This is a genomic window from Streptomyces sp. NPDC093795 (assembly GCF_044764665.1).
Lineage (GTDB): Bacteria > Actinomycetota > Actinomycetes > Streptomycetales > Streptomycetaceae > Streptomyces.
In genome coordinates this window covers 57,672-113,280 of sequence record NZ_JBIWIO010000012.1, presented here as the reverse complement: position 1 = coordinate 113,280, position 55,609 = coordinate 57,672, and the positions used below count along the sequence as shown (strand labels likewise).

Genomic DNA, 55,609 nt, shown 5'->3' with positions numbered 1-55,609 from the left:
GTCACCGCGGACCTTGCCGTCGCCGTCGACCAGCAGCACCGAGACGTCCGCGTCGCCGTCCCCGGTCGTGCTGCTCCAGCTCAGACCGACGACGACCGATCCCGCGTCGTCGCTGAGGGAAGCCAGCCCGATATTGGCTCCCTTGGACATCTCGTGCATGCGTCCCCCCGGACCTCTCGCGATGTGATGTGCGCCTCAGGGGAACCGTAGCGTCCGCAACAGGAGGGTGGGGAGGGAAAGTGAAACCCGGACGAACCTCACCTCCCTCCCCGCGCCCCTCAGTCCTGAGTGGGTCCCGTCTCGTCGATCGGGCGGATGACCACCGGGTACTCCGGAGCCCCGGCCGGCTGCGGGCAGCGGGCTACCCGGGCGGCGATCTCCGTCACGCGCTCCAGGGAGGCGCAGTCGAGGACCCAGTAGCCGGCGATGACCTCCTTGGTCTCCGCGTACGGGCCGTCCGTGACCAGGGGCTTCCCGTCTCCGTCCAGGGACACGAACCGGGTCGTGGACGGGGCTGCGAGGCCCTGCCCGTCGATCATCTCGCCGGACGCCGACAGTTCCTCGTTGATCGCGTTCATGTGGTCGAACATCGCCTTGAGGTCGGCCTTGCTCCAGGCCGGACTGCTCGCGGCGGGGCGGCCCACCATGGCCTCGTAGTCGGCCTCCGCGCCCTGCACCATCACCAGATACTTCATGGCGTCCTCCTCGTGTGCGTCACTGCCTCTCGCAGGAGAGTCGGAGCCGGGGGCCGGTTCTCGACACCGCGCGGGCAGCGGCCGCGAAAACGGGAGAAATCACCCGCCCGCACCATGATTCCGGTGTGAACGCCTTCAGTTTCTCCGCCGCCTTCATCGCCTTCTTCTCCGTCGTCGGCCCCCCGAAGGTCCTTCTCGCCTTCGCCGGCCTCGCCCAGGTCCACCCCGCCCGCCAGCTGCGGACCATCGCGCTGATCTCCTCCGGCGCGGCCGTCCTCGTCGGCCTCGTCACCGGCATCACCGCCCCGTGGCTGCTCGACGTCTTCCACATCAGCACCCCCGCGCTCCAGCTCGCGGGCGGCGTCATCTTCTTCATCTACGCCGTCGGGCTCGTCCTCGGTCTCCACCTCGGCTCCACCACCACCCACCAGGACGCCCCCGACCTGACCAGCGGCGTCCGCGAGCTGCTCATGCCGTACGTCGTGAGCCCGCTCGCCATGACCGCCGTACTCATCGAGGCGGCGGCCCGCGACTCCTTCAGCTGGCGCTCCACGGTCGTCGGCGCGTACGTATCCGTCATCGTCCTCGACGTGATCTGCGTCCTGCTCCTCACCCGGGTCCTGCGCCGCACCCACCACGCCACGATCGAGCTCCTCGGCCGCCTGCTCGGCCTGCTGCTCGCGGCGGTCGGCGTCGACCTGGTCCTGGACGGCCTCTCGGACCTGGGCGTCCCGGGCCTGTACACAAGACACTGAGCCGCCGCGGACACTGAGCCGCCGCGGACCCGCGCGCATGAGGGACCCGCGCCGGAGCCCGCCCCGGAGGCGGCCCCGGGGCAACATCCAGCTAGGGCTTGTCCCTGAGCAGCTCGCCGGACGAGCAGTCGAAGGGGCGACAGCCGAGGGCACGGGAGATCTGGAAGATCACAGGGAGCACGTCGTCCTCCCTGCCCCGGGCATCCTCCCCGCCCCGGACATGGAGCATGACCGAGTCGACGGGGTCGCGCTCGCCGATACCGAGTTCGATCACCCACGTCGGACCGAGCAACTCGCCCCACGTGGGATCGGTCAGGTCGACCTCGCCCACGGCTGCCCTGAGTGCCTGGTGGACGGCGGACCGGGTTCCGACGGGAGGCGGCTCGTGATCGACGGGCAGGTCGTCGATCGAGGTGAGCTCCGCGGGAAGCGGCAACAGAAGAACGTCCCAGCTCATGGCACTCCCCACCCGAGATTCACGAGAGACGCTATCTGCCGGCACCGACACTCGCCCACCCCCAGGGCCCACCCCGGAGGCCCGCCCCGGGGCCCCACCCCGGACCCCGCCCCAGGGCCCGCCCCAGGATGGGGCCGTGGCCCCCTCACTCAGCCGCCCGCTCCTCCACCGGCCGCCGCCGTACCGCCAGGTCGGTGAGGGCGGGCGAGCGCCAGGCGCCGTCCGGCTGGTAGAGGTTCGTCCCCGGCGGCACGATCGCGTCGATCCGGTCCAGTACGTCGTCCGTGAGGAGGACCGGCGCGCCCTTCAACAGCCCCTCCAACTGCTCCATCGTGCGCGGCCCGATGATGACCGAGGTCACCGCCGGGTGCGCGGCGGGGAAGGCGATGGCGAGCTCGGGGAGGGTGCACCCGATCTCGTCCGCGAGTGCGACGAACTCCTCGACGGCGTCGAGCTTGGCGGCGTTGCCGGGGAGCGAGGGGTCGAAGCGGTGCGGGGTGAGCGCGGGCCGGCCGCTGGTCAGATCGATGGGCTGCCCCTTCCGGTACTTGCCGGTGAGGAAGCCGGAGGCCAGCGGGCTCCAGGTCAGCACGCCCATCCCGTAACGCCGCGCGACGGGCAGGACGGAAGCCTCCACGCCCCGCGCGAGCAGCGAGTACGGCGGCTGCTCGGAGCGGAAGCGGCGCAGCCCGCGCCGCTCGGCGACGGCGTGGGCCTCGACGATCTCCTCGGCGGGGAAGGTGGAGCAGCCGAAGGCCCGGATCTTCCCCTGGGAGACGAGGTCACCGAGGACGTCGAGGGTCTCCTCGATGTCCGTACGGTGGTCGGGCCGGTGGACCTGGTAGAGGTCGATCCAGTCGGTGCCGAGCCGCTTGAGGCTGTTCTCGACGGCCCGGGTGATCCAACGGCGGGAACTCCCGCCCCGGTTGGGGCCCTCGCCGCCGACCGGGAAGTACACCTTGGTGGCGAGCACGGTATCGTCGCGGCGGAGCGGGTCGCGGAGCGCCTTGCCGACGATCTCCTCGGACTCGCCGGCCGAGTACATGTCGGCGGTGTCCACGAAGTTGATGCCGCGGTCGAGGGCGGCGTGGATGATCCGTACGGACTCCTGATGGTCCGGATTGCCGACGGCACCGAACATCATCGTGCCGAGGCAGTACGTACTGACTTCGATCCCGGTCCCGCCGAGTACCCGATAGCGCATGGGCGCACTTTAGGAACTGGAGTGCGCTCCAAGGCAAGAGGGGGAGCGGGGAAGTTCCCGCGACCGGTCATCGAGGAAGTCGACGATCAGCCGGTGCAGGACCCGGGGCCGCTCAAGATGCAGGTCGTGGCCGGTGCCGGGCAGGCTCGCGCCGTGCAGCCAGGGCATGACCCGGACCATCTCCGCGTACTCCTCGCCGCCGATGATCCCGCCGTGTTCGCCCTGTCCGAGGACCGCGAGAGTGGGGCAGGTGACGGCGGCCCACTCGTCCCAGAAGGCGCGGGTGGCGTTCTCGTCGAGGGACCGCACCATGACCTCGGGGTCGAACCGGGGCCACAGCCCGTCGGCACGCTGTTCGAGCCCGCGCGCCCATCCCTCCCCTACGGGTTCCTTGCCGCCGCCCAGATACGCGGCGGCCGCCTCCCGCGAGGGGAACGGCACCGGCCACCCCCGCAGCCAGCCCCCGATCTGCTCCTGGACACCGGAGCCGGCCCCGCCGGGCCCGGCCTCGACGAGGACGAGGGCGCGCGGCAGCCCGGGGTGGGCGGCGGCGGTGAGAAGGGCGGTGCTCCCGCCGAGCGACTGACCGACCAACACGGGCCGGTCGAGGCCGAGTTCCTCGACGACGGCGACGACGTCCGCGACGTAGGCGGCCCGCGAGACGTCCCCCGGGTGCCGCTCGCTGCCGCCGTGCCCGCGCTGGTCGAAGGCGACGACGCGATGGCCGGAGTCCCGCAGCAGCCGGGCGGTGGCGTCCCACTCGCCGGCGTGCCCGGCGAGCCCGTGAAGAAGGAGCACGTCGGCACCGGCACCACCCCGGTCACCACGGTCGCCCCACTCGCGACAGAGCAGCCGAACCCCACCCTCACGCACCACGACCAGCTCGGACGAGAAAGAAGAAGTCATCCCCCATGATCGCCTGACGCCGAATCCTCTACGGGTTGAGCAACTGGTCGGCGACGGTGGTGCGGGCGTAGAGGACGGAACGCCCGCTGCGGTGGGCGGTCACCAGGCCGGCGTTCCGCAGGGCGATGAGGTGCTGGGAGACCCCGGCCGCGGACAGTCCGCACTGGGTGGCGAGCTGGGTGGTGGAGGCGGGTGTGTCGAGTTCGGTGAGGAGCAGGGTCCGGGAGCGCCCGAGTACGGCGGCGACGGCGTCGGTGGCGTCGGCGGTACGGGTCTCCCAGACGGCGCCGAACCCCCGCGCCGGATAGGCGAGTTGGGGTGGATCGGGATGAACGGACCGGGTGAGGACCTGGGGCCACGCGAAGACGGACGGAACGAGCAGCAGCCCGGATCCGGCCTGGTCGCGACTGAGCGAACAGTGACGCCGTACGAGACGCAGGGTGCCGTCGTCCCAGCGCACGGTCTCGTGGAGTTCGCTCAGGACCCGCGCGGAACCGTGTTCGGCGACCTGCCGGGCCCGGTGGAAGACATCCGCCTCCAGGACCTGCTGGATCCGGGCCCAGTAGGGGGCGAGGGCGAGCTCCCAGTAGGTCTCGATCTCGTCGGCGACCTTGGGGAGGGCGGCGGCGGGATCGTCGTACAGCAGGCGCGCCCTGACCCCGGCCTCCGCTTCCCTCCCGAGCCGGCCGAGATCGTCCCGTACCTGGTCGGCGGGGGTGCGGCGGATGGCGTCGAGTTCGGCGCCGAGGGTGGGGAAGGGCCCGGCGGGGGTGGGGTTGAGGAAGTCGGCGAGATAGCCGTGCGCGGGCACGAGCGCGGCGAGCCACCCACGGTCGATCCCGGCCCGGGAGATCCGCGGCCGGACCTGATCGGACCAGCGGCGGTGGGGCGCGGAGTCGGGGCGGCGGGCGAGGAGCCGATAGCTGGTCACGACCTCCCACATGGGGGAGACGGCGAAGCGGGTCTGGGCGAGGTCGGCGGCGGAGAAGCTGAGTCCGGATTCCACAGGTGTGCACGTCCTGGATGCGAGGTGCGAGTGGGAGGAAGGAGAATTGGATTCGGCCTGAGCTTAATCAATGGAGGGCAACGGTAGGCCAGGCGCAGTCTCCTCCCATGCCCTCACCTTCAGCCTCGCCCTCGTCCCCGTCCTCGTCCTCGTCCTCCCTCATCCCGTCCTCGTTCCGAGACCTCCCGCCTGTCGTGTGGACGATCTTCGCCGGAACGATCGTCAACCGCCTCGGGTACCTGGTGACCCCGTTCCTGGTCTTCTTCCTCGCCTCGCGGGGAGTGACCGGCGCCGAGACCTCGTACGTCCTCGGTGCCCTCGGCGCGGGCAACCTCCTCGGCCCCGCGGTCGGCGGCATCCTCGCCGACCGCATCGGGCGCCGCCCCACCATGCTGATCGGCCTGATCGGCGCGTCGGCCGCGCAGGGGGCGCTCTTCCTCGCGCCCGGCGTGTGGACGATGGCCGCGGCGGCGCTGCTGATCAGCGCGGCGGGCAGCACGGTCTCGCCGGCCGCGTCCGCGCTGCTGGCGGACGCCGTCGACAGCGAGCGCCGGCAGCGCGCGTACGCCCTCTTCGGCTGGGGCGTGAACATCGGCACCGCCGTCGCGGGCATCCTGGGCGGCTACCTGGCAGCGCAGGGCTACTGGCTCCTGTTCGCGGTCGACGCGGGGGCGATGCTCGCGTACGCGCTGGTGGTGGCGTTCCGACTGCCGGAGGCGAAGCGGACGACGACGCCGCGGACGCCGGGGGCGAAGAAGGACGGCATCGGCTACGGCGTGGTCCTCCGGGACCGCCTGGCCCTCCTCCTGCTCCCGCTCTTCGGCGTCCAGCTGTTCGTGTACTCGCTCACCGAGGTCGCCCTGCCGCTGGCCATCCGCGACAGCGGCCTCTCGCCGGCGGTGTACGGGGCGATGGCGGCGGTCAACGCGATCCTGGTCGTGGCCCTGCAGCCCTTCGCGACGTCCTGGCTGGCCCGGTTCCCGCAGCTCGCGGTGCAGGGGGCGGGCAGCACGCTGATCGCCGTGGGGGTCGCGCTCACCGGCCTGGCCGACGGCATCGTCGGCTACGCGGTGTCGGTCGCCGTCTGGTCGCTGGGCGAGGTGGTGGTCGCCGGCATCGCCGCCGGTGTCGTCGCCAACCTGGCCCCGGCCCACGCCAGGGGCCGCTACCAGGGAGCGTTCAGCTGGACCTGGGGAACGGCCCGCTTCGCGGCCCTCACCCTGGGCGTCACGACCTACACGACGCTGAGCCCGACGGTCCTGTGGTGGACGGCCCTGGTGGCGGGAACGGCCACGGCGGCGGCGACGGTGGCGCTGAGGACCCGGGTCGACGCCCGCACGGCCCACGAACTGGCGGCGTGAACGGGCGGCGTGAACGGGCGCGCTACTTCCCCTCGGCAAGGGTGTGGGCCACGAGCGCGTTGGCGTGCCCGTGACCCAGCCCGTGCTCGGCCTTCAGCCAGGAGACGAGCTCCATGTGCTTGGTGAGCGGCGAGGAACGGATGAGCTCCTGCCACTCGGAGATCGGGCGCCCGTACTTCTTCTCGATGGAGGGGAAGTAGCTGGCGGGACCCTTGACGACGTTCTCGGCCATGGGAAAGCTCCTGATGAGGTGGGCGGGGGGTGGTAACTGAAGAGAAGACCCCCACTCCACCGGGAACTCATCGCAATGCGCAAGATCAATCTCGCCGGATGTGCTCCGGATCGATGTGCCGCCGCACCATGGGCACGGAGGCGAGCGCGGCCGCGCACAGCACCCCGAGCGCACAGGCGAACAGCAACGGCAACCCCTCCCAGTCCCAGTGCACCGCGCCACCCCCGGTGATCAGGTAACTGGACTCGGCAAGCCACCCGGTAACGATGGCCGCCCCCAGCCCCACAACCAAGGGCAACAACACCTGCACCACCTGCACCACCCGCAACGTCCCGGCCCGAGCCCCCAACAACGCGAGCGCGGTCACCTGCCCCCGCCGCTCCATGGCCCGATCGGCGACGGACACGACGAACGCGGCAACCCCGATGACAAGCCCGAGCACCATCCCGACGGCGAGAAGACTGCGGATGACGGTGAGCTGAGCGAGGGAGTCGATGACGATCCCGACGGGATCGACGGAGGCGGTGGGAGCGACGGCCCCGATGCCGTCGAGGACGGAGCGGATGGTGGCGGGGTCGGCGTCACTTAGCAGAACGAGATGGCCCTCTGACAGGACAACTCCAGGAGGAAGCAGTGACGGCGGAATGAGTAGGCTCGGCCCGAAGAAGTGCGAGGGTTGGTAGGCCCGAACCGCGACACTTGCCTGGGGGACGGTGACATCAAGCTCTCGTCCGTTGCTCAACAGAAACGCAAAGGTTCGTCCCGGGACCGCTGCGGCGTCGATGGAGAAGTTCTGATCTTGGATCCGTAGCACCTTGTGCTCTGTACACCCCGCTGTCTTCTCGACGAAGGCGGCGAGCTGCTGGCACGTGGCAACCACGGCGGATGTTCGGGGACGATCGTCTTCGAATGATGTGTGTTGCAATGAAGCGGAAGACATCACGTGGGCGCGCACACCTGCAACTTCGGGCGCCTCTAGCTTCTGGCCGGTACTCAGGTGACTGAACGGAATACCGTACTCCTGGACAGGGCTGGTGGAACGGCTCACTTGGTCCAGCTCGACGAGCACGCCTTGAGTGAGCGAGGCTCCGAACACCAGCAGCACGAGTCCCGTGGTCACCCGCAACGATGATCCTGGATCGACCTCTGTACGTCGCATCGCCAACGCCACCGGCAGCGACTTGGCCGTTCCCGCGATGCGCCGGGCCAGCCATGCTGTGATCGGCGCCAGCCCGAATACGAGTCCCGCACCGGTCAACAGCACGGCGCCAGGCACCAACACGGAATTGGCCGACCCTCCTGACGGGTCCCGCCCCATCGCGCTGAGCACGCAGTACCCGCCGATGACCCCGATTCCCGGGATCAGCAGCAGCATCCCCGACTTCTTCGGCGGCTTCCGTTCCCCAGTGCGCCGCACACTGATCGGCGTAAGGGCGGCCCTGCGGGCGCTGTTCTGCCCCACGAACCATGCGAGCGCCGGACAGCCCAGGAGACACACGGCAAGGGTCAAGCCCGGCGGCCGGCCATCCGCCGGATACCAGTGCAGTCCAGGCAGCCCGACCCGCGCCATGATCTCGTTGGTCCCGAGATACCCCATGACGCCGAGCACAGCTCCGACCGAGGCAGCGGCAACGCTTTCCCCGGCGTTGACCCGCAGGGTGTCCTTCACGCTGAGTCCGACGAGGCGGAGGGCAGCGAGCCTCCGGGCGCGCGATTCGCCAGAGAGCCGCGCGCAGACGGAGAGGAAGATGACGAGGGGAAGCAACACGATGCACCCGAGGGTGAATCGGAGAATGGTGAGGGTCGACGGCTCGACGATCTCCCGCCGTGGCCAACTGGCGCCAAAACCACCCAGCTCTTCTGCTTCGGTCAGCTCGGACGGAGTGGTGCCGATGTAGGCGTACAGATCTTCGGTATCGCCCAGCCCCTCAGGCGCGATGGTCCCGGTTAGGCGGCCGGGGACAAGTCCGGCTGCCCTCGGATTGGCGGCCAGAACCTTGGCGAGCTTGGGCGAAACGACCGCCTCGCCGGCGGCGGGAAGTTTTGCGATTCCCGGGGGCAGAGGAGTTGGCCCAGGGCTTGTCCGAGCGACGAAGACGCGGTGGAGCGGCTGCGACCCGTACGGACCCCGAAGTTCTTGGTACAGGACGTTACTTTTGCCGGGGTTCGGTTCACGGGCGGCCGTCCGCGCATCATGTGCGGAGAGGATCGACGGGATGGTGAGGACGGCGGCCAGGCACGCCACTCCGAGCGCCGAGCCGAGCGCCATCAGGAGGAAGCGAGCCCGACCTCGACGCCCACTGCCCCACAGCAGGCGCAGCCCGAGGACGAACGCGTTCACACCGCCACCCGTTGTGCCAGGACGCCGTCCGTCATCGTGTACTGCGCATCGGCTTTGGCGGCCACGTCGGCGTCGTGGGTGACGATGACCACGGCAGTCTTCTGCCTTCGCGCCAGCTGAAGGAACTCGTCCAGCACAGCAGCGGCGTTGGCGCTGTCGAGCGCGCCGGTCGGTTCGTCCGCGAACACCACGTCCGGCCGGTGAACCAGAGCCCGCGCAACCGCGACGCGCTGACTCTGGCCCCCCGACAGCTTCGAGGTCCTGCGCCGCAGAAGGTCGCCCATTCCCAGCCGCCCGAGTACCTGGGCGGCAATGGCGTGAGCATGGGTCTTGCTGATTCCGGCGAGCCGGAGAGGGAGTGCTGCGTTCTCTTCGACGGTCAGCTCCGGCAGCAGCTCTCCGTACTGGAAGACGAAGCCGAGGCGCGTACGGCGCAGGGCGCTCAGCTCGCCATCGGGAAGGGTGGAGAGTCGCACCCCGTCGAAGGTCACAGAGCCGTTAGAAGGGGGCAGAACACCGGCGAGGCAGTACAAGAGCGATGACTTGCCGGACCCGCTGCTGCCCATGATGGCGGCCACTTCGCCGCGCTTGAGCGTGAAATCGGCACTGCTGACGGCCTGCTCGGTGCCGTAGAAGAGGTCCACGCCGTCGGCGCGGAGAATGACGTCCATCGTGGTCCGCACTCCCTTGAAGCAGGGAGCCGTCAGCCGACGGCTCCCCGAACCGTCGGCTGCTAGCGCTTGAAGCCTCGAGGGGCCGAGCAGTTGTTCGGTCGAAGCGCCCCACGGTCGCGGCACACCCGCATCTCAGCTGAGTTGGTGTAGCGGGTTGCGCCGTCCCAGACAGCGTCCTCCAGCTTGACAGTGGCCTTCTGCACGCCCTTGAACCGCTGCCACCCGTAGGCGTGCGGCCTCACCTCCAGGTAGGTGTTGTGGCCGTCGTTGTAGCTTCCGTCAATCAAGTACCCCTTGAAGCGGAAGGCGCCGTGCCTCGCCCCTGCTGGCTCCCACCTGTACTCGATGTTGTCGAACTTGGCGCCCGTGGTCGTAATCGGTTCTGCGGCGGCATGCCATGAGTCCGCAACCGCGACCCCCATCCCCCCAAAGAACAGCCCCGCAGCCACCACAGCCGTAGCGAACTTCCTCATCGATAACCCCTGTTAGGTCGTGCCGACTGGTCATCACAGAAAGTATCGGCATCACTACACACCGGTTACCGCAGTAACGTCCCTCCCTCTCATCACCCCCCGATCCGGTGAACGCGGCCCCTCACGGCGCCATCTCGCCTGTCCTCGCTCAGCCGGTGAACCTCCGGGATCCCCTCCAGTCGCCTCACCGCGCTGACGTCAACCCCGCGCCACATCCCCCTCCACCAACCCCACCAACGCCGTCAGTCGGTTCACGTCATCGCAGGCCACCATGTACTGAGACGTCACCCACCGCTCCGGGGCCAGCGGCGCCGGGCCATCCGACGCCGTGACCTCGCGCCCGCGTGGGCAGCAAGTCGGGTGACGAAACCGCCGACTCCGCCTCGGACGCCGTTCACAAGGACGCCCTGCCCGTCCCGCATCCGACCGGGCTAAAGGACCCCCGCTGCAGCAGGCCGGCGCGCAGGGGCTCGGCCGGGTTGCAGTTGGTTCTGGAACGCGCGTGTCTCCTGCGGCCGCGCGACGCCGTGGCGCTCGAACCGGCTTCAGGAGACACGATGTTCGTGCCGCACGGCACCGAGCACCTGCTGGCCGGCAGAGGAGCCTCGGGGGACGCGTACCGCGAGCCGCCGGTCGGTGACTGCGCCCTGGCCCCCTCCCACGTGAAGGCCCGGCTGGACCCGTCCGGGGCGCGGCAGGCCGGTCACGGAGGCGCCCTGCGGTGCGTACCGACTCGGCCCCTCTCGTACGTACGCACCCACTCCAGCACGGACAGACCCGGCGCAGCCAGCACTGCTCCCCCCCCGGGTTCCCCATAGGGGTGATCATCGGTGCGCCTGCGTGAAGGGGATCTCGGCGTCCTCAAGGATGCGCGCATGCGCTCTTCCGCCCCTCCCCCTCCCTTCTCCTCGCTGCGCCGCGGCCTCGTCCCTTTCGTGGCCGCCCTCGCCCTCCTCGGTACGGCCGGGGCCTCCGTCGCCGGTGCCGTGGAGGCCTGCGGTTCGGTCATCACCGCCCCCCTCGCCCGGCCCGTTTCCGCCGACGACCCCTGTCCCAGTGCCGACCCGGTCGTGTGCCGGATCCGCGTCCTGCCGATGGACGAGAAGGTCGAGGCGCAGCGGACCCGGATGCAGTACCACGGGCTCCTGGAGGGCATGCACCGTACGGAGGCCGCCATGCGCGAGGCGGGGGCCACGGACGAGGAGATCGCACGTGAGTTGGTCGACATGCGGAACCAGGCCAAGGAGATCACCCGCGCCGGTATGACTCCGGAGGAGGTGAGGGTCCTGGAGCAGCGGAACGTCGCCAAGTACGGCAACCCGCTCGGCCCCACCGCCGACCAGCTTTACGCCAAGTACGGATCCTGGCAGCAGGTGATCGACGCGTCGATGCGGACCAGTTTCGCCGTCGACCGTGAGCTCAGCCTTGAGTACCGCCCCTGCCCCGTATAACTACGTACGCCGGAGGGCCGGACCGCATCGAGCGGTCCGGCCCTCCGGCGTATGGCGGCTGCGCGGGCGGGCGGACGGTCCACGCACGCCGTACCCCGCCCGCCCCGTTTTACTCGGAGCTCTCCGGGTTCGCGGGGGTGACCCATTCGACGAGCTGGACGACGACGCCGTTGGGGTCGGTCAGCTGGAAGAGGCGCTCGCCCCAGGGCTCTTCGCGCAGCGGCATCGTGATGGGGGCGCCCGCGGCGCGCAGGCGGGCTTCCTCCGCCGCGAGGTCGGTGACGGTGAACGCCAGGATCAGCCCGGCGGCCTGCTGGTCGCGCTGTTCGGGCGGGAGGACGTCGGTGCCGCGGCGGAGCAGCACGATGTCGACGGCGGCGTCCTCGCGGGTCAGCGAGGCGAAGCCGTCGGCGGCCATGGCCACCTGGTAGCCGAGGTGGGTGGTGAGGAACTCCCGGGAGGCGTCCACGTCGGCGACGGTGAGGGAGAGGGTGGAGGTAGAGACGTTCACGGCTGCGGCTCCTCGACGAGTGGACGTACGTGCGTGCGTGGCGTGCGTAAGTGCTGTGCGGGCGGCGGCGGGTACCCGCTGCGGTGGGTACGGGCTGAGGTGGGGCGACGGTGCGGCGGTGCGGTCCTGATGTCGCGCCGCGCTGCTGTCGTGTGCCGCGTCAGTACGTGCGACGCGGCGCGTGGAACCGGATGCGGGCGGGCGCCTGGCGGTGGCCGGCGCGTGGCAGCTCGCGGCCGGGACGCGGGGCGCCGGAGACCGGGCCGGTCTCCTGGGTGGCGGTGAGCCTGATGGTGGGGAAGGGGGCGGCGGGGGTGGTGACGGGGTTCAGCTTTCGCATACGCGGTCTCCGGGTCTCGTCCTACGGGGCGATTTTTGCAACGGACGTAACTTTACGCACGGCTGATCCAATGCGTCAAGCGCAAACTTACGTCACGTGTAAGATTCGCCCATGGCTACCGAGAGCACGGGACTCCGCGAGTCCAAGAAGCAGGAGACCAGGCAGCTGATCTCCGACCACGCCACCCGGCTCTTCATGGAGCAGGGCTTCGAGCAGACGACCATCGCCGAGATCGCCACGGCGGCCCGCGTCGCCAAGAAGACGGTCACCAACTACTTCCCGCGGAAGGAGGACCTGGCCCTCGACCACCACGAGGCGTTCACCGCGAGCCTGGCCCGCGCGGTCGTCGACCGGGCCGACGGGGAGTCGGCGCTCAGCGCGCTGCGGCGCGAGTTCGCCACCGCCGTCGAGCAGTGCAACCCCGTCGCGGGCTTCGCCGGCCCTGAGTTCGCCCGCATGATCGCCGACAGCCCGACCCTGACCGCCCGCCTGCGCGAACTGCACGACCAACGGGAAGAGGCCCTCGCCACGGCCCTCGCGGACGCGGCCTCGGCCGACGCCTCGGCCGACGCGCCCCCCCTCGCCCCCCGAGCCGCCGCCGCCCTCCTCGCGGCCGCCCATCGCCTGCTGTTCCAGCGCATCCAGGAACTCACCCTGGCCGGCGAGCCCAACGACCGGATCGCGGCCGCCGTGGCCCCGGAGGCCACGTACGTCTTCGACCTCCTCGCCACCGGCCTCGACAACCACCCACCCACGCAAGCCTGACCGCAACCGCATCCCCGCGGTCGCGAAGGCCTGAACCGCCCGGACAACGTCGAAGGGCCCCACCGCGAACGGTGGGGCCCTTCAACGAATTGCCCGGTGAGAGCAATGGCGGAGGATACGAGATTCGAACTCGTGAGGGGTTGCCCCCAACACGCTTTCCAAATGTTCGTACGCCCGTCCGGTGCGGGTCATGCCGGTCCTGACCTGCGGCGGAGCGTCCAGGGTGGCCCTGGCTGAACGTCCTTGGGCGGGGGTGAATGAGACCAGAACTGAGACCAAGGAGTACTGCGTTGCTCCTAATCAGCGACGGCCCCCGAGGCGGTGTCAGCGCAGTATTGGCGATGGCCTTTCGTTTCGGGACCGGCTGGCGTTCTCCTCGTCGTCCGGGTGCCACATTTCTTATTTCACACTCCTTCGGATGCTGGGCCCTGGCGTGCCAGGGCCCAGGCCGTGTGGGTGTTCATGCTCGGGCGCGCCCGGTCGCCAAGCGGTCGGCCTGCCACGTCGTTCGAGCGCGAGCACTCAGAGCACGAGTGGGAACTGTGTGTGGCCGGTGCCGATAGCCGTCCTAGCCGCCTGCCTGGTTCCCCTCCGGAGGCGGGCTAGAACCGTCCAGCACACCCGATGTTGTGTCGGCCATGCTGCGGGTTTCGGGGCGTGGTCGACCCCTACGAAGTCGAAGACTTGGTGAGTCAAACCGCAGCCTTGACCGCGTTGTGTGCCCTGGGGCGCGGCAATGCAGACTACGCATCATCGCCGCGCCCCAGGCGCAGGCCGGGCAGCAGGTCCTCCAGCTGCCCCACGAGACCGCCCGGAACGTCGTATTCCACTCCTGGAACACTCAGAGTCATTCGGCCGTCACTCACGTGCTCCCGGATGGCGTTCAACTCCCGTCCCATCTCAGCGACGTCGCGTGGAGTGAGCCGCAATTCCAGGGTGTGGGTGTCGTGGAAGAGAACGGGGCGAATGTCTGTACGTGTCATCAATTGCCGTGCGAAGTGCCACAGCCATTCCGGATCACGGTGTCGGATGATCAGCGTGAACGTCGCCGAGCCGGGGCGAGTTCCAACCGTATCCGGGTCGCGCCAGGCATGGGCGGCAACCATCCGTTGCTGGAGTGCGCGCGCGGGTTGCCAGTTGATTTGCGCGCCATCGCCATCGGGCGCGAGTTTGAAGTGCAGGGACTCTTCGTGGGGCGGTGGGAGACGCCGGGCTGGAGCACGCGTGGGCTGATCGGGACTTTGGGCGGTGTAGGTAGTCAGCGAGGTGTGCACGCTGGAGTTGAGGCAGTGCTCAAGCCATCGCCAGGATGCCAGCCGCTCACTGCGGCGATCTTGGGTAAGCAGCCGCATTGTGTCGGCCAGGATTCGCAGCCCTTCCGCAGCCATCGGCAACGTGCGGTCGTCCGCTAGCTGCTCCACGACTCTGCGAATGTCGAAGCGGCGCCGTGTCCGGTGGGCCAGCCAGAGCCTGATGGTCAGCGCGTCCGCAACTCCTTCGCCCAAGGTCCGCTCGGTGCCCAGGGCCTGTACCCATTGCTGTGCTCCTTCCACCTCGCCTCGCCGGCAGAGCGAATATCCGACGGCCAGATCGAACAGTGAGGGCCTGCCACCAGGGGCCGGGGGAGCTTGTTGCCACGCGGTCTCGATGGCCAGAGCGGCTGGTATGCGGCCGGTGCGCAGCGCTTCGAGCAGCGTGTAGCCGGAGTCGGCGACCGGTCGCACTTCGAGCGGCCCTTTCAAAGCCGCCGAGAGGGGCTTCACTGTCATCTCGGTGCGGCTGGGCAGGATGGTACAGGCGGGGGCACGGTTGGCTCCGCCTGTCTGCAGAGCCCAGACGGTGCCCGGTGTGATGTGCGGAGTGGAAGGTCCGCGATGCGCGGTGTCCCGTGCCCAGGTCGTGGGGGAGTCGGTGGCCATGCTGCGGGGTTCCCACTGCCCGTCGGCGTGCCGCCAAAGGCAGATCCATCCGCTGCTGCTGGAGCGGGGAGTTCGCGTGACGGGCAGCGAGGGCCTCGTCGGCGGGGCGAGCGCCGTGGCGGGAGTGTTGCCGCCGGTGATGACCGTCGGCTGCAGACGGACGTACGGTGACCAGCCGCGTAGGAGATGGCGTTCGCCGCGGCGCAAGGAGACGGCATGCGGGGTTCCTGCGATCAGCGGAAAGACGTCCTGGATCTCGGCGCGACTGTTGAGCCGCTCGACGACACCGATCACTGTTCCGGGGTTGGCGCCCGCCAGATGAGGGGGGTGCACGTGTGTCGTGTGCACACCGGATGCGGAGCTGGTCATGAAGCATCCACCTGCACGGTGTGATGGAAGCACGGTGGCTGCAGCCACACCTGCTGACTTGTGGTGCTGTAGGGACCGTCGGCGAATGCGACATGGAGGTCGCCCTCGCCTGCCGGACCTGAGTCGATCCACGGTTCGGGTCCGGGCATGCGGGACGCGACCTGGTTGCCGCGCAGGTCGGCGAGTGACCATGCCGCTGTGGCCAATGCGCCGGTGGGAGCAGTGTCGAAGTGAAACGAGACCTGCGGCCGGTTGGCGAACCGCAGCAGTACACCGCCGCGCACGTTGGTGCTGGATGTGACGCACTGCTGTTCGGGCATGTCGTGGTGGCGCAGCCCGGGCCACTGCATGAGCTGATCGATGGCCGTCCCGATGCTGGTGGTCGTCACCTGCCAGCCCTGTCCGTCACGGCGGTGCTCGGGTGAGAAGAGGGCTTTGAGGAAAGACCGGGTGAACAGGGTGCTCTCACCAGCCCGACCGTGAGCCGGTGCCCCCACACTTGTTGAGTACACGACGAGCTGTTCCGGATCGTGCGAAATGTGCAGCCTAGGGCCCAACGCCGTGGATTTTAGCGATTGCAGCGTGGCATCCACGTCCTGCGAGCTCCTGCATGCATCGAGGAAGAAGCACTGGATGGAGGCGCGGTTCCCCTGCATGTTCTGCACGGTCCCATGCACGTCGATGGAGTTTTGGAAGGAGGCGAAGCGGCTGGAGAGGGTGTCCTGCAGCAGTAGCGCGTGATCGCCGTAGGCGCCTAGTTGGAGTCCGTGGCCGCAGAAGTAGAACAAGGCGACGTTGTCTCGGTCGCTGTCGCAGCGTTCGTACCACCGCTCGAAGGCTTCCTGGACATCCTCGAGTTCGGCCTTGGTGCCGACCTCATCGCCTGCGTCGGGGAACAGGTCTGCGAAGCCTGGGGGAAACTGTGGATCTTCGGCCGAGATGACTGCTTCGATGCTGCCCAGCGCGCGGTCCGGCACGTCACGCAGCTCTTTCAATAGCGTCACGCACACCTCATAGGCGGAGGCTGGAGGTGCGGTCAATTGTCCTAGCCCTTTGGCTAGCGTTCCGGGGCGGGCTTGGTGCTTGTTGCCGCCGTTGAAATGGTCATAGCGGCCTACGCCGATGACGAGGACATGAATGGCAGGGCCGGTGCCCTCGCTCTGCCACAGAGTGGTCACCGCTGACCCTCCGCAGCGCGCAGGGCAACACGATGATGAAAGTGGGGGGAGGTGACGTAGCCGCCGTGCGCCCACCAAGCCCCGGTTGCGAAGCTTAGGTCTTCCGCGCCAGCGAACACTGTAGCCGCGCTGAAGGCGAGCGGGTCTGCCTGGTCAACCACGTTGATCCACCGACCGACATTGGGTAGCGCAGGCACCTTTCGGCCGCCGGTTCCGATGAGCGATCGGTCGCTGGCTCGGAAGAGTTTCAGCTCCTCGAAGAGTCCAACTTGCGTCCCTGCGGTGACCAGCAGATCCACATGAAGGTGGGGACGGAAGTGGGAGAGCACGTCATGAATGATGTTGCCACCCATGCTGTGCGCCACGACGACCAGCGGCTCGCTGTTTTGCCGAGCGTGATCGGCAGCCTCTTCGAGCGCCTCGCCTACCAAAGCAATGATCGAACTGTTCTCGGCCGTGTCCCGCTGAGCGAAGTAGCCCATCACATCGCCTAGGAGTAGCGCGAGACTGCGCGTGGGCCGGCGCAGTAGCGCTGCGCCTCCACGGGTGACAGCCATTGCCGCACAGGAATTAAGCCGCCGCAGCACCAATCGGGCAGCCCGGGGCACACCGCTGGCGGCACCGAACGTTTCCCACCCGTCCGCAGAATCGCTGGTGTTCGGCATGGGACCGGAACGCCATGCTTCAAGCTCTGCACTCAGCCGTTCCAGCAACTCCACGTCGTCACCAACTTCGGCGAGCCACGGGAAGACGGCCAGTCCGTCACCCCGCCCGCCGTTATTCGAGCGCTCGGCCCAGTACGCGGTGGCCTTTCCGCAGAACGCAACGCCCTCGCGCAGCTCGTCATCGGTGCCGGCCAGAGAGCTACAAATGATCTCGATGGCCCACTGCAGCGAGGTCGCAGCTGCAGCGACCAGCACCCGGCCTGGCTCGGCCGCGCCAGCCTGCTGGGCCACATCTACCACCGCAGCCTCCGCGGCGCTCGCTTCCTCGTCGCTGCCGAGCCGCTCCATTCCCCCCACGTCCAGGGAAGCCCAGCCCCATGCTGGCTCCGCCACCAGGCCGCCCCACCACGGGCTCCAGACTTGCGTCTTGCCTGGATCACAGCCCAGCGCAGCCAGGACATGCTGGCGATACAGCGCATCGCGTACGGCCACATGCTCCGGATCCTGCGGCGCTCGGTTGCCAATTCCATGGACATGCACCAGCGGCACGCCAAGCCCCCTCCTCTGCGGCGAGCCACCATTGTGCGACACATCACTGCCCAAACACAGCTGGATCCCCGCATGCTCGCCCAGGCGGCTCCGCTGGGACGACATGAGGGAAACGAGCGTGAGCTTAGCCTCGCACTTTCATGAGGGGTCTCCCCCCTGAGTGGTACACACGCTGATATTGGATCTGCTTGATCCGGAGGAAGCGAGAAGACCGCCGATGTCGATGAACTACTCGGACGGGTTCAAGGTCGATGTGGCGATCTTCGTGGCCACCACGTACTTCAGCGGGCCGGCTGAGAAGTTCGCCACGGAGAACGACATCCTCGCCGTCCATCGCGATCACCTCGGGCTGTGGAACAACGGGGCCTTGTTGCTGTCGCTCGGCGAGGTGGACGGCCAGGGACAAGGAGACCGGCGGCACCGGGAGCGCTGGAAGGAGACGTACGAGTAGAAGCGTCTTTCGCGGAGATCGTGGCTGGCCGTCAGCCATCTATTTGGGCAGGTCGTTGAAGGCCAGGCGCCACTCGTTGATGTGCGGGCAGAAGCCGGAGCTCGGCAAACTGCCAGGGCGATTTTGCGGCGGTGGTGAAGGCGACAGGGCCTTCTGGGAGGCGGGTGAGGACGCCGAGGAGGAGGGTGTGGGAGACGGCCAGGAGGCGGCCGTGGCGTTGGGCGGTGTGGTGGAGGAAGGCGGCGCAGTGGCGGGCGCGGGTGTGGAGGTCGGCGAGGCTTTCGCCGTCTTCGCAGCGTAGGGAGGGGTTGGCGAGGCGGCGGGCTCGCCAGGCGCGGTAGGCCGGTGGGTAGGTTTCGGCTGTGCGGCCGAGGACGATGCTCGGGGCTCGCCATTCGGCAAGGAGGCCGGAGGTGGCCACGATCGGCAGGCCCGTGAGGTGCGAGACGAGGGTGGCGGTCTGGCGGGCACGGGGGACCGGGCTGGTGACGATCGCGGTGATGCCCTCGGGGAGGGGGAGGGAGCGGCGTACCTGGTCACGGCCCTCCTGCGTGAGGGTGGCCTCGTGTGGGGCGTGATAGCCGGGGCGGTGGCCTTCGTAGGCGCCGTGGCGCATGAGCCAGATGTCAGCCAAGGATCCAGCCTCCATCCACGCGCAGGGTGTGGCCGGTGATGAAGCCGGCGTCGTCGGTGGCGAAGAAGGCGACGGCCGCGGCTGGCTCACCCACTGGGTGGAGAACATCGCCGCCGCGCCCGTCTCGGAGAACACCATCGACGGCTACCGCGTCGCGGTGAACCACCACCTCATCCCCGGCCTCGGCGCCCACCGCCTGGAGAAGCTCCAGCCCGAGCACCTGGAGCGCTTCTACAAGAAGATGCAGGACTCCGGCAGCGCCGCCGGCACCGCCCACCAGGTCCATCGCACCGTCCGTACCGCCCTCAACGAGGCAGTCCGCCGCGCCCATCTCACCGTCAACCCGGCCACGATCGCCAAGGCCCCACGCCTCGAAGAGGAAGAGGTCGAGCCGTACACGGTTGAGGAGGTCCAGCGCCTGCTCGCCGAGGCCGCCAAGCACCGCAACACCGCCCGCTGGGTCATCGCCCTGGCCCTCGGCCTTCGCCAGGGCGAGGTCCTCGGCATGCAGTGGGACGATGTCGACTTCGACCTCGGCGTCATCCGCGTACGGCGTGGCCGGCTGCGGCCCCGCTACAAGCACGGCTGCGGTGACCGGTGCGGGCGCAAGCCCGGCTACTGCCCCCAGAAGATCAACACCCGCCGCGAGACCAAGAACGCGAAGTCCCGCGCCGGCCAGCGGCCTATCGGAGTCCCGAACGAGCTGATGGAGCTACTGCACCGGCACAAGGAAGGGCAGGCCCGCGAGCGCACCCGTGCTCGTGACCTGTGGACCGAGAAGGGATACGTGTTCACTTCGCCGACCGGCGAGCCCCGCAACCCGAACACCGATTACCACAAGTGGAAGGAGCTGCTCAAAGCGGCGGATGTCCGTGACGGTCGCCTACATGATGCTCGCCACACCGCCGCGACGGTCCTGCTGATTCTCGGTGTTCCAGACGCGGTCGTTGACGCGATCATGGGATGGGAGCCCGGTAAGTCTGCCCGGATGCGCCGCCGCTACCAGCACATGACGAGCCGCGTTCTTAGGGACACCGCGGACAAGGTCGGCGGCCTGCTGTGGGGCTCGACTCCTGGAGGTCTTTCATGAGGTTGTCCTCGCCTTGGCCCGTAGGGCGGTGCCGCGAGGTGCTTGGCGGGGGTGAATGTCCGACGGAAGGGGCAACCAGTGGGTTTGCTGAATCGTCTTGTGAAATCCTTCGCGAGGTACGGCGCGCCATGCCGACCCGGCGCACGACAGTGACACAAGGAAGGGGTTCTCGGTGATCGAGGCCGAAGTAGCGGCTGCGACGAGGGCCAATCGGGCTCAGCGCGTGATGCTGAGGGCTGATGGCACAGCCGACGTCTCGGCAGAAGCCCTGTCCGTTCTTGCCACCGTGCCCCATTGGTGGAAGCGCCGTGCAGCGGCTGCTGGTGCCAGCTCGCCGCAGACCTTCGACTTTGATGACGTCATGGCCTTCCCGAAGGCATTCGAGCGGGACAACCTGGCAGGTCTTCCCATCAGGGAAGACCTGCTGGACGCCAGTCCGGAAGAATTGGCCGATGCCTACGTCGTCGCGTTGGACGGCGCGGTCAGAACCGCTGAGGGGCGCCATTACACGCCGGCGCCCCTTGCGGAGATCCTCTACCGGCAGGCAGCAGAAGCGCTCGGGCGCCGGCCTGACGGGTTGATCTGGGACCCAGCCTGCGGCGCGGGCATGCTCTTGCTACCAGCCCTTCGAGCCTGGCTCTCGGAGCGTTCCGGCGCACAGCCGGAGATGGTGCTGAGAGCAGCGCAGTCTGCGATTGGTGGCCGAGACCTGGATGCCTCCGCTGTGTGGCTGGGCAATGCACTCCTTGCGGCAGAGCTGCTTCCCACGTGGGCGAAGATTCCCCTGTCGCGGCGTAAGCCTCTCCCAACGTTGCTCGAAGTGGGCGACGGGCTGACGCCACCACCCGCGCCTCCTGTGATCGTGATTCTGAACCCTCCCTATGGCAGGGTCCGTCTCTCGGACGCCGACCGCCAGCACTGGCAGCACGTTGTCTACGGGCATGCCAACCGGTACGGGCTCTTCATGGCTGCCGCTGTCGAGCATCTGGCTGAGGGAGGCGTTGCCTCCGCGCTTGTACCGGCCGGCTGGCTCGGTGGGTCGTACTTTCAGCGGCTCCGGTCTTACCTGTCGGCAACAGCGCCTTTGAACCGGCTCTCCTACGTCTCGGACCGAACGGGGGTCTTCTCCACCGGCGTTCTCCAGGAGACGGTCCTGGCCACGTTCCGGAAGGGCAAGGCCGTCCGCTCAGTCACATGCGGGCGTGTGACCATCAACGGCCGAGTGGTCGAGGAAGTGATCGGCAAGGGGCGGTTGCCCGTAGCCGCGGACCAGCCGTGGCTCCTGCCGCGCCAGCACGAAGATCCTCCCCTCGTCAGAGCAGCGCAGAAGATGGGGAAGAGGCTCGCCGACTACGGCTGGACGATCTCCACGGGTCCCCTGGTGTGGAACCGGCGCAAGGACCAGCTGTCGGGCGCACCGTCAGACGTGTCCGTAAAGATTGTTTGGGCTGCCGATCTTGATGGCGGCAAGCTCCATCAGGATCAGGCTCGTGACCGGCTGCGATATCTACACTTGGGCGAGAAGGATCGGGTGCTCGTGCTTGATCGCCCTGCCGTCCTTGTGCAGCGGACAACCGCCCCAGAGCAGGCACGACGACTGCTGGCGGCAGCGCTCGACGCTGAGACGTTGTCCAAGTGGGGAGGGCGGGTCTCGGTTGAGAACCACGTCAACGTCTTGACCTGTAGTGAGCAAAACAGTCTGCTCACCCCACGGCTGCTGACAGCGCTGCTGGACTCCGAGGCGTTGGACCGCCTCTATCGGTGCCTCACTGGCTCCGTGGCTGTCTCTGCGTACGAGCTGGCTGCGCTGCCGCTGCCTGGCCCGAACACCCTGAGGTCCTGGGCAGTATTGTCCGACGATCATCTCTCGGCGGAGATCAACCGTGTATATGGTCTGAACCCGTGACGCAATCAACAGAGGATTGGCCCCTCCCGGCGCTGCTGGAGAGCCGCAAGGCTTACCAGGAGCGCTTGGCGCTGGTACTTCCCCACCAGATCACGGGTGTTACTGCCACCGCCAACCCGGCCGCTTCGGCCGTCGCCTTCGTTGCGATGTACGTGGGAGCCATAGGCGAGCATGCGCCCATCCGCCCGTCGACCGTGACGTGGATGAGTGACGCTGTGGCCGCCAAGCGCACTGAAGCCGAGAGGCGCGCCTACTACCGGGCCGCTATGCGTGGCGAGAAGGAGGTTGCCAGTTTTTGCGACGAGATCACGGTCGAGCGTGGGAAAATCTGGTATGCGAATAACAGTCGCGAGCCGGTGCGAGACGAATCGATCGATGCCCTGATCAATAACGGGGCCGTGCTCAACATTCGCACGGATCTGTCAACTAATTCGCCGCTGGCGCGGTATACGTTGGATCCGGAATTTGCGGCCCTCCTGTCTCCCGACCTGGTCGGCGAACAACTTGAGCAAGCTGTCGAGCAGTGGAGGAGTACGCATCTCTCTCCGACGGGTCGCCGTCGAGCTCAACTGCGTCGCGATCCCGCGAGAAATAGCAAGAGCGTTCCCGTGAATCTTCCTGGAGCGGGAGTTCGCCAGCTGCACCCCGGTGCGAGTAGCTGGATTCTCAAGGGTGTGGCGGAACAGTTCTCGGCTCACCTGCGGGAGCCAAACGTGCTCTTTATCTCCCAGCCGGGGGAGAAGGTGAACATGCTGGATGGGCAGGCCCTGAAAGCAATGGGGCTCGCGGTCGACCAGACGACGCTGCTTCCGGACTGCATCATGGCCGACCTCGACCCCGAGCGTGACGAGGTGTGGTTCGTAGAGGCGGTCTTCAGCGGAGGCGAGATCACAAACGAACGCAAGGAGAGCCTACTCGCCTGGGCGGCCGCGCAGGGACTGAGCCCGGAAAAGTGCCGCTTCCTCAATGCGTTCGAGTCGCGCACGCATTCCGAAGCGAAGAGGGCCTTGCCTATGTTGGCCGATGGATCCTTTGCGTGGTTCTCCGATGAACCGGAGCGCTTGCTGGCCTGGGACTCCATCGGGTCCGACTGATCCATTGCCGCTTCATTGCTGCATGGCGACAGGTCCGGCCGTCGATGAGCCGGGCCTGTTGTTGTGCACGCAGGTCTCCATGGAGAAAAATGAAAGCCCCACCCTGAAATCGGGTGGGGCTTTCTATGTTTTGTTCGGCGGCGTCCTACTCTCCCACAGGGTCCCCCCTGCAGTACCATCGGCGCTGAAAGGCTTAGCTTCCGGGTTCGGAATGTAACCGGGCGTTTCCCTAACGCTGTGACCACCGAAATGGTTCGACCTATGCGCTTACGCGGTGCAGTCTGACAGCCATCCTACATGCCTTTGGGTGAACGCCGCTCGCACCTTGGCACGCTCCCGAGAGTCGTGAGGCGTTGTCAGGCCGGCGGTTGGTGGGTGTCCCCCAGGGACCTGTTGGGGAGCAATGCCCCAGTCCGGCCCTCCGCGCGGTCGACGGGCCCAGGCGGCCGGCTTCCTTGGAAGCCGCGGGCCAGAGGTCTCGCGTGCTGCCTCGTCAGTGGTGCAGGGTATTCCTTCTTCCGGCAGGATCAACGGCGTCTGTGTGAGTGCTAAGGGGGCCCAGCAGTGACGGAGATGGTGTCGGCGGAGTCGGGTGACGAGGACCACGAAGAACTGTCCCTGGTGGAGCTCGCTGCGCGGGTTCAGCGAGCCGAGCTTCCCGTACCCGTCCAGAATCCACAGAAGCTACCGCTTGACCAGCTGGACCCTGAAGTCTTTGAGCGGCTGGTCGCGGAAATCGTCAGCCGTAGAGACCACCGAGGTGTCTCCTTCTACGGCAGACGCGGTCAGAAGCAGTACGGCCTCGACATCGTCGAGCGCGAGCCGGACCTCCGCCGCACCCTGTATCAGGTCAAGCGGTATTCCACACTGACCGAGAGCCTGCTCAAGACGGCGGTGAAGGAGTACGCGGGTGCTCCCAGGCGCCCTGGGCACGGCTTGCCTCCGCGCCGGTTCGACCCTCACCGCTTCGTAGTCGTCACGTCTGCCGAGATCGAGTCCGATACCCACCTCGTCGACGCGATCCACGCGCTCCAAAAGACCTACGAGGACGCCGAAGACCTCCACATTGAGGTCTGGGGCGTTGAAGAACTCGGCCGGAGAACGCGGGATGCCGTCAGCCTGGTTTCGGCCGTGCTCGGTGAGGCGTGGGCAAGGGCATGGTGCGGTATGACGTCTGGATCCCGCGACGATGCGGCCCCAGCGCCCATGGGTCTCGTGAGCGCACCCCTCGCGACATTGGGGCTGTCAGACGTGGAGCGTAGAGCCGGCGCTCTGCAGGACACGAGCCCTGCTGAGGCTGCACGGCTGTACAGGCAGCTGGCTGATGCCCTGGAGCAGAAGAACTTCCCGGTCACGCTGCCGAAGTGCGCGCGCGCCAGGCAGCCATGACTCGAGCTGCCGGCCGGCCGGCCGAGGCGTTCGACATCCACTTTCGGCTCGCGCTGTCTGCGGTTGAGAGAGGCGTTCCGCGAGGGGAGCTGCACGGCTCGACCGAGGCTCTGGCACGCGAAGCCGGGACTGTCCAGCAGGCGAAGTGGACGGTCATCAGGGCGGTCGCAGACTGGTACGAGACGGGCAGCATGCTGGCTGAGACGGTGCCCGCCCTCCGTGAAATCGCTGACAAAGAGGACCCTGATACCGGGCTATTGTGCTGCTTCGTTCTGGAGCAGGCCCTCGTTGACGGCCTCTTCGACCTGCCTGCGGTTCGTTCGCTCGTTGTCGAGCCGGAGAAGGCTCCACACCATCTGCTGGACGAGCTGCGAACGCTCTCAGAGCGCGCTGATAGCCAGGACGTGGAGATCAGGGCCCGGCTGGCTTGCGCGCTGGCGGATACAGCTCTGACGGTCGACTCCACCATCGATCAGGTTCAAGCCGCATACGGCCAGACCATCACTCGTGCCGGAGCTGGACGATTTCAGCATGCACGCGGACTGATCCAATCCCGGGCCGCCTACGCGTTCGCCGTTCACGGCGACCCTGAGCACGCGGAGGATCTGTGGCGCCAGTCCGTTCTGGCGAGCAGCGAGGACGGCTTTTTCGGAGACGCCCGTCATGCCCTGCGGGCCGTGCGCAAAGTGACACATGACCGCGGCTCTTTTGTCTGGGGACTGGACCGCGTCACTCGGGCATTGCCGAACCGTAGGCACCTTCTGTCAGGAGCCGTAGATCCGGCACTGACGTCCCACGCCGCACTGCATCGCGAAAAGCTTCCGGACGCCTTCGGCGACACCCGCCGCTACCTGTGGGAGTCCCGCCTCCAAGGGGCGTTGCAGGAGGAGGTACTCGCAATGGAACTGTTCGGGGACGTTCTCCAGGCCAGCGGATACGCAGCCGAGGCAGTAGACGCCTACCTGTACGCCGGTGCAGCCAAGAAGGCCGCCGAAACTGCTGGTGGACTGGAGGACGTGCTCGATGTCGGGATCTGGCTCCGCTCGCCGGTCAGGGCCCGTCGCGCCGCGGCGATTCAGGTCATCGGCGCGCAGGCTGCACTCATCGAGGACGCAGACATGGCCGCAACGGTTACTCGCTTGGCAGCGGAAGCGCAAGGGGTGTGGACCACGTCGGCATTCAGGCCTCACCCCGAGCGTGACGCGCTGGATGCGCTCACGGCCCTCGCCTACCGATTCCCCGCTGAGACGGTCGACTCCATCCTTTCCCTGGTGGAACCCGCGCTCCAGCAGGCCACGCGATACAACGATGAAGTGGCCGCGATCCTCGTGAGCGCCCTCAACTTCACCGGGCATAGCCGCAGTGAACTCACCAGCGCAATCTCCCGCATGATGGAATTGCCCAATCAGCACGATTTGTGGAACATGCTCGAGCGCTTGGCTTTGCCGTGCCGTGCAGGCGTGCTCCCCGCCGTCGAGACGCACGCAGCGGCAGGCCTGCCTGAGGCCCTGGACGTACTGCAGTCGTGGTTTCCCGCCAGCGAACGTGCCCAACGCCGGGCCAGAGCATCGTGCGCATCACTGCTGCGCGAACCTGTAGGGGTGCCAAGAGCATATTCGCGTCTCGACTCGGGCGCCGGTGAAACCGTCGGCCTGCTTTTGGACCTCCTCGCACGCCCCGAAGAGGAGCTCGTGGAAGTGCCCGCAGCCAGCCTCGGACCCGATCCGACGAACCCGGAGGATGCGGTCGCGCTGGCCCTTAATGAGGCCACAAACGTCAGCGCGGCAGAGACTCACGACAACGCCACTGGCCTGGAGGCTGTAGCAGCCCTGACGGGCGACGAAGCCGCCCATACCGCTGCCACCCGGCCAGCCGAGCTGGCCGCCACCATCGCGCGACGACTCATCGCAATGGTCGAAGACCACTACGACTCCGCCAGCTCCCGCAATAGCCGTGCCCTGGCCCTAGCGCGCCTCGTGGAGCACATCCCGCCAGAGCTCGCGAATGAGATCGCCTACCGACTCATCACTGTGCATCGCCAGCCGCATCTGTCAGCGAGTGACACATGGGAGATCGACTCCAACGTGCCCCTCAGCCGAACCCGCATGAACACCGGTGCCGCTCATCTGTCGGACAACGTTCTGAGGGCCGCAGCTCGGGCATGGGCGTGTGCCAGAGTGCCTGCCGGGCCGATGAACGAGGAGGAAAGGCTGTTCGCTTCGTACGCCCTCCAAGCATCTGTTGCCCTACTCCGCTCGGACCAGGTCAACACCCGTGTCCGCGGAGCCCGGTGCGTCAGCTCGCTCGCGAAGGGCTCCTCTGAGCTTTCTGCTCAGGCCGCCGGACTCACCCTGCACGGATGCGAGCACGTGCGCGCCATTGGAGTGGCACACGTGCCGCACACTGATCCACTTCTGGCCGTACTGGCCGCAGATCCCACAGCGCGGGTACGAGCCGCCGTAGCTGCCCGAGCGAAAGACCTGCCAGAACCAGTGCGCCACACCCTGGCTCGCGACTCCCATGCCGCAGTACGCCGGACCCTGGGAGCGGCGCTGGGGTGAACTCGGCAGGCGCCCCCGATCGCTCTCTCTGGCGAGCACGCAGGTGATCGACCAGAGGGAGCCGTTTCGAGTGTGGCTCGCATGTCCCGTGGTGCGGTCGGGAGCCGGGTCGGCCCCTTAAGCGTTTGAAGCGATGCATCCCAACCCGCGTAGTTGGCTGCCGGCACTCTCTGGTCGGCGCGGAACCTCCAGGACACTATCCGTGATCACGCTTGCGTCGCGGCTGTGCAGGCCAGGCGCGCGATGTCCCCTTCTGCGCGGGTGAGCCGAACGCGCCGGGAGCCGGGGTCTCCCGCTCAGCTCGCAGAAGAGATCTTGAATGACAGGAGGGTGGGTCGGCCTGCACGCCAAAGTGAGACCAGAACTGAGACCACGGAACGACGAAGGTCCCGACCGCTGCGCGGTCGGGACCTTCGTTTCGGCTGGTCAGCCGTGGCGGAGGATACGAGATTCGAACTCGTGAGGGGTTGCCCCCAACACGCTTTCCAACTGTCCGCGTCAGCGTTCGCGAGGGTTCAGGGCTGTACTTCAAGCGGCTGTGGCTACAGCGGGAACGGTGGTGAACCGCCATGGCCGTCAGCGGACTGGACAAAGACCAGGACAACGCGTCGTGGCCCACACACGGCCCGCAAGACCCGGATCAGCCCCTCTGTGAGACCACTCTGGCGGGGTGCCCCACTGCCAGCGGTGTCTCCGGCAGACTCAGAGCGTGGACCGGGCGTTGCGCGAGCCATCCGGAGCGACGGTGCGAGGGGGCCTCCGTTCGGACATGGCTGAACCCAAGCCGCTCGTAGTACGAGTGAAGCCCTACGTTCGTGCGCCATGTGTCGATGCGCACCCAGTCACGGCCCTCTGTGGCCGCCAACCTGGACGTCCAGTCCACGATGCGCTCCCCAAGACGTCGTCCGGCTGCGCTGCGGCCGACGATGAGCTTGTAGAGGTAGAGCGCGCTCTCGGGGTGATCTTCATCCGTCCAGAAGTCCCGGTCGACCGGGCCACGGCTTACGGTCGCGAGGATCGCGCCGGAGTCGCCCTCAACGACCCAAGCGCGCCCCTCATCGATCGAGGCGCGCCATTTGGTGATCGCTTTGGCCCCGGTCTCGGGGTCGCTCCACTGGTCGGTGCCCTTCGACCCGAGCCATGCCTCTGCCTCGGTTCGGAGCGCCATCAGGGCCGGTACGTCCTCCGCCCTCGCGGGGCGGAGGAACTCAGTCGGTGTCGACTTCATAGAGGATCTTGTGCCTGTCTCCGGGGAGGATTGTGACCATGCAACGCAGAGGCTTGCCGTCCACGTCGTATCCAGTGCGGGTGTGCTCGGCTACCGGTGTAGCGGCGGGGAGCGCCAACAACTCTGCCTCGTGCTTCGTCGGCATACGGACCGCGATTTCATCCCTGTACTTGGCCTGGATGATGCCAACGGAAGCGAGCACTCCCCCAGGGGCGGAGACGTCACGCGGCTCCATCAGGAGAGTGCCAGTGACCAGATCCTGAGGGAAGTACGAGTCGGCCAGCGCGTAGGGGCGGTTGTCCACGTATCGGATGCGCTTACGAGCCACCGCCAAGCCGCCATCCGGCAGCGCGAGCGCGTCGCGCACGTGCGCCGGCGGCTCGACGATGGACACGGTGATTTCCTGCCTCGGGGCCTTCCCCTCCTGCGCCACGGCGCTGGCCCACTGGTCCCCCGCAGTCCTTCCTTCGACCGCGTTCGCGTGGCGGCTGCGGCTCTCCAGGGTTGACCAGTTCCACACCACCGGCGGGTAGTCCTCGCGGACGTACTTGCCCTGCCCCTGGCCTGTCACAACCAGGCCTTCGTCAACGAGCACCCGCACGCCGGCGCGGATCGTCTCGCGGCTGTAGCCGTACTCCGCCATCATCTTCGACTCGCTCGGCAGCGGGTCGCCGGGGGTGAGTACGCCCCTCACGATCTGATCCCGCAGATCAGCGGCGATTTCCTGAGCCTTCGTCATACCTCTTCGCACGGTGGCCTTCCCATGTCGAACCAACTCCTCCGTACAAGTTAGACCAGTGGGCTTGACTCGCCAACCCGGCCTCTGCAAACTGATGACACGTCACTCCTCCAGACAAGTCGGACGGGGTGTCAGGTACGTAGCTATGCCCGTTAGTTCGGGAGCGCTCATCTCCGTTTGGAGGCGAGCCCCGGGCGCTCGTTGGCTTGAGAACTGAACAGAGGGCGCACCGCAACCCGCACTAGGGGAGAGCGGCCGTCAGAACGGACATCCAACTTCGCAGCCTGCTGGGCTGCGGCCGGTTGCCTCCCCTGCCCGTCCGGGCCCCGTTCGCGGGGTGCCCGTACGGGCGGGGCTGAGGGGAGCCGGATGGTTCCAAACGGCGAGAGGCCCCGGTGTCCTACCACCGGGGCCTCGCTTCGGGCCGTTCCCGCATGGAAGGGAGCACGACCCAATGAAGTCCATCGTTGCACTTCAGGCCGTTGTTACGGCCACCCCGTTCGACGGTGAGCCGTCGGACGCGGAGCTGGACGCGATCGAGACCGAGATGCCGCTGATCCTGGCGGACCTCGACCTTCTCGACGCGCAGATCATGACCATCGACCGGCCCGTCACCGAGCTGGACGCCCAGCGGATCCGCCGGGCCCGCAACCGGGTGCTGGCGGCCCGCCGGGACCTCACGAACCGCGCCGGTGTGGCGCTGACGGGCGGTGCCGCGTGAGCCGCCGCCTGTTCTGGAGCCTGGTGTTCCTGTGCGCGGCTGTGGAGGTCCTGGGGCTGCTCGTCGGCCGCCGGGACGTCCACTACGCCGGGGTCCTCGCGGCCGTCGGTGTCCTCGCCGTCCACTGGATCCTGCTGTGGCAGCGCGGTCTGGCCACGGCGTACTGCGCGCAGCTCGCTCAGACCGGGTCCGGTGTGTGGGTGCTGTACGTCGCCAACGACACCATCCCGCTGGCGAACTGGCCCTCGACCCAGTTCGCGGACGTCACCGGTGTCCCGACGCCGGCGACGCGGGCCGCGGCGCTCGCCGTCCTCGGCTTCGAGCCGGTAGGTGGCGAGTGGGAGTGGCAGGAGCTGAGCGGGCTGGGCCCGGTCCGGCTGCTCGGCGCGCTGGACGTCCGCCCCGCCCAGGGGGTGGCCGAGTGAGCCTGCTGACGCTGGCGGACCCGTCCGCCCCGCTGATGGCGCTGCGACTGCTCGCGGCGGACTTCCCGCACCTGCCGGCCCCGTGCGTGGACGTCTCCACGGTCTACCCGGAGCGGCTGTCGCTGAGGTTCCACGACGACTTCACCGGGTTCGAGGCGTGGCGTGAGGCCTTGAACATCGCCCCGGAGTCGGTCGTTCATCACGTTCAGGGCCACGGCCAGACGCAGGTTCTCAACGCCCGCACCACGTTCGCGGGGGCTGAGCTGGCACTGACCGGCTACGCGCCGGTCTCGGCCGCCGTGCCGGTGCTGGCGGGTTCGGGGGCGGTGTCGTGAACGGTGTTCAGATCCGTTCAGCGGAACGCGCCCTGTCGGTCGGCACGTGGCTGATCGTGGGCGGGGCGATGCTGTACTCGGTCCTCACGGTCACCCCGCTGATGGCCGCCCACACGGCGGATGAGTGGGACTGGACGGCGCCGATTCTGCCGATCGTGGTGGACGCGGCCGTCGTCATCGTGGTCCGTCTCGACTCCTTCCTCGCCCGTCTAGGCGGGCACGGCGGACGGTGGCCCATCGTGCTGCGGTGGATGACCGGCGGCATGACCCTGGCCCTCAACGTTGCCGACTCCGCTCTGAGGAAAGACCTGGTCGGGGTGGCGGTCCACGCGGTGGCACCGCTGCTGCTGATCGTCACGGCCGAGACCGGACTCGCCTACCGCCGGGCGATCACGAACGCGCTCACCGCCGCCCAGGACCGTGAACGGGCCGAACGGGCCGAGCGCGAGAAGGCGGCTGCCGCACGTGCCGAAGCGGCCGAGCAGCGGGCCCGTGAGGCACGGGAGTTCGACGCCAGGATGGCGCGTGAACAGCGCGAGCACGAAGCCTCCCTTGCCCGTGAACAGTCCGCTCGGGAAGAGCGCGCACGGCGTGAGGAACGCGAGCGGATCGAGACCGTCGAGAGGGCGGAGCGGGCCGAGCGTGAACACCGTGAGCGCGAGCGTGAACAGCAGCGCATCGAGCGTGAGCGCCGTGAACGCGACGCTGCCGAGCGTGTGGAGAAGGAGCGCCGGGAGCGCGAGGAGCGGGCCCGGCGTGAACAGCGCGAGCAGGCCGAGCGCGCCGAGCGTGAACGCGCCGAGCTGCTCGCCGCTGGCCCCGCGCCGGTGAAGCAGTCCGAGGAGCAGGCCCGTAAGACCGTGGCCGCCGCCTTCCTCGCGGGGGTGCCGGTGCGGCAGGCCGCCGAGCTGTGCGGCTGGTCCGTCGGTTGGGTCTCCACCCGCTACCAGGAACTCCGCGACACCGCCCCCGCCCGGTCCTTTGAAGCGGCCGCGCAGTGAGCACGCTGCCCGTCTACCGGTGGCGTCTGGCCCCTGAGGGTCTGGCGACGTTCCGGCAGCTCCGCGCGCTCGGGCTGCGTCCGGCCGGTCAGCCGGTCGTGGCGCAGCTCGAACGCCCCCGCCGTCGACGCGGCCCGCTGGTCGCGTTCCTCTACCGCGTCGACCTCGCCCGCCCGGTCCGGCCCATGACCCCGGCCCGGTGGGCGGCCCTGGAACGGGCGAACGCGGCCCGCCGCCTCTGCCCGGAGTGCGGGCGGGACGCCGGATACCGCATCCCGTCCTCGCTCGGCATGTGCACCCCCTGCGCCTACCCCTCCACCAGCGCCGCCTGAGCGGCAGCAAGGAGACCTGGTCATGACGACCCCGACGAACGTAACCACCCCGGCCGCACTGCCCGGGACGGTCCCGCTTCACTTCATCCTCACGATCCAGACCGACGACGGTCGCACGGTCACCAGTGACGGCACGGTTCTCTCGGTCCCCGGGGCGCACACCCGCACGGCGACCTTCGCTCGCCTCCGCGAGCAGGCCATGGAGCACTGGGGCCTGAGCCGGTGCGTCGTCCTGTTCTTCTCCCTGGAGCCCAACCAGCTCTGAAAGGAGCCCAGACGTGACCAACCTCCCCGAGCCGGTCCGGGTCGTGCAGCTCCCGGACGGCACCTACACCTACGCCGACCACCTCCCCACCCCCATCCAGCCCGCCGCCGTGCCGCAGGTGGTCCACCAGCACATCCACCAGGCCCCGCCGGACCGCACGGTCCAGCGCATCGCGCTCGGCTCCGGCATCGGCGCCGGCACGGTCGCCGCCGGGGTCTACTTCGGCCCGCTGCTCGTCGGTGCGCTGACCGCGATCGCCGCGAACCTCGCGATGCTCGCGTTCCTCGCCGCCGTCCTCGGCTGGGGTGTCGTGAGCGTCGTCAAGTCCATCGGTGGCCCGGACGGCACGGCCGCCGCCACGACCCTGAGCAAGGCCCGGAAGCGCCGTCGCTGACGGCTGCCCGATCCGCCCGACACGTTCGGGCGGTGAGGGGAGCCGGGACAGCCCCGGCACCGGAAAGGACGCCGTCGTGGCCAGCAGGAAGAACACCGAGCAGGACCCGAACTACCCCAAGCTCACCGCCGGTGAGCACGCCCAGGTCGCGTGGAACGTGGCCCGCATGTGCAAGCGGTCGATCGCCAGCGACACCGTCTACCAGGGCGACCTGGAGGCCAAGGTCGACCGGATCATCGACCGCGCCCGCAAGCGCGCCGAGAACAACGGCAAGGGCAAGTGAGGAGCCGAGTGGGCGCCCCACTGCTGACCTGGAAATTCACCGTCGAAGCGACCGACAGCAAAGGCCGCCGGGGTAAGCACAGCGGTCTCGTCGACTCCCACAGCGAGGCATCCGCCCGGCAGGGCGTCATCGAATCGGTGCAGGCCGCCGGCTACCGGCCCTGCGGCGTAGTGACCCTCAAGCCGAAGCGCACCTAGCTACGCCCCGGGGCGGCCGACAGCCGCCAAGCATCCCGACCGCCCCGGGCCCTTCCCTCCGCCCTTTCGAGCAGCAGGAGACCCCCAGCATGACCGAGACGCCCACCACCGCGCACCTGCGCCCGGTCCCCGACATCGACCACGACGACGAGACCCCCACCGCCCCGACCCTGGTGGACAACCCGGCGCTGCCCGACCCGAAGGTCACCATCGAGAAGCGCAAGCCGGTCCTCGCCGGATGGCTCACCAACCGACGGGACTTCCTCGCCACCGCCCGGCACACCGGCGCCAACGTCGGTTACGCCGCGCTTTACCACGGGGTCCGGATCCCGGTCTACGCCGGACGGATGGCGCTGATGTCGCCGCGGGGAACCTGCCGGTTCATCGCGTCGACCAACCGGTGGGTGTGGGACCGGGAGGCCGCGCCGCTGAGGGACTACGCGGTGCGGACCGAGGACGTGGAGGAGTACATGCGGCTGTCCCGGCTGCGCGCCGGCCGGATCCGGCTGCGCGGTCTGGTCACCCTCGTGGCCCTCGTGTTCGGCGCCGGATTCGCCCTGTGGCTGTACGTCGTCGCCCCCGCGTACCTGTTCGTGTTCGCGACCGGTGGGGTGCTGCTGCTCGGCATGGCCGGACAGCAGCCCGACTCGCCGGTCGTCGGCCCCGCCGTGCTCAAGACGGAAATTCAGAAGCTGACCGGGTCGATCGTGCTGCGGGGGCTGGACTCGATCGGCAACGCGAAGGTCTCCGCCGCCATCAAGAAGGGCGGCGACATGAACGGGCTGCGCTTCACCAGCGAGATCGTCCGCGACGGGCCCGGCTACCGCGCCGACCTCGACCTCCCCTACGGCGTCACCCCCGAGGACATCATGGAGGCCCGCAAGCCGCTCGCCTCCGGTCTGCGGCGCAAGGTCGGCAGCGTGTGGCCCTCGCCCGACCCCACCGAGCATGAGGGCCGTCTCGTGCTGTGGGTCGGGGACAAGCCGATGAACGAGACCACCAAACCGGCGTGGCCGCTGCTGAAGACCGGCACGGTGGACCTGTTCAAGCCGGTCGTGTTCGGCAACGACCAGCGGATGCGGGACGTGTCGGTGACGCTGATGTTCGCGGCCGTCGTCGTCGGCTCCGTCCCTCGCATGGGCAAGACGTTCCTGATGCGGCTGCTGCTGCTCATCGCCGCGCTCGACCCGCGGGCGGAGATCCACGCGTTCGACTTCAAGGGCACCGGCGACTTCGGCGCCCTGGAGTCGGTCTGCCACCGCTACCGGGCCGGTGAGGAGGACGACGACATCGGCTACGTCGTCGAGTCGCTGCGGGAGCTGAAGGAGGAGCTGCGGCGCCGGGCGAAGGTCATCAAGTCCCTGCCGCGCTCGCGCTGCCCCGAGTCGAAGGTCACCCCCGCCCTGGCGGACGACAAGTCGCTGGGGCTGCACCCGATCGTGGTCGGGTTCGACGAGTGCCAAGTGCCCTTCGAGCACGCCGAACACGGCGCGGAGATCGAAGCGATCTGCACCGACCTCGTCAAGCGCGGCCCCGCACTCGGCATCGTGACCCTGTTCGGCACGCAGCGGCCGGACGCCAAGTCGCTGCCCACCGGCATCAGCGCGAACGCGATCCTCAGGTTCTGCCTGAAGGTCATGGGCCAGCCCGCCAACGACATGGTGCTGGGCACCTCGATGTACAAGTCGGGGTACCGGGCCACGATGTTCTCCCGCTCCGACCGGGGCATCTGCTGGATGGCCGGCGAGGGCGACGACCCCCGCATCGTCGCCTCCGCGTTCGTCGACGCCGTTGCCGCCGAGCAGGTCGTCGCCCGGGCCCGCAAGGCACGCGAAGACTATGGCAACGTCACTGGCCACGCCATGGGCAAGGGCCCCGACAAGACAGGCGGCTCCGACATCCTCGCCGACGTCCTCGACGTCATCCTCGACGGCGAGAAGGCGGTGTGGTGCGAGCGCATCGCCACCCGCCTCACCGCCCTCCGCCCCGACACGTACGCGGGCTGGAAGGGCGAGAACGTCACCGCCGCCGTGAAGCCCTACGGCATCAAGCCCGGACAGGTCTGGGGCACCACGGACGACGGCAAGGGCGCCAACCGGCGCGGCATCGACCGCACCGACATCACCGCCGCCGTCACACGCCGTAACGCCGACCGGGCCGCCGCCTGACCCGAGCAGCACCGCTAGACCTAGCAGCCCCGGCTGCTAGGTCTAGCAGCCGCGCTAGCAGACCAAAGGGGCACTGACCTGCTAGCTAGCGTCTAGCGGCCCACCTGCGGAAACCCCTGGAAACCGCCACTGGAAGGGGAGAGACCACCCATGCTCACCGCTAGTGCACTGCTCCTGCTCGCCACCCTCGCCGGTTACACGCTGTTGTGCGCGGCGTCCCCGTTCGGGACCTGCCGCAAGTGCGCGGGGCTCGGCGGCAAGGTCGTCCTCGACCGCAAGGGCCGCCCCAAGCGGGCCAAGCCCTGCCGCCGCTGCAAGGGCCACGGCAAGCGACTCCGTGTCGGCCGGCGCCTGACCAACCACAGCCGCGCTATCCACCGCGACGGCACCCGCTGACCCCGGACACGAAGCGGCCGACGGCACACGTCATGAGACGTACCCCGCTCCGAGCAGGAGCTAGGCGGACGCGCCGTCGGCCATGTCCCCGAGCTTGTCAGCACCCGAGGTACCCGCACCCTACCCAGCCCTCCCGCACCCCGTCGAAGGAGATACCGCCATGGCCGTGACCGTCTCCCTGGTCGCGCTCTTCGGACTCGTCCTGTTCTTCCTCCTGCGCTCCAGGTCGCTCGGCCCCGGCGCCGCGTTCACCGCCGCCGGATTCGGCTTCTTCCTCGCCTCCACCGGCGCCGCCAAGCCCATCAACCAGCTCACCCAGAGCCTCATCGAGACCGTCTCGAACCTCTGACCCGCGACAGCACGAAGGGCGGCCCCCGTCTCGCCAAAGCCTGGGGCCGCCCTCGCATCCAGAACACTGACGATGAACTGGAGACATCCAGCATGACCCAACCCACCCCGATCCGGCGAGAAGCCCGGACCGATCACCTCGAACTCGCCCTGCGACTGGCCGCCGGCGGACTGCCCGTCTTGCCGCTGCGCGCCGGGAAGGGCCCGTTCGGAAACTGCCCGACGTGCGCGGACAACGCGTGCGGCGGACGGCCGAACATGAAGACCCCCGGCCCCTGCGTCTGCCCGCGCCCGTGCCACGCGTGGGCCGCCGCCACCACCGACTCCACAGTGGTCTCCTCCCCGGCCTGGAAGGCCGCATGGCGGCACGCCGGGGGCGTCGGCTACCACCCGGGCGGTGCGGGGGTCACCGTCGTCGACCTCGACGACGCCGACGCCGTCGACTGGGCCCGCGCCACCCTGCCCCCGACCCGGACCGTGACGACGACGCGCGGCGAGCACTGGATCTACCAGGGCGCCATCCGCTCGGTGAACCGCGTCCGCGACAGCGTCGACCTCAAGTCCACGATGGCCTACGCCCGCTGGCTCGGGCCCGGCACCGGCACCATGACGGCGGTGCCCGAGGTCGTGCGCGCGCTGGCCTTGCGGAAGCCCACCGTCGTCCGGCCGGTGCCGCGCGCCGTCACCGTGCCCACGCCCGCCGGGGGCGGGGAGTGCCGCCACCGCTCGCCGTCCTACCTGGAGCGGGGCGTCGCCATGGCGGAGCAGCGCATCACCGACGCGGCCAGTGCGGTCCACGCCACGGTGTACCGGACGTTCCTGGCGGTGCTGTCCGCCCACGGCCGGTGCGGCTGCCTCACCGAGGCGCACATCGGCCGTCTGTTCACCGCCGCGCAGGCCAAGGGCGAGTCCCCGCGACACTGCTCGGACGCCTGGACCAACGCCCGCACCGCTCTGGGGATGTGACATGTCCGAGGACGAGAAGACCCCGGCCCGCGAGATCATCACCGACTACGCGCAGGAGCACTTCCGGTACTTCCGGACCGTCGACGGCACCGTGTACGCGCAGAAGAACAACCACCCCGTGGCCCGCCCGATCCGCTCCCAGGGCACCACCGGCAGCCACCGGCAGGAACTCATGGTCGGCCTGTTCAAGGACGGGTACGGCGTATTCAACGGCACGGCCCTGAAGGAGGCGTTGGACTTGATCGAAGCGCTCGCGCTCACCGAGGACGTACAGCCCACCCACATCCGGGTCGCCCCCGGATTCGACGGCGCCACCTGGCTCGACCTGGGCCGCGACGACGGCAAGTCCGTCCGCATCCACCCCACCGGCTGGGACATCCTCATCCCCGACCCGCGCGAGGTCTGCTGGCGCCGCACCCAGCTCACCGGCGAGATGCCGTTGCCGGTCAAGGACACCGACGGCAAGGGCATCGACCTCCTGATGCGGCTGTGCAACTTCGCCAGCGCTCAGGCCGAGAGCCTGGCCCTCGCGTGGCTGATCGGCTGCCTCGGCCCGTCCGCACCCGTCCCCGCCCCGTTCCTCACCGGTCCGCAGGGCGCGGGCAAGTCCACCGCCGGCCGGATGCTCGTGCGGATCATCGAGGGCATGAGCGGCGACCTGCGCCGCGCCCCGAAGGACGAAGAGAATCTGATCACGGCCGTCGCCGCCGGATGGGTCACCGCCCTGGACAATCTCTCCCACCTGGGGCCGGACCTGTCCGACCTCATGTGCTGCATCGTCACCGGCGCCGAGACCATCAAGCGCGCGCTGTTCACCGACGGCGACGTCGTCCGGTCCCGCTACCGCCGGCCGCTGCTGCTCACCGGCATCGACGTCGGCGTCATCCGCCCCGACCTCGCCGAACGGCTCCTCCCGCTCCGCCTGGAACGCCCCCTGGTGAGGCGCACCGAGGCGGAGCTGTGGGCGGAGTTCGAGGAAGTCCTCCCCGTCGTCCTCGGGTCCGTGCTCGACCTCACCGTCAAGGTCCGGGCCGCGCAGGCCGACATCCCCACCGACCTGCGCATGGCCGACTTCGCCCACCTGTGCGCCCGGCTCGACGTGGCGTCCAGCCTCGGCGCGCTGGACGCCTACCGGGCCAGCCTGGACGACCTCAACGACGACGTCATCGAAGGCGACCTGCTCGCCCAGACCGTCCTCAAGCACGCCGCCGACATCGAGCCGGGCACGCAGGTCCGGATGACGTCCGCCGAGTGGCTGCACGGCCTCACGCAGCTCTACAGCGGCGACGACTTCCGCCCCCTGCCCAAGGGCTGGCCCACCACCGGCAAAGTCCTCTCCGACCGGCTCAAGCGGCTTCAGCCCGTGCTGGCGGCACGCGGCGTCCTCATCGACTGGGGCCGTAGCAACACCGCCCGCTACATCGAACTGACCCGGCCCACGCCCCCGGCCGACGAGCAGCACCCGATGTTCTGACCGGGACCCACCACGACCGCTCGCGCACCAGCAAGAGGAGCACCCCGCCCCCGCCGCCGGGTGCTCCTCTTGCTGTTCCGGCGGCTCCGCCGCCACTGGAGGACGTGCCGCGATGCGGCTCCTTCTTCACGCCCGAAGGCGCACCACAACAGAGACAACCCCTTCTCTTTTTCCTAAGAGAAGAGACGCTGCGTCACCTGCGTCACCAGAGGCAGGAAAACCGCCCCTGAGCTGCGACAGCAGCGGTGACGCAGAGCCCCGAATCCTGCGTCACCCCGCGTCACCCGCGTCACCGGTGACAGACGGCTGCGTCACCGGTGACGTAGCCCGGAAACCTCTGCGTCACCGAAAACCGCAGGTCAAGTGGCATCGGTGACGCGAATGACGCAGTGACGCAGAAATCCCGACCTCGGACACACCCGCCCAACCGAAGCGTCGCACCCCGCCATCACGTCAAAGGAGCACCGTATGGACGCGGCCCTTTCCGAAGTGACCGCTGACCCCACGCTCGTCCTGCTCACCGTCGAAGAGGCGGCCCGCCGCCTCCAGATCGGCCGAACCCTGTGCTACCGGTACATCGGCACCGGAGAGCTGGAGTCCGTACCCCTCGGCCGCCTCCGCCGCGTCCCCGCCGACGCCGTCATCGAATTCGCCACCCAGCTCCGCCGCGCCCATCGGCCGGCCGCCTAAGAGGATCACTGTGGGAGAACAGAAGAAGCGCACCCGCCGGGCGAACGGCGAGACATCCATCTACTTCGGCCAGGACGGTCGTTGGCACGCCCGGGTGCCGATGGGCTACAAGGACAACGGGGAGCCCTACCGCAGGCACATCACGCGGCCTACGGAAGCCGCCCTGAAGGATGAGGTCAAGCGGCTGGAGAAACAGCGAGACCAGGGAACCGCGCAGCAGCCCGGGAAGCTGTGGACCGTCGAGAAGTGGCTGTGCCACTGGGTCGAGAACATCGCCAAGGCTGTGGTCAGCGAGAACACCTACGACGGCTACGAAGTGGCGGTGCGCGTTCACCTCGTTCCGGGCATCGGGAAGCACCGGATGGACCGCTTGGAGCCCGAGCACCTGGAGAGCCTGTATCGCCGGATGAAGGAGAACGGCAGCAAGCCCGCCACCGCTCACCAGGCCCACCGCACCGCTCGTACCGCGCTTGGTGAGGCTGTCCGTCGTGGCTACGCGGCGAAGAACGCCGCCGCCCTGGCCAAGCCGCCCCGGGTGGAGGGCGACGAGGACGAGATCGAGCCGTACTCCGTGGAGGAGGTGCAGAGCCTGCTGCTGGCGGTGAACAAGCGCCGCAACAGTGCTCGCTGGATGCTCGCGCTTGCTCTCGGTTTGCGACAGGGCGAGACCCTTGGTCTGCGGTGGGCCGACGTGGACCTGGACAACGAGTACCTGAAGCTGCGCCGAAACCGTCTGCGGCCGAAGTACGCACACGGATGCTCCGAAGCGTCGCCGTGCGGCCGTAAGGCCGGGTACTGCCCGAAGCGCGAGCAGGTGCGGCGGGAGACCAAGAACACCAAGTCGCGGGCCGGCCGCCGGGCCGTACCGCTGCCCGGTCCGTTGGTCGTAATGCTCCGTGCGCACAGGGAGGCACAATCCCGCGAGCGAGTGAGGGCGGGGAGTCTCTGGATCGCCTCGGACTACGTCTTCACCAAGCCGCTCGGTGGCCCGCTCAGCCCCAACACGGACTACCACGACTGGAAGAAGCTGTTGGGCGACGCCGGGGTACGTGACGCGCGTCTCCACGATGCTCGGCACACAGCCGCCACCGTGCTCATGCTCCTCGGAGTCCCGGACCGTGTCATCGACCAGATCATGGGGTGGGAGCCGGGCACGTCGTCCCGGATGCGGGCGCGGTACCTCCACGTGCCGGACGCCATGCTGAAGGACGTGGCCCGGAAGATCGCGGAAGCCATCTGGGGACCCCCGGAGTCGCCCCCTGTGGACAAAAACCAGGACAACGGGGCCTGAGGAACGTCGAAGGGCCCCACCGCGAACGGTGGGGCCCTTCAACGAATTGCCCGGTGAGAGCAATGGCGGAGGATACGAGATTCGAACTCGTGAGGGGTTGCCCCCAACACGCTTTCCAAGCGTGCGCCCTAGGCCACTAGGCGAATCCTCCGCGACGAACATTACATGACTTTGGAGGGTGCTCGCGAACCTCCTTCGGATGGGGGTTCGGGAGGGGGCCGGGGCCGGAGGGTGGGTCGGGATCGGGTACGCTGGGCGCAGCCCCTCACGCGGTGCTATCTGACTGAACTCCCCCAGGGCCGGAAGGCAGCAAGGGTAGGTCGGCTCTGGCAGGTGCGTGGGGGGCGCTTGCGTTCCCGGGTGGGTTTGCCGGGGTGGGTTGCCGGGCGGGGGTCCCGGGTGGGGTTCCCGGGTGGGGGTGGCGGGGTCGGGTCTGCGGTCGGGCCGCCTGTGGGCGTTGGTTCCGGGGTGCGCGGGGGCGGTTTTTCCCGGGTTGTCGGTGGGCGCCTATAACCTCGTACATGTGTCGTCTCTCGCGCTCTACCGCCGCTATCGCCCCGAGTCCTTCGCCGAGGTCATCGGGCAGGAGCATGTCACCGACCCGTTGCAGCAGGCCCTGCGGAACAACCGGGTCAATCACGCGTACCTGTTCAGCGGGCCCCGTGGGTGCGGCAAGACGACCAGTGCGCGGATTCTGGCGCGCTGTCTGAACTGTGAGCAGGGGCCCACCCCGACGCCCTGCGGGGAGTGCCAGTCCTGTCGTGACCTCGCGCGGAACGGGCCGGGGTCGATCGACGTCATCGAGATCGACGCCGCCTCGCACGGTGGTGTGGACGACGCCCGTGACCTGCGGGAGAAGGCCTTCTTCGGGCCCGCGTCCAGCCGGTACAAGATCTACATCATCGACGAGGCCCACATGGTCACCTCGGCGGGCTTCAACGCCCTCCTGAAGGTGGTCGAGGAGCCGCCGGAGCATCTCAAGTTCATCTTCGCGACGACCGAGCCCGAGAAGGTCATCGGGACCATTCGCTCGCGTACGCACCACTACCCCTTCCGGCTCGTGCCGCCCGGGACGCTGCGCGAGTACCTGGGCGAGGTCTGCGGGCGCGAGGGCATCCCCGTCGAGGACGGGGTGCTGCCGCTCGTCGTGCGGGCCGGTGCCGGGTCCGTGCGTGACTCGATGTCCGTGATGGACCAGCTCCTGGCCGCAGCCGCCGCCGACGGTGTGACGTACACCATGGCCACGTCCCTGCTCGGCTATACGGACGGGTCGCTGCTCGACTCCGTCGTGGAGGCGTTCGCGGCCGGCGACGGCGCCGCCGCCTTCGAGGTCGTCGACCGGGTCGTCGAGGGGGGCAACGATCCGCGCCGGTTCGTCGCCGACCTCCTTGAGCGGCTGCGCGACCTGGTGATCCTGGCCGCCGTGCCGGACGCCGCCGAGAAGGGGCTCATCGACGCCCCGGTCGACGTGATCGAGCGCATGCAGGCCCAGGCGTCCGTGTTCGGGGCGGCGGAGCTCAGCAGGGCCGCCGACCTCGTCAACAGCGGATTGACCGAGATGCGGGGCGCCACCTCGCCCCGGCTCCAGCTGGAGCTGATCTGCGCGCGCGTGCTGCTGCCCGCCGCCTTCGACGACGAGCGTTCCGTACAGGCGCGGCTCGACCGGCTGGAGCGCGGGGCCTCCGCCGCGCCCGCGCCCGTCTTCACGCCCGGACCTCCGGCGCCCGCCATGGGGTACGTGCCCGGGCCCGACGCCCACACCCCGATGGCCCCGCCCCCGCTCCCGCCCGCCCCGGCGCCCGCGCAGCCCGCGCCCGCCCCGGCCCCCGCTCCCGTAGAGGCGCAGCCCGCCCCCGTACACGTGCAGCACTCCGAGCCCGCCCAGGCTCCCGCCGCTCCCCGGCCCGGTGCGTGGCCGGGTGCCGCCACCCCCGGCGGCGGTGCGCCCGGCGCCTGGCCCGGGGCGTCCGCCGCGGCAGCGCCGGCTCCCGCTCCCGTACAGGCGCAGCCCGCGCCGCAGGCCCCCGCCCCGGCAGCCGCCGGGGGCGGCGGCGGGGACACGGCCCAGGTGCGGAACCTCTGGCCGCAGATCCTCGACGCCGTCAAGAACCGGCGCCGCTTCACCTGGATCCTGCTCAGCCAGAACGCGCAGGTCGCGGGCTTCGACGGCACCACCCTCCAGCTCGGCTTCCTCAACGCCGGCGCCCGCGACAACTTCGCGAGCAGCGGCAGCGAGGACGTCCTCAAGCAGGCCCTCGCCGAACAGTTCAACGTGAACTGGAAGGTCGAGGCGATCATCGACCCCTCGGGCGGCGCCTCGCCCCCGCCCGCCGCCACCGGCTTCGGCGGTTCGGGCGGTACGGGCGGCTTCGGCGGGTCCAGTGGGTCCGGCGGGTCCGGTGGGTCCGGCGGCTTCGGGGGCGGTCGGCCGCAGGCGTCCGCCCCGGCCTTCCAGCAGGCCCCGCCGTCGGCGCCCGCGCCCTCGCAGGGCTCGCCCGCACCCGCTCCCGCCTTCCCGCAGCCGTCCGCCCCCGCGCCGTCGGGGGCCCCCGCGCCCGCGTACTCGCCGCCCGCGCCCCAGCCCGTGGCGCCCGAGGACGACGTACCGGAGGAGGACGATCCGGACCTCGTCGACTCCGCCCTCTCCGGGCACGAACTCATCGTGCGCGAGCTCGGAGCGACCGTTGTGGAGGAATACACGAACGAGTAGGGGCGTCTCGTTCAGTGGCCCGCACAAGGGGCATCCCGCCCCGCGGGCTACCCTGGCTGACGTGAAGGTCCTCGTCATCGGCGGCGGCGCCCGCGAACATGCCCTGTGCCGCTCTCTCTCCCTCGATCCCGACGTCACCGCTCTGCACTGCGCGCCCGGCAACGCCGGAATCGCGGAGGTCGCCGAGCTGCACCCCGTCGACCAACTGGACGGCGAAGCCGTCGCGCGCCTCGCCACCGAGCTCGGCGCCGAACTGGTCGTCGTCGGCCCGGAGGCCCCGCTCGTCGCCGGTGTCGCCGACGCCGTCCGCGCGGCCGGCATCCCCGCCTTCGGCCCGTCGCGGGAAGCCGCGCAGCTGGAGGGCTCCAAGGCGTTCGCCAAGGACGTCATGGCCGGCGCCGGGGTCCCCACCGCCCGCAGCTACGTCTGCACGACCCCCGAGGAGATCGACGAGGCGCTCGACGCCTTCGGCGCTCCGTACGTCGTCAAGGACGACGGCCTGGCCGCCGGCAAGGGCGTCGTCGTCACCGACGACCTCGCGCAGGCACGGGCCCACGCGCTCGCGTGCGACCGGGTGGTCATCGAGGAGTACCTGGACGGCCCCGAGGTCTCCCTCTTCGCGATCACCGACGGCGTCACCGTCCTCCCGCTCCGGCCCGCGCAGGACTTCAAGCGCGCGCTCGACGACGACATGGGCCCCAACACCGGCGGCATGGGCGCCTACTCGCCGCTGCCGTGGGCCGACCCCAAGCTGGTCGACGAGGTCCTCGCGACCGTCCTCCAGCCGACGGTCGACGAGCTGCGCCGCCGCGGCACGCCGTTCTCCGGTCTGCTGTACGCGGGTCTGGCGATCACCAGCCGTGGCGTACGGGTCATCGAGTTCAACGCGCGCTTCGGCGACCCCGAGACGCAGGTGGTCCTGGCCCGGCTCAGGACCCCGCTGGCCGGCGTCCTGCTGAACTCCGCCAACGGCACCCTGGACGACCAGGCGCCGCTGAGCTGGAGCGACGACGCCGCCGTCACCGTGGTCATCGCCTCCCACAACTACCCGGAGACCCCGCGCACGGGCGACCCGATCGAGGGCCTGGACGAGGTCGCGGAGAAGGACGCCCCGCACGCGTACGTGCTCCACGCCGGAACGAGGCGGGACGGCGACGCGATCGTGAGCGCGGGCGGCCGCGTCCTCTCGGTCACCGCCACCGGAACGGACCTGGGGCAGGCCCGCGAGCGCGCGTACGCGGCGGTCGGCCGCATCCGCCTTGACGGCTCCCAGCACCGTACGGACATCGCGCGGAAGGCCGCCGGAGCCTGATTCGTCGCGCGGCCGTGCGGTGAACCGTACGGCCGCGCGAATGCCATCACCTTTGCCCAAAGCCATTCCATCGAGTGACGACTGAGCCATCCGGATGACGTCCGCCACCGCCCCAACTAGGGTGCGGCGAAGGCGTTCCGGCACTTGGCCCACCGGCATTGCGATGTCAGTGGCGGGTGCCACAGTGGGGGAGTGACCAACACCGCCACAGGCAGTCCCGGCATGGGCGGTCCAGACATGGGCGGCCCCGCGAGGGGCAGAAGGGGGTGATGTACGGCGTGTCCGGTACCGGTTCCGTTGTCGCCGAGGAGTGGGGCGTGCGCGCCGCGCGCTCCCGGGCCCTCGGCGTCCTCCGGGTCCGCGGCAGGGCCCTGGGCCTCGCGGTCCTCCCCGCCGCCGTCGCCGTCGTCCTGTACGCGGGCGGGGTCACCGGCCGCTTCACGGGCTCCGGCTGGGACGCGGCCCGCTGGGTGGTGACCGTGCTCGCGGTCCTCGTCCTCCTCGCCGCCACGGCCGTCGCCCTCGTCGTCGCCCGGGCCCGTCCGGCCGCGACGCCGACGGTGGAGCTCGCCGAGACCGCCGCCCCCGACCTCTACCGGCTCGTCCGGGACCTGGCCGACCGGCTCGACGTGCCGGCGCCCGCCGCGATAGCCCTGACGCCCGACTGCGACAGCTGGCTGGAGGACCGCACCCACCGGGCCCACCGAGCAGCGCGGCGCACCTCCGTCGACGGATACGCGGACAGGGACGGAGCCGGAGCCGGAGTCGGTGCTCCCGTCCTCGTCATAGGGTCGCCCTTCCTGTGGTGGATGCGTGTCGGCGAACTGAGGGCGGTCCTCGCCCCCGTCGTCGCCGGCACCGGCCCCGCCGCCCACCCCGACATAGCCGCCGCCCGCCGCTTCGTCCGAGGCCTGGACGCGGCCGTCGCCGTGCCCCGGGCCCCCGGCCTCGACCCGCTCCGCAGGCTCGGCGCGCACGGCGTCGGGCAGGTCGCCCGCGTCCTGCTGCGCGCCTGCCGCGGGCACGCCGCCGAGATGGAGCGCGGGGTCGCCGTCGCCGGCTCGGAGCGCGCCCAGGCCGTGGACTACGGTGTGCGGATCGTCGCGCAGGAGCAGGTCGGCCTGGCGTACGCGGGGTGGGACCGCCTCCTCACCCGGGTCGCGCTGCCCGCCTGGCGCATGGGCCGCTGGCCCTCCCGGCTCGACGCGGGCGTGGTCTCCGCCCTGACCGAGCTCTCCCGCCGGGACCGGCTCGCGGACGGCTTCTCGTCCCGCCTCGGCGAGCGCCCGGCCTGCGACCTCCTGGAGGAGCCGGGAGCGGTCGACGAGGCCGCCTCGCTGCTCGCCGCCCGCCTCTTCCACGGCGGCCCGGCCGAACCCGGCCCCGACTGGTCCCCGGTGGAGTGGAGCCAGTACCCGGAGGAGGTCGTCGACCGGAAGTGGCGCACCGACGCGGCCCGACTGCACCAGGTCCTCGACGGCCTGGGCGCGGCCGGCTCCCCGGCCGGAGCCGCGTCGACCGCGGCCGGCCCGACCCTGACCCGGGTGATCGCCCACCTGTCCACGGCAGCACCCACGGCCTCCACCGCGCCCATGGCCCCCGGGGCCGTACAGGGTGACACGACCGCCCCCACCGACCTCCCGCTCCCCGAAGCAGTCGCCGACGCCGTACGCGACGACGCCGACACCGACGCCGAGGTCGACGACGAGCCCGACAATCCCGCCGCCGAGGCGCTCGCGGGGGCGCTCAGCGCGCTTCTCGCGCGCGAGGAGGCCGCGCGGGAGGCGCGGGTGGCCGCCGCCACCGCCCGGACCGCCGAGGCCCTGGCCAAGAGCGCCAGGACGGACGACCGGCCCTCCGCGCCCCCGGCGGCCGTCAGCGGTCCCGACGGGCCCCTGCCGCTCTTCCCGCTCCAGCCGCCCCGCTCCGGCCGTGACCTGCTCGCCGACCACGTCACCGCGATGGTCTGCTGCGCGGCCGTGGACACGGCCGAGGCCACCCCGGGCCTCGACTGGCTCGACGGGCCCTCCCTCCTGGTCGGTGGCGAGCGGGCGGCGGACCTCGGACCCCGTGTCCTCGCCCTCGTCGAGGACGGCGACCCGGAGCCGCTGCGCGTCTGGCTGGCCCGCACGGGGGTGCGGCCGGAGAAGCCCGTACGCCTGGTCTGAGCCCCGTCGGGGGGCACTTTCACGGCGCGGCTTCCCGGAGCCTGGGGTTCCACTCTCGTCAATTCACGACGAACGGTGACGGAGTGCGTGCGTTATGTGATGTGCTGGAGACCGCCACTGACAGAAGCACGAACCAGAGGCACGAAGCACAGCCACGAAGCACACGCACGAAGCACAGACACGCATCAGAGGCACTGAACAGCCGACCCGGGGGAGTCGAGGGAGGGGCGCAGCATGGGGGCGGACCAGATCAGGCGGTGGGAGTCGGGCGCGCTCGCGCACGCCGTCACCGATCCCTTCGGCCAGGGCCCCCTGCCCTGGCTGCGCGGGTCCGAGAACTACTTCGACGACACCGGCCAGATGGTCCCCTGGTACGCGGACGAGACCCTGGCCCGGGGCGGCAGCGGCGGCCCGCGCACGGCAGACGACGTCCGGCGCCAGATCAAGGGGTTCGCGTCCGACGGAGCCGTGGCTCCGGGCGAGTCGATCGACTTCCACATCACGGTGGACCCGCCGCAGCAGTTCTCGGTCGACGTCTACCGGATCGGGCACTACGGCGGCCACGGGGCCGCGAAGATCACCACCAGCCCCCGGCTCTCCGGGATCGTCCAGCCGGCCCCGCTGACCGCCGACCGCACGGTCTCCTGCCACCACTGGTGGCAGTCGTGGCGGTTGCAGGTCCCCACGTACTGGTCGATCGGGGCGTACGTCGCCGTCCTCACCACCGTCGACGGCTACCGCTCGCACATCCCCTTCACCGTCCGCGACAACCACCCCGCCGATCTGCTCCTCGTCCTCCCGGACGTGACCTGGCAGGCGTACAACCTCTATCCGGAGGACGGCCGCACCGGCGCCAGCCTCTACCACGCCTGGGACGAGGACGGCCGGCTGCTCGGGGAGGAGGAGGCGGCCGTCACCGTCTCCTTCGACCGCCCGTACGCGGGCGCGGGCCTGCCGCTGCACGTCGGGCACGCCTACGACTTCATCCGCTGGGCCGAGCGCTACGGCTACGACCTGGCGTACGCGGAGACCCGCGACCTGCACGCGGGCCGGGTCGACCCGACCCGCTATCGGGGCCTGGTCTTCCCTGGGCACGACGAGTACTGGTCGGCGCCGATGCGCAGGACCGTCGAACTCGCCCGCGACCAGGGGACGTCGCTCGTCTTCCTCTCCGCCAACACCATGTACTGGCAGGTGGAGCTCGGCCCTTCGCCGTCCGGGGTGCCGGACCGGCTCCTCACCTGCCGCAAACGGCGCGGCCCCGGCCGCTCGGCGCTCTGGCGGGAGGTCGACCGGCCCGAGCAGCAGCTCCTCGGCATCCAGTACGCGGGCCGGGTCCCCGAGCCGCACCCGCTGGTCGTGCGGAACGCCGAGCACTGGCTCTGGGAGGCCACCGGGGCCGGCGACGGCGACGAGCTGCCGGGCCTGGTCGCGGGCGAGGCCGACCGCTACTTCCCGCGCACGGCGCTCCCCGAGCACCAGGGCCGCATCCTGCTCGCCCACTCGCCCTACCGCGACGGCGAGGGGGCGCTGCGCCACCAGGAGACCTCGCTCTACCGGTCGCCCTCGGGCGCCTGGGTCTTCGCCTCCGGTACGTTCGCCTGGTCACCGGCGCTGGACCGGCCGGGCCATGTCGACGCCCGGGTCCAGCGCGCCACCGCGAACCTTCTGGACCGGATCTGTAAGAGGGACTGACCGGGACCGACCGGGGCTGACCAGGACTGACCGGGCCCGCCCGCTGCCGACCGGCCCCGGTGCGAGAGAATCGAACCGCTCCTGGATCAACCTACGCGGAGGAACCGTGTCCGGATTCGTAGAAAAGCCCGAGCCTGTTCAGGTCCCGGGCCTCACCCATCTCCACACGGGCAAGGTGCGCGACCTGTACCGGAACGAGGCCGGTGACCTCGTGATGGTGGCGAGTGACCGCATGTCCGCGTACGACTGGGTCCTGCCCACCGAGATCCCCGACAAGGGCCGGGTCCTCACCCAGCTCTCCCTGTGGTGGTTCGACCGGCTCTCCGACCTGGTCCCCCACCACGTGCTCTCGACCGACCTGCCGGCCGGCGCCCCCGCCGACTGGGCGGGCCGCACCCTCGTCTGCAAGTCGCTGAACATGGTCCCGGTCGAGTGCGTGGCCCGCGGCTATCTCACCGGCTCCGGCCTCGTCGAGTACGACGAGTCCCGTACGGTCTGCGGCCTCGCGCTCCCCGAGGGGCTGAGCGACGGTTCCGAGCTGCCCGCCCCGATCTTCACCCCGGCCACCAAGGCCGCCGTCGGCGACCACGACGAGAACGTCCCGTACGAGGAGGTCGCCCGCCAGGCCGGCGCCGAGACGGCCGCGCTGCTGCGTCAGACGACCCTCGCCGTGTACGGCAGGGCCCGTGACGTCGCGCGCGACCGGGGGATCATCCTCGCCGACACCAAGTTCGAGTTCGGCTTCGACGGGGACACGCTGGTTCTCGCCGACGAGGTCCTCACCCCGGACTCCTCGCGCTTCTGGCCGGCCGACCAGTGGGAGCCGGGCCGCGCCCAGCCCTCGTACGACAAGCAGTTCGTCCGGGACTGGCTGACCTCCCCGGCCTCCGGCTGGGACCGCAAGAGCGAGCAGCCGCCGCCGCCCCTCCCGCAGGAGATCGTGGACGCGACGCGCGCCAAGTACATCGAGGCGTACGAGCTGCTGACCGGCAAGAACTGGAGCTGAGCCGGACACGAGAAAGCCCCCGGTCGATTCGACCGGGGGCTTCTTCATGGAGCGGACGACGAGATTCGAACTCGCGACCCTCACCTTGGCAAGGTGATGCTCTACCAACTGAGCCACGTCCGCATGCGCCGTAGCGCGGAGCCAACTATACCCAACCTTTCGCCTGCGCGAGCCGCACCGCCGTATGACGGTTCTCGGCACCGAGCTTCGCGGCGGCCGAGGAGAGGTAGTTCCGGACGGTGCCGGGGGAGAGCGAGGCGCGCCGGGCGATCTCCGCGACGGGTGCCCCGTCGGCGGAGAGTTCGAGGACCTCGGCCTCCCGGGCGGTCAGCGGGGAGTCCCCGGCGGCGATCGCGTCGGACGCCAACTCCGGGTCCACGTAACGGTTTCCGGCGTGCACGGTACGGATGATCTCGGCGAGCCGCTGAGCGCTGACGGTCTTCGGGACGAAGCCGCGGACGCCGGCGGAGAGGGCCCGCTTGAGGTGCCCCGGCCGGCCGTGACCGGTCACGATCATGGTGCGGCAGGCGGGGAGTTCGTCCCGCAGGACCGTGGCGACCGTCACACCGTCCGCGCCCGGCATCTGCAGATCGAGCACGGCGACGTCGGGGCGGTGGGCCCGGGCCATGGCGAGCGCCTCGGGCCCGGTGGCGGCCTCGGCGACGACGACGAGATCGTCCTCGAGACCGAGCAGCGCGGCGAGCGCGCCGCGGATCAGATGCTCGTCGTCGGCGAGCAGCACGCGGACGGGGAAGGGGGAGGGGGCGGTCACGGGGTCACCTCGGTACGAGGGCGGGTACGGGATCGGGTACGCGTACGGGTACGGGATCGGGATCGGGTACGCGTACGGGTTACGGGGACGGTCACGGGGTCGCCTCGGTACCCGTAGGCACACGGGTACGAGTACGGGTGCCGCTTCCCGTACCGGCCACCGGAACCCTGGCCGTCACGCGGAACGTCCCGCCCTCGCCCGGCCCGGCCTCCAGGGTCCCGCCGACGGCCGCGAGCCGCTCCCGAAGCCCCGCGAGCCCTGACCCCGCGCCGGCGCCGACCCCTGACCCCGCGGCGGCGCCGACCCCGGCCCCCGCGCCGGCGCCGGACCCGACACCCGCCCCCGCCCCGCCCCCGGCTCCGTCGTTCTCCACGGTCAGCAGCACCGCGCCCTCCTCCTCGCGTACGGCGATCGCGCAGTGCCGCGCGTCCCCGTGCCTCAGTACGTTCGTCGTGGTCTCCCGGACCACCCACCCGAGCGCCGCCTGCACCTCGTCGGGCAGGGCGAGCCCGGGGGTGTCGACGGCGCAGTCGATGCCGGCCGCGTCGAGGACACCCCGCGCGCCCTCCAGCTCCACCCGCAGGTCCGCCTCGCGGTAGCCGCGTACGACGTCCCGTACCTCCCGCTGGGACTCCTGGGCGATGCGCTGCACCTCGATCATCTGGTCGACGGCCTCGGGGCGTCCGCGCCGGGCGAGCTGGACGGCGAGCTCGCTCTTGAGGGCGATCACGGACAGGTTCCGGCCGAGGATGTCGTGCAGGTCCCGCCCGAAACGCAGCCGCTCCTCGGCGACCGCGAGCCGGGCCTGCACATCGCGCGCCTCGCGCAGTTCGTAGAGGACCCCGAGCACCCAGAGCGAGAGGCGGATGGTGACGGCGAGCCAGCCGGTGATGAAGAGGACGGTCGTCACGGTGAAGACGGTCGGCCAGGTGCCCCGGCCGGTGAGCGGTACGGCGGCCAGGAGCACCCCGGTCAGGAGGGTCTGGTGGAGGACGACGGTCCGTATCGGGAAGACCAGGCAGTGCCCGGCGACGAAGGGGACGAGGGCCGCCCCGAGCATCCCGGGCAGCAGCCCGGTCAGGTCGGCGGTGGCGGCCTCGGCGAGGACGGCCGCCGCGGTGGCGGCCCCGGCCGCGGCCGCGGGCAGGATCTCGCGCGGGCCGAGCGCGGTTCCGGGGCGCAGGTACACGTCCATCGCTCGGCGCAGGAAGCGGTGGCAGAGGATCCCGTTGGCGAGGTTGAACAGCGGGGCCACGACGACCAGGAGGAGCGGGGCCTCGTGCCGGATCGGCCGGATCAGGAGGAGGAGCCCGAGGACGAACACGGCGGCCCACAGGAGCATGTAGGCGGTGACGCGCGTGTAGACGTCCACCTTGGCCGGACCGCTCCGGCCGCTCCAGCTCTTCACGACGGGTTCCTCCCGGTCTCTCGGCGACATTGCGTGGCGCGGTCGCTCAGCGCCGGGGCTCCCACCGGAACCACCGCTGGACAGCAAACACCGAGAGCACGATCCAGGCCACCGCGGTCAGCGTGGCGCCCACCAGATCCCCCGGCTCCACGCCGCCGGACCAGCCGGCCCGTACGAGGGTCATCACGCCGGTCAGCGGCAGCAGCTCACAGAGCGAGGCGAGCCGGTCGGGGAGGACGGAGAGGGGGACGAAGAGCCCGGACCCGATGGACGAGACCAGAAGCAGCGGCATGGTCGTGAGCTGGGCGCTGTCGACGGTGCGGGTGACGGCCGAGGTGGCGGCCGCGACGGCGGTGAGCAGCACGACGCCGAGGAGGACACCGGCGAGGAGCAGCGCGGGCCGGGCGGGTGCGGGCAGGCCGAGGACGGCGACGCCGCCGGCCGTCATGAGGGCGCACTGGGCGAGCGTGAGCACGGCGGCCGGCAGTGCGATCCCGGTGTGGATCTCGATGTCGGTGACCTCGCCGGTCCGCAGCCGCTTGAGGACGAGCGACTCGCGGCGGGCGACGAAGGCGGAGACGAGGTTGGAGTGCACGACCATGAGGAGGGCCATGCCGATGCCGCCGGTGACGGCGACCTCCGCGATGGTCGTGCCCGCCTTGCCGAGCTCGACGCTGTCGAGGGAGCTGCGGATCGCTCCCACCATGAGCACGGGGACGAAGACGGCGACGAAGAGCGCCGTGCGGTTGCGGACGAGCAGGGTCAGCTCGGCCCGCCCGAGCGCGGCGAGCCGCGTACGGGTGAGCCGCGTACGGGCGGGGAAGTGCGTGAGCGAGCTCATCGGACGGCCTCCAGATCCGGGTCCTGCGTCTGCGTCGGGTCCTGCGCCGGCATCTGCGCCTGCGCCGAGGTCTGTGAAGCGATGTCGAGGAACGCCTCTTCGAGGGAGGCGGACCGGGCGTCGAGCCCGTCGAGTCGTACGTCGTGCTCCCGGGCCCAGCCGAGGAGCGCGGCGAGGTCGTCCTGGAGGGAGCCGGTACGGATCTCCACCCGCCCGCCGTCCTCGGCGGCCCGCAGGTGGAGCGGGAGGCGCCCGGCCGGGACACCGTCGGGGAGGGTGAAGCGGATGCGGGCGGGCCGGGCGGCGGTGACCTCGGCGGGGGTGCCGGAGAGGACGATCCGGCCGGCGTGCATGATCGCGAGCCGGTCGGCCAGGGTCTCGGCCTCCTCCAGGTAGTGGGTGGTGAGCAGGACGGTGGTGCCGTCGTCGCGGAGCGCCCGGACGAGGTCCCAGGTGTCGCGGCGGCCCTCGGCGTCGAGGCCGGTGGTCGGTTCGTCGAGGAAGAGGACCTCGGGGCGGCCGAGGAGGGCGAGCGCGAGGTCGAGCCGGCGCCGTTCGCCGCCCGACAGCTGCTTGACCCGTACCCGTTCGCGGCCGGTGAGCCCGGTGGCGGCGAGGGCCTCGGCGGCGGGCCGGGCGTTGCTTGTGCAGCCCGCCCACATCCGTACGGTCTCGGTCACGGTCAGGTCGCCGGGGAAGCCGCCCTCCTGGAGCATCACCCCGATGCGGGGGCGGACGGCGGCCCGCTCGCGGTACGGGTCGTGGCCGAGGACACGGGCGGTTCCGGCGCTCGGGGCGGCGAGGCCCTCCAGGAGTTCGACGGTGGAGGTCTTGCCGGCGCCGTTGGTGCCGAGGAGGGCGAAGATCTCGCCGCGGGGGACGGTGAAGGAGATGCCGCGCACGGCCTCGAAGCCGCCGGAGTAGCCGCGGCGCAGGCCTTCCGCTTCGATCGCGTTGGTCATGTGTCCAGGCTTCCGGCGGGCGGGGCCGTCCGGCAGTGCGCGCTGTCATCGCGGTATCTGACAAATGTCATGGGGGCGGCGGGGGGACGCCCCACCGGGAACACACGGCCGGGAACAGGCGGCCGAGAACACGCGGCCGGGAACACGACGAAGGCCCCGGTTCCTGAGAACCGGGGCCTTCGACTTCCTGAGCGGACGACGAGATTCGAACTCGCGACCCTCACCTTGGCAAGGTGATGCTCTACCAACTGAGCCACGTCCGCATGCTGCCGCTCAGCTTTCACTGGGCGGTGCGAGCACCACTCTACCTGATGCACCGGAGTGCTCGGTCTTGCGATGCAGAGCGGGTGACAGGAATTGCACACTGCGCCTTCCCCCTGGAAGGGGGCTGTTCTGCTACTGAACTACACCCGCACGCTGCGTGAGGTGGGGCTTTGCGGCCTCGCCCCTCGGCGTGTTCCAGACTCTAGCGGATCATGGGGGGTGCAATGCAAATCGGTTCCCCGGCCCGCGCGGGCCGGGTCCGCCGCCCCGGCTCAACTCGCTTCGCGGAAGGCCTCGTAGACCCGCTTCGGGATCCGTCCGCGGGCGGGCACCTCCATCTTGTGGGACTGGGCCCAGGCCCGGACCGCCGCCGGATCGGGGGCGAGTGAGGTGTGGGTGTACGTCTCCGCCGAGGCGCTCCGGGCGGCCGCGGTCTTGGCCGGCAGCTTGCGCCCGGCCGCGAGGTACGGGGCGAGAGCCTTGCGGAGTTTCTTTGCATTGGCAGCATTCAGGTCGATCTCGTACATCTTCCCGTCAAGACCGAACGCGACCGTTTCAGCTGCCTCTCCGCCGTCCATGTCGTCGGAGAGAGTGACCACCACACGCTGAGCCACGGATATCGGTCCTTTCCTGCGGCCGACTCCGCGGAGGGGGCGCTTGTGGCGCCTCTGACGTGCGGTGATGTCGGCCTTGCGGCTGTGCCGGGACAATGCTGCTTTCTTCTGGATTCCTTTGTACAGCGGCAGGTGTCGCATTGTGAAGCCCTGGCAATTGTTTCAGCGTGTCCCGGGGCAATGAGGTCCGCAATATTTCACTCGAATTTTGTGTGGATGTGCTCGGGCGGGGGCGTGGGTGGTGTGTGCGGGTCGGGGGCCTCCGCGGCCTGGCATTTGTAGGATCCTTCAGATCTCTACCCGCGTAGAATTTGGAGGCAGGTACGCTGAGGGAACCGCCCACGCAACACACCACCGGGAGTGCCAGTGGCACGCGTCGTAGTCGACGTCATGCTCAAGCCGGAGATCCTCGACCCTCAGGGGCAGGCGGTGCAGCGTGCACTGCCCCGCCTGGGATTCGCCGGAATCGCCGACGTCCGCCAGGGGAAGCGCTTCGAGTTGGAGGTGGAGGGACCGGTCGACGACGCCGCCCTCGCCCGCATCCATGAGATGGCCGAAACCTTCCTTGCAAACACAGTGATCGAAGACTTCATCGTGAAGGTGGAGTCGTGACCGCACGCATCGGCGTCGTCACGTTCCCCGGAACGCTCGACGACCAGGACGCGCTGCGCGCCGCCCGCCTCGCGGGCGCCGAGCCCGTTTCGCTGTGGCACCGCGACAAGGACCTCAAGCAGGTCGACGCCGTGGTCCTGGCCGGCGGTTTCTCCTACGGCGACTACCTGCGGGCCGGAGCCATCTCCCGCTTCTCGCCGGTGATGGAGACGATCATCGAGCAGGCGAAGGCGGGCATGCCCGTCCTCGGTATCTGCAACGGCTTCCAGATCCTCACCGAGGCGCATCTGCTGCCGGGCGCGATGCTGCGCAACAACCACCTCCACTTCATCTGCCGCGACCAGAAGCTGCGGGTGGAGAACGCGGGGACCGCCTGGACCTCGGACTACACCGAGGGCCAGGAGATCGAGGTCCCGCTCAAGAACATGGACGGCCGGTACGTCGCCGACGAGCGTGTCCTCGACGAGCTGGAGGCCGAGGGGCGGGTGGCCTTCCGCTACCTGGACGTGAACCCCAACGGCTCGCTGCGCGACATCGCGGGCATCACCAACGCCGCGGGCAACGTGGTAGGCCTCATGCCGCACCCCGAGCACGCCGTCGAGCCCCTGGTCGGCACCGGTAAGACGGACGGCCTCGGTTTCTTCACCTCGATCCTCAAGAAGCTGGTCAACGCCTGATGAGCCTCCTCGACACCGTCAAGCACGCGAGCGAGACGCCGGACAGCGAGCAGCCCTGGAAGGAGCTCGGCCTCAAGGAGGACGAGTACGCGCGCATCCGCGAGATCCTCGGCCGCCGTCCCACCGGCGCCGAGCTCGCCATGTACTCCGTCATGTGGTCCGAGCACTGCTCCTACAAGAGCAGCAAGGTCCACCTGAAGCAGTTCGGCGAGAAGGTACCGGAGAACGACGCCATGCTCGTCGGCATCGGCGAGAACGCCGGCGTCGTCGACGTGGGCCAGGGGTACGCGGTCACCTTCAAGGTCGAGTCGCACAACCACCCCTCGTACATCGAGCCCT

Annotated in this window: 57 protein-coding genes, 4 tRNA genes, 1 rRNA gene and 1 other RNA gene (2 of these 63 only partly in view); 35 read left to right on the top strand and 28 right to left on the bottom strand. The window is 69.7% G+C overall.

Translation table 11 applies throughout. The features are described 5' to 3' along the window. Nucleotides 1–159 carry the start of a TerD family protein gene (locus ACIRB7_RS28570; protein WP_403603971.1) on the bottom strand. The gene continues 2,019 nt to the left of window position 1, outside the view, so the window shows 159 of its 2,178 coding nt (coding positions 1–159); it begins with the start codon at nt 157–159; its stop codon lies beyond the left edge, outside the window. Nucleotides 160–278: 119 nt separating this feature from the next. After that, complete coding sequence (locus tag ACIRB7_RS28565) at nt 279–695, bottom strand: YciI family protein (protein WP_403603968.1); 417 nt, start codon at nt 693–695, stop codon at nt 279–281. 125 nt (nt 696–820) lie between these two features. Here ACIRB7_RS28565 and ACIRB7_RS28560 point away from each other — a divergent pair, with 125 nt between their 5' ends. Beyond that, nucleotides 821–1,450, top strand: coding sequence for a MarC family protein (locus ACIRB7_RS28560; RefSeq protein ID WP_403603965.1), 630 nt, complete (start codon nt 821–823; stop codon nt 1,448–1,450). A gap of 91 nt (nt 1,451–1,541) precedes the next feature. Here ACIRB7_RS28560 and ACIRB7_RS28555 read toward each other — a convergent pair whose 3' ends face one another. The 4 genes from ACIRB7_RS28555 to ACIRB7_RS28540 all read right to left on the bottom strand — a co-directional run bounded on the left by ACIRB7_RS28555 (nt 1,542) and on the right by ACIRB7_RS28540 (nt 5,023). After that, nucleotides 1,542–1,907, bottom strand: coding sequence for a hypothetical protein (locus ACIRB7_RS28555; RefSeq protein WP_403603962.1), 366 nt, complete (start codon nt 1,905–1,907; stop codon nt 1,542–1,544). Nucleotides 1,908–2,052: 145 nt separating this feature from the next. Then, the gene (locus ACIRB7_RS28550) at nt 2,053–3,111 is read right to left on the bottom strand and encodes an aldo/keto reductase (protein ID WP_403603959.1); all 1,059 of its coding nucleotides are present in this window, start codon (nt 3,109–3,111) and stop codon (nt 2,053–2,055) included. 9 nt (nt 3,112–3,120) lie between these two features. Then, nucleotides 3,121–4,017: an alpha/beta fold hydrolase gene (locus ACIRB7_RS28545; protein ID WP_403603956.1), complete on the bottom strand. Its 897-nt coding sequence runs from the start codon at nt 4,015–4,017 to the stop codon at nt 3,121–3,123. Nucleotides 4,018–4,045: 28 nt separating this feature from the next. After that, on the bottom strand, nt 4,046–5,023 hold the full coding sequence (locus ACIRB7_RS28540; RefSeq protein WP_403603954.1) for a DUF5937 family protein: 978 nt from the start codon (nt 5,021–5,023) through the stop codon (nt 4,046–4,048). A gap of 107 nt (nt 5,024–5,130) precedes the next feature. Here ACIRB7_RS28540 and ACIRB7_RS28535 point away from each other — a divergent pair, with 107 nt between their 5' ends. Beyond that, nucleotides 5,131–6,384 (top strand): MFS transporter, encoded by a 1,254-nt coding sequence (locus tag ACIRB7_RS28535; protein ID WP_403603951.1) that lies wholly within the window; start codon nt 5,131–5,133, stop codon nt 6,382–6,384. 22 nt (nt 6,385–6,406) lie between these two features. On the opposite strand, the gene ACIRB7_RS28530 is transcribed toward ACIRB7_RS28535, so the two are convergent. The 4 genes from ACIRB7_RS28530 to ACIRB7_RS28515 form a co-directional block, all read right to left on the bottom strand. Further along, nucleotides 6,407–6,616, bottom strand: coding sequence for a DUF4287 domain-containing protein (locus tag ACIRB7_RS28530; protein WP_073909122.1), 210 nt, complete (start codon nt 6,614–6,616; stop codon nt 6,407–6,409). A gap of 85 nt (nt 6,617–6,701) precedes the next feature. Continuing rightward, on the bottom strand, nt 6,702–8,957 hold the full coding sequence (locus ACIRB7_RS28525) for an FtsX-like permease family protein (RefSeq protein WP_403603948.1): 2,256 nt from the start codon (nt 8,955–8,957) through the stop codon (nt 6,702–6,704). Next, nucleotides 8,954–9,628 (bottom strand): ABC transporter ATP-binding protein, encoded by a 675-nt coding sequence (locus ACIRB7_RS28520; RefSeq protein ID WP_403603945.1) that lies wholly within the window; start codon nt 9,626–9,628, stop codon nt 8,954–8,956. The genes ACIRB7_RS28525 and ACIRB7_RS28520 overlap by 4 nt, the downstream gene beginning before the upstream one ends. A 62-nt stretch (nt 9,629–9,690) precedes the next feature. Continuing rightward, nucleotides 9,691–10,104 (bottom strand): hypothetical protein, encoded by a 414-nt coding sequence (locus ACIRB7_RS28515; RefSeq protein ID WP_403603942.1) that lies wholly within the window; start codon nt 10,102–10,104, stop codon nt 9,691–9,693. 875 nt (nt 10,105–10,979) lie between these two features. Between ACIRB7_RS28515 and ACIRB7_RS28510 the strand changes: the two genes are divergently transcribed. Continuing rightward, entirely contained in the window at nt 10,980–11,555 is a 576-nt protein-coding gene (locus ACIRB7_RS28510; protein ID WP_403603940.1) for a hypothetical protein, read from the top strand. Between the two features lie 109 nt (nt 11,556–11,664). Here ACIRB7_RS28510 and ACIRB7_RS28505 read toward each other — a convergent pair whose 3' ends face one another. Together ACIRB7_RS28505 and ACIRB7_RS28500 are read right to left on the bottom strand one after the other, a co-directional pair. Next, a complete protein-coding gene (locus ACIRB7_RS28505; protein WP_403603936.1) occupies nt 11,665–12,066 on the bottom strand; it encodes a VOC family protein in 402 nt (133 codons plus the stop codon). A gap of 160 nt (nt 12,067–12,226) precedes the next feature. Further along, nucleotides 12,227–12,406 carry a hypothetical protein gene (locus ACIRB7_RS28500; RefSeq protein ID WP_403603931.1) on the bottom strand — a complete coding sequence of 60 codons (180 nt, stop codon included), beginning with the start codon at nt 12,404–12,406 and terminating at the stop codon, nt 12,227–12,229. 111 nt (nt 12,407–12,517) lie between these two features. Between ACIRB7_RS28500 and ACIRB7_RS28495 the strand changes: the two genes are divergently transcribed. Continuing rightward, on the top strand, nt 12,518–13,171 hold the full coding sequence (locus ACIRB7_RS28495) for a TetR/AcrR family transcriptional regulator (protein WP_403603929.1): 654 nt from the start codon (nt 12,518–12,520) through the stop codon (nt 13,169–13,171). A gap of 743 nt (nt 13,172–13,914) precedes the next feature. On the opposite strand, the gene ACIRB7_RS28490 is transcribed toward ACIRB7_RS28495, so the two are convergent. Genes ACIRB7_RS28490 through ACIRB7_RS28480 form a run of 3 tightly spaced genes read right to left on the bottom strand, consistent with a single transcriptional unit; the run spans nt 13,915 to nt 17,851 of the window. Next, entirely contained in the window at nt 13,915–15,459 is a 1,545-nt protein-coding gene (locus ACIRB7_RS28490; RefSeq protein WP_403603926.1) for a hypothetical protein, read from the bottom strand. Further along, the gene (locus tag ACIRB7_RS28485) at nt 15,456–16,637 is read right to left on the bottom strand and encodes a caspase family protein (protein ID WP_403603923.1); all 1,182 of its coding nucleotides are present in this window, start codon (nt 16,635–16,637) and stop codon (nt 15,456–15,458) included. Before ACIRB7_RS28485 ends, ACIRB7_RS28490 begins: the two co-directional genes overlap by 4 nt. Further along, nucleotides 16,634–17,851: a hypothetical protein gene (locus ACIRB7_RS28480; protein WP_403603920.1), complete on the bottom strand. Its 1,218-nt coding sequence runs from the start codon at nt 17,849–17,851 to the stop codon at nt 16,634–16,636. Before ACIRB7_RS28480 ends, ACIRB7_RS28485 begins: the two co-directional genes overlap by 4 nt. Nucleotides 17,852–18,068: 217 nt before the next feature. Between ACIRB7_RS28480 and ACIRB7_RS28475 the strand changes: the two genes are divergently transcribed. Beyond that, entirely contained in the window at nt 18,069–18,302 is a 234-nt protein-coding gene (locus tag ACIRB7_RS28475; RefSeq protein WP_403603917.1) for a hypothetical protein, read from the top strand. 31 nt (nt 18,303–18,333) lie between these two features. Here the strand turns inward: ACIRB7_RS28475 and ACIRB7_RS28470 are convergent, their stop codons facing one another. Further along, nucleotides 18,334–18,936 carry a histidine phosphatase family protein gene (locus ACIRB7_RS28470; RefSeq protein WP_403603914.1) on the bottom strand — a complete coding sequence of 201 codons (603 nt, stop codon included), beginning with the start codon at nt 18,934–18,936 and terminating at the stop codon, nt 18,334–18,336. Between ACIRB7_RS28470 and ACIRB7_RS28465 the strand changes: the two genes are divergently transcribed. From ACIRB7_RS28465 to ACIRB7_RS28455, 3 genes are all read left to right on the top strand, one after another. Further along, on the top strand, nt 18,917–20,026 hold the full coding sequence (locus tag ACIRB7_RS28465; RefSeq protein ID WP_403603911.1) for a tyrosine-type recombinase/integrase: 1,110 nt from the start codon (nt 18,917–18,919) through the stop codon (nt 20,024–20,026). The two genes, ACIRB7_RS28470 and ACIRB7_RS28465, sit on opposite strands and share 20 nt — an antisense overlap. A gap of 172 nt (nt 20,027–20,198) precedes the next feature. Further along, nucleotides 20,199–21,932: an Eco57I restriction-modification methylase domain-containing protein gene (locus ACIRB7_RS28460; RefSeq protein WP_403603908.1), complete on the top strand. Its 1,734-nt coding sequence runs from the start codon at nt 20,199–20,201 to the stop codon at nt 21,930–21,932. Then, entirely contained in the window at nt 21,929–23,026 is a 1,098-nt protein-coding gene (locus ACIRB7_RS28455; RefSeq protein ID WP_403603905.1) for a BsuBI/PstI family type II restriction endonuclease, read from the top strand. The genes ACIRB7_RS28460 and ACIRB7_RS28455 overlap by 4 nt, the downstream gene beginning before the upstream one ends. 132 nt (nt 23,027–23,158) lie before the next feature. On the opposite strand, the gene rrf is transcribed toward ACIRB7_RS28455, so the two are convergent. Further along, nucleotides 23,159–23,275 (bottom strand): 5S ribosomal RNA (gene rrf / locus ACIRB7_RS28450). A gap of 324 nt (nt 23,276–23,599) precedes the next feature. Between rrf and ACIRB7_RS28445 the strand changes: the two genes are divergently transcribed. Then, a complete protein-coding gene (locus ACIRB7_RS28445) occupies nt 23,600–24,415 on the top strand; it encodes a restriction endonuclease (RefSeq protein WP_403604370.1) in 816 nt (271 codons plus the stop codon). After that, nucleotides 24,391–26,976 carry a hypothetical protein gene (locus ACIRB7_RS28440; protein ID WP_403603902.1) on the top strand — a complete coding sequence of 862 codons (2,586 nt, stop codon included), beginning with the start codon at nt 24,391–24,393 and terminating at the stop codon, nt 26,974–26,976. Before ACIRB7_RS28445 ends, ACIRB7_RS28440 begins: the two co-directional genes overlap by 25 nt. Nucleotides 26,977–27,616: 640 nt before the next feature. On the opposite strand, the gene ACIRB7_RS28435 is transcribed toward ACIRB7_RS28440, so the two are convergent. Next, nucleotides 27,617–28,204 carry a GNAT family N-acetyltransferase gene (locus ACIRB7_RS28435; protein WP_403603900.1) on the bottom strand — a complete coding sequence of 196 codons (588 nt, stop codon included), beginning with the start codon at nt 28,202–28,204 and terminating at the stop codon, nt 27,617–27,619. After that, nucleotides 28,185–28,943 (bottom strand): GntR family transcriptional regulator, encoded by a 759-nt coding sequence (locus tag ACIRB7_RS28430; protein WP_403603897.1) that lies wholly within the window; start codon nt 28,941–28,943, stop codon nt 28,185–28,187. The genes ACIRB7_RS28435 and ACIRB7_RS28430 overlap by 20 nt, the downstream gene beginning before the upstream one ends. Nucleotides 28,944–29,397: 454 nt before the next feature. On the opposite strand from ACIRB7_RS28430, the gene ACIRB7_RS28425 reads away from it, so the two are divergent. The 16 genes from ACIRB7_RS28425 to ACIRB7_RS28350 all read left to right on the top strand — a co-directional run bounded on the left by ACIRB7_RS28425 (nt 29,398) and on the right by ACIRB7_RS28350 (nt 40,229). Next, complete coding sequence (locus ACIRB7_RS28425; protein WP_403603894.1) at nt 29,398–29,664, top strand: DUF6284 family protein; 267 nt, start codon at nt 29,398–29,400, stop codon at nt 29,662–29,664. Next, nucleotides 29,661–30,089 carry a DUF6303 family protein gene (locus ACIRB7_RS28420; protein ID WP_403603891.1) on the top strand — a complete coding sequence of 143 codons (429 nt, stop codon included), beginning with the start codon at nt 29,661–29,663 and terminating at the stop codon, nt 30,087–30,089. The genes ACIRB7_RS28425 and ACIRB7_RS28420 overlap by 4 nt, the downstream gene beginning before the upstream one ends. Next, nucleotides 30,086–30,424 (top strand): hypothetical protein, encoded by a 339-nt coding sequence (locus ACIRB7_RS28415; RefSeq protein WP_403603888.1) that lies wholly within the window; start codon nt 30,086–30,088, stop codon nt 30,422–30,424. The genes ACIRB7_RS28420 and ACIRB7_RS28415 overlap by 4 nt, the downstream gene beginning before the upstream one ends. Then, the gene (locus ACIRB7_RS28410) at nt 30,421–31,425 is read left to right on the top strand and encodes a DUF2637 domain-containing protein (RefSeq protein WP_403603885.1); all 1,005 of its coding nucleotides are present in this window, start codon (nt 30,421–30,423) and stop codon (nt 31,423–31,425) included. The genes ACIRB7_RS28415 and ACIRB7_RS28410 overlap by 4 nt, the downstream gene beginning before the upstream one ends. Continuing rightward, on the top strand, nt 31,422–31,757 hold the full coding sequence (locus ACIRB7_RS28405; protein ID WP_403603883.1) for an RRQRL motif-containing zinc-binding protein: 336 nt from the start codon (nt 31,422–31,424) through the stop codon (nt 31,755–31,757). Before ACIRB7_RS28410 ends, ACIRB7_RS28405 begins: the two co-directional genes overlap by 4 nt. A gap of 22 nt (nt 31,758–31,779) precedes the next feature. Beyond that, nucleotides 31,780–32,022, top strand: coding sequence for a hypothetical protein (locus ACIRB7_RS28400; protein ID WP_403603881.1), 243 nt, complete (start codon nt 31,780–31,782; stop codon nt 32,020–32,022). Nucleotides 32,023–32,035: 13 nt separating this feature from the next. Continuing rightward, complete coding sequence (locus ACIRB7_RS28395) at nt 32,036–32,416, top strand: DUF6251 family protein (protein ID WP_403603879.1); 381 nt, start codon at nt 32,036–32,038, stop codon at nt 32,414–32,416. A gap of 76 nt (nt 32,417–32,492) precedes the next feature. After that, nucleotides 32,493–32,699 (top strand): DUF6257 family protein, encoded by a 207-nt coding sequence (locus ACIRB7_RS28390; RefSeq protein ID WP_403603877.1) that lies wholly within the window; start codon nt 32,493–32,495, stop codon nt 32,697–32,699. Between the two features lie 8 nt (nt 32,700–32,707). Further along, nucleotides 32,708–32,896, top strand: a complete 189-nt coding sequence (locus tag ACIRB7_RS28385) for a hypothetical protein (protein WP_403603875.1) — start codon at nt 32,708–32,710, stop codon at nt 32,894–32,896. Nucleotides 32,897–32,985: 89 nt separating this feature from the next. Continuing rightward, entirely contained in the window at nt 32,986–35,064 is a 2,079-nt protein-coding gene (locus ACIRB7_RS28380; RefSeq protein ID WP_403603873.1) for a cell division protein FtsK, read from the top strand. A 150-nt stretch (nt 35,065–35,214) separates the two neighbouring features. Further along, the gene (locus tag ACIRB7_RS28375; RefSeq protein WP_403603871.1) at nt 35,215–35,460 is read left to right on the top strand and encodes a hypothetical protein; all 246 of its coding nucleotides are present in this window, start codon (nt 35,215–35,217) and stop codon (nt 35,458–35,460) included. Nucleotides 35,461–35,620: 160 nt separating this feature from the next. Then, a complete protein-coding gene (locus tag ACIRB7_RS28370; protein WP_403603869.1) occupies nt 35,621–35,809 on the top strand; it encodes a hypothetical protein in 189 nt (62 codons plus the stop codon). Between the two features lie 92 nt (nt 35,810–35,901). Next, a complete protein-coding gene (locus tag ACIRB7_RS28365) occupies nt 35,902–36,774 on the top strand; it encodes a bifunctional DNA primase/polymerase (RefSeq protein ID WP_403603867.1) in 873 nt (290 codons plus the stop codon). 1 nt (nt 36,775) lies between these two features. Further along, nucleotides 36,776–38,248 carry an ATP-binding protein gene (locus tag ACIRB7_RS28360; protein WP_403603865.1) on the top strand — a complete coding sequence of 491 codons (1,473 nt, stop codon included), beginning with the start codon at nt 36,776–36,778 and terminating at the stop codon, nt 38,246–38,248. Nucleotides 38,249–38,716: 468 nt separating this feature from the next. Further along, nucleotides 38,717–38,938, top strand: a complete 222-nt coding sequence (locus tag ACIRB7_RS28355; protein ID WP_403603863.1) for a helix-turn-helix domain-containing protein — start codon at nt 38,717–38,719, stop codon at nt 38,936–38,938. A gap of 10 nt (nt 38,939–38,948) precedes the next feature. Beyond that, a complete protein-coding gene (locus ACIRB7_RS28350) occupies nt 38,949–40,229 on the top strand; it encodes a tyrosine-type recombinase/integrase (protein ID WP_403603861.1) in 1,281 nt (426 codons plus the stop codon). A gap of 63 nt (nt 40,230–40,292) precedes the next feature. On the opposite strand, the gene ACIRB7_RS28345 is transcribed toward ACIRB7_RS28350, so the two are convergent. After that, nucleotides 40,293–40,380 (bottom strand) — tRNA-Ser (locus tag ACIRB7_RS28345). Between the two features lie 105 nt (nt 40,381–40,485). Here ACIRB7_RS28345 and ffs point away from each other — a divergent pair. The 6 genes from ffs (at nt 40,486) to ACIRB7_RS28315 (ending at nt 49,120) form a co-directional block, all read left to right on the top strand. Beyond that, nucleotides 40,486–40,584: signal recognition particle sRNA small type (ffs, locus tag ACIRB7_RS28340), an RNA gene on the top strand. Between the two features lie 168 nt (nt 40,585–40,752). Continuing rightward, the gene (locus ACIRB7_RS28335) at nt 40,753–42,939 is read left to right on the top strand and encodes a DNA polymerase III subunit gamma and tau (RefSeq protein WP_403603859.1); all 2,187 of its coding nucleotides are present in this window, start codon (nt 40,753–40,755) and stop codon (nt 42,937–42,939) included. Nucleotides 42,940–43,000: 61 nt separating this feature from the next. Next, nucleotides 43,001–44,251, top strand: a complete 1,251-nt coding sequence (purD, locus tag ACIRB7_RS28330; RefSeq protein WP_403603857.1) for a phosphoribosylamine--glycine ligase — start codon at nt 43,001–43,003, stop codon at nt 44,249–44,251. A 269-nt stretch (nt 44,252–44,520) separates the two neighbouring features. Then, nucleotides 44,521–46,419, top strand: coding sequence for a hypothetical protein (locus ACIRB7_RS28325; protein WP_403603855.1), 1,899 nt, complete (start codon nt 44,521–44,523; stop codon nt 46,417–46,419). A gap of 234 nt (nt 46,420–46,653) precedes the next feature. Beyond that, nucleotides 46,654–48,114: a N,N-dimethylformamidase beta subunit family domain-containing protein gene (locus tag ACIRB7_RS28320; protein WP_403603853.1), complete on the top strand. Its 1,461-nt coding sequence runs from the start codon at nt 46,654–46,656 to the stop codon at nt 48,112–48,114. A gap of 106 nt (nt 48,115–48,220) precedes the next feature. Continuing rightward, on the top strand, nt 48,221–49,120 hold the full coding sequence (locus ACIRB7_RS28315) for a phosphoribosylaminoimidazolesuccinocarboxamide synthase (protein WP_403603851.1): 900 nt from the start codon (nt 48,221–48,223) through the stop codon (nt 49,118–49,120). Between the two features lie 47 nt (nt 49,121–49,167). On the opposite strand, the gene ACIRB7_RS28310 is transcribed toward ACIRB7_RS28315, so the two are convergent. From ACIRB7_RS28310 to ACIRB7_RS28275, 8 genes are all read right to left on the bottom strand, one after another. Next, nucleotides 49,168–49,243: transfer RNA gene (locus tag ACIRB7_RS28310), tRNA-Gly, on the bottom strand. 22 nt (nt 49,244–49,265) lie between these two features. After that, nucleotides 49,266–49,892, bottom strand: coding sequence for a response regulator (locus tag ACIRB7_RS28305; protein WP_403603849.1), 627 nt, complete (start codon nt 49,890–49,892; stop codon nt 49,266–49,268). A gap of 91 nt (nt 49,893–49,983) precedes the next feature. Further along, nucleotides 49,984–51,300 (bottom strand): sensor histidine kinase, encoded by a 1,317-nt coding sequence (locus ACIRB7_RS28300; protein WP_403603847.1) that lies wholly within the window; start codon nt 51,298–51,300, stop codon nt 49,984–49,986. Nucleotides 51,301–51,346: 46 nt separating this feature from the next. Further along, nucleotides 51,347–52,141: an ABC transporter permease gene (locus ACIRB7_RS28295; RefSeq protein ID WP_403603845.1), complete on the bottom strand. Its 795-nt coding sequence runs from the start codon at nt 52,139–52,141 to the stop codon at nt 51,347–51,349. Continuing rightward, complete coding sequence (locus ACIRB7_RS28290; protein WP_403603843.1) at nt 52,138–53,103, bottom strand: ABC transporter ATP-binding protein; 966 nt, start codon at nt 53,101–53,103, stop codon at nt 52,138–52,140. The genes ACIRB7_RS28295 and ACIRB7_RS28290 overlap by 4 nt, the downstream gene beginning before the upstream one ends. Before the next feature lie 190 nt (nt 53,104–53,293). After that, a tRNA-Gly gene (locus ACIRB7_RS28285) sits at nt 53,294–53,366 on the bottom strand. Between the two features lie 79 nt (nt 53,367–53,445). Then, nucleotides 53,446–53,517, bottom strand: a tRNA-Gly gene (locus ACIRB7_RS28280). A 122-nt stretch (nt 53,518–53,639) separates the two neighbouring features. After that, entirely contained in the window at nt 53,640–53,981 is a 342-nt protein-coding gene (locus ACIRB7_RS28275; protein ID WP_403603841.1) for an Lsr2 family protein, read from the bottom strand. Nucleotides 53,982–54,347: 366 nt separating this feature from the next. On the opposite strand from ACIRB7_RS28275, the gene purS reads away from it, so the two are divergent. The 3 genes in view from purS to purL are tightly spaced (each overlapping or abutting the next) and all read left to right on the top strand, a layout consistent with a single transcriptional unit that may run on beyond the window. Continuing rightward, nucleotides 54,348–54,593, top strand: coding sequence for a phosphoribosylformylglycinamidine synthase subunit PurS (gene purS / locus ACIRB7_RS28270; RefSeq protein WP_017240564.1), 246 nt, complete (start codon nt 54,348–54,350; stop codon nt 54,591–54,593). Beyond that, nucleotides 54,590–55,270: a phosphoribosylformylglycinamidine synthase subunit PurQ gene (gene purQ, locus ACIRB7_RS28265; RefSeq protein ID WP_327163303.1), complete on the top strand. Its 681-nt coding sequence runs from the start codon at nt 54,590–54,592 to the stop codon at nt 55,268–55,270. Before purS ends, purQ begins: the two co-directional genes overlap by 4 nt. Further along, nucleotides 55,270–55,609: the 5' end (the start) of a phosphoribosylformylglycinamidine synthase subunit PurL gene (gene purL / locus ACIRB7_RS28260; protein ID WP_403603839.1), read on the top strand. 1,937 nt of this gene lie beyond the right edge of the window; the window shows 340 of its 2,277 coding nt (coding positions 1–340); its start codon is at nt 55,270–55,272; its stop codon lies beyond the right edge, outside the window. The genes purQ and purL overlap by 1 nt, the downstream gene beginning before the upstream one ends.

What these genes read in the sequence shown, in the direction of transcription:
- ACIRB7_RS28465 (WP_403603911.1), top strand. Translation starts at nt 18,917, where the DNA reads ATGAGCCAGATGTCAGCCAAGGATCCAGCCTCCATCCACGCGCAGGGT.
- ACIRB7_RS28550 (WP_403603959.1), bottom strand. Translation starts at nt 3,111, where the DNA reads ATGCGCTATCGGGTACTCGGCGGGACCGGGATCGAAGTCAGTACGTAC.
- ACIRB7_RS28565 (WP_403603968.1), bottom strand. Translation starts at nt 695, where the DNA reads ATGAAGTATCTGGTGATGGTGCAGGGCGCGGAGGCCGACTACGAGGCC.
- ACIRB7_RS28545 (WP_403603956.1), bottom strand. Translation starts at nt 4,017, where the DNA reads ATGACTTCTTCTTTCTCGTCCGAGCTGGTCGTGGTGCGTGAGGGTGGG.
- ACIRB7_RS28510 (WP_403603940.1), top strand. Translation starts at nt 10,980, where the DNA reads ATGCGCTCTTCCGCCCCTCCCCCTCCCTTCTCCTCGCTGCGCCGCGGC.
- ACIRB7_RS28295 (WP_403603845.1), bottom strand. Translation starts at nt 52,141, where the DNA reads ATGAGCTCGCTCACGCACTTCCCCGCCCGTACGCGGCTCACCCGTACG.
- ACIRB7_RS28490 (WP_403603926.1), bottom strand. Translation starts at nt 15,459, where the DNA reads ATGACCAGCTCCGCATCCGGTGTGCACACGACACACGTGCACCCCCCT.
- ACIRB7_RS28380 (WP_403603873.1), top strand. Translation starts at nt 32,986, where the DNA reads ATGACCGAGACGCCCACCACCGCGCACCTGCGCCCGGTCCCCGACATC.
- ACIRB7_RS28360 (WP_403603865.1), top strand. Translation starts at nt 36,776, where the DNA reads ATGTCCGAGGACGAGAAGACCCCGGCCCGCGAGATCATCACCGACTAC.
- ACIRB7_RS28425 (WP_403603894.1), top strand. Translation starts at nt 29,398, where the DNA reads ATGAAGTCCATCGTTGCACTTCAGGCCGTTGTTACGGCCACCCCGTTC.
- ACIRB7_RS28325 (WP_403603855.1), top strand. Translation starts at nt 44,521, where the DNA reads ATGTACGGCGTGTCCGGTACCGGTTCCGTTGTCGCCGAGGAGTGGGGC.
- ACIRB7_RS28530 (WP_073909122.1), bottom strand. Translation starts at nt 6,616, where the DNA reads ATGGCCGAGAACGTCGTCAAGGGTCCCGCCAGCTACTTCCCCTCCATC.
- ACIRB7_RS28435 (WP_403603900.1), bottom strand. Translation starts at nt 28,204, where the DNA reads ATGAAGTCGACACCGACTGAGTTCCTCCGCCCCGCGAGGGCGGAGGAC.
- ACIRB7_RS28475 (WP_403603917.1), top strand. Translation starts at nt 18,069, where the DNA reads ATGTCGATGAACTACTCGGACGGGTTCAAGGTCGATGTGGCGATCTTC.
- ACIRB7_RS28355 (WP_403603863.1), top strand. Translation starts at nt 38,717, where the DNA reads ATGGACGCGGCCCTTTCCGAAGTGACCGCTGACCCCACGCTCGTCCTG.
- ACIRB7_RS28520 (WP_403603945.1), bottom strand. Translation starts at nt 9,628, where the DNA reads ATGGACGTCATTCTCCGCGCCGACGGCGTGGACCTCTTCTACGGCACC.
- ACIRB7_RS28370 (WP_403603869.1), top strand. Translation starts at nt 35,621, where the DNA reads ATGGCCGTGACCGTCTCCCTGGTCGCGCTCTTCGGACTCGTCCTGTTC.
- ACIRB7_RS28495 (WP_403603929.1), top strand. Translation starts at nt 12,518, where the DNA reads ATGGCTACCGAGAGCACGGGACTCCGCGAGTCCAAGAAGCAGGAGACC.
- ACIRB7_RS28555 (WP_403603962.1), bottom strand. Translation starts at nt 1,907, where the DNA reads ATGAGCTGGGACGTTCTTCTGTTGCCGCTTCCCGCGGAGCTCACCTCG.
- ACIRB7_RS28375 (WP_403603871.1), top strand. Translation starts at nt 35,215, where the DNA reads ATGCTCACCGCTAGTGCACTGCTCCTGCTCGCCACCCTCGCCGGTTAC.
- ACIRB7_RS28320 (WP_403603853.1), top strand. Translation starts at nt 46,654, where the DNA reads ATGGGGGCGGACCAGATCAGGCGGTGGGAGTCGGGCGCGCTCGCGCAC.
- ACIRB7_RS28400 (WP_403603881.1), top strand. Translation starts at nt 31,780, where the DNA reads ATGACGACCCCGACGAACGTAACCACCCCGGCCGCACTGCCCGGGACG.
- ACIRB7_RS28500 (WP_403603931.1), bottom strand. Translation starts at nt 12,406, where the DNA reads ATGCGAAAGCTGAACCCCGTCACCACCCCCGCCGCCCCCTTCCCCACC.
- ACIRB7_RS28445 (WP_403604370.1), top strand. Translation starts at nt 23,600, where the DNA reads ATGGTGTCGGCGGAGTCGGGTGACGAGGACCACGAAGAACTGTCCCTG.
- ACIRB7_RS28365 (WP_403603867.1), top strand. Translation starts at nt 35,902, where the DNA reads ATGACCCAACCCACCCCGATCCGGCGAGAAGCCCGGACCGATCACCTC.
- ACIRB7_RS28515 (WP_403603942.1), bottom strand. Translation starts at nt 10,104, where the DNA reads ATGAGGAAGTTCGCTACGGCTGTGGTGGCTGCGGGGCTGTTCTTTGGG.
- ACIRB7_RS28430 (WP_403603897.1), bottom strand. Translation starts at nt 28,943, where the DNA reads ATGACGAAGGCTCAGGAAATCGCCGCTGATCTGCGGGATCAGATCGTG.
- ACIRB7_RS28290 (WP_403603843.1), bottom strand. Translation starts at nt 53,103, where the DNA reads ATGACCAACGCGATCGAAGCGGAAGGCCTGCGCCGCGGCTACTCCGGC.
- ACIRB7_RS28535 (WP_403603951.1), top strand. Translation starts at nt 5,131, where the DNA reads ATGCCCTCACCTTCAGCCTCGCCCTCGTCCCCGTCCTCGTCCTCGTCC.